The following is a 56,482-nucleotide window of genomic DNA, read 5'->3' on the forward strand; positions in this document are numbered from 1 at the left end:
CGCAGCCGTCAAAGACGTCTTGCCGTGGTCAACGTGACCGATCGTGCCGATGTTGACGTGAGGCTTATTGCGCTCAAACTTGCTCTTTGCCATTGAATGCTTCCTGTGAACATAGAGGTGGACCCGGAACCGGGTTTGGTGCAGCCGTTTAAGGCTTTCCACTAGAATGCGCAAGACATAATTACGGCGCGCCGGAGTACAAGGGCGCGGGCGCAGAATCGCTGCCGAAATGCCGAGAAATCAAAGCAAAATGCCCGATTTACGGATACTCATGCAAAAATGTCTTCAAGCGTGAAATGGAGCGGGTAGCGGGAATCGAACCCGCGTATTCAGCTTGGAAGGCTGCTGCTCTACCATTGAGCTATACCCGCGGTATGTTTGGTTCCGATCCGGTGACAGAATGGTGGAGGGAGTTGGATTTGAACCAACGTAGGCTGAGCCAACGGATTTACAGTCCGTCCCCTTTAACCACTCGGGCATCCCTCCAGTATTCCGTCTGGATCATGAGACCAAGTTCGTCAGACCCGGTAGCGTGTCGCCCCGTCGTCTGTGGCGGCTATATGACCGCCTCGTTTCCGTCTGTCAACACGACCTTATTGAAAAAATGACGAAAAAATTACGTTGTCCACCGAGCCCCCTGTGGAAAGGCTTTGCCGGACAGATGCGCGCCTATATAAAGCAGCATGAGCACAAAAGACCCCAAAGACAAATCCCCCCGCGACACCCATTACGCGACGCTGCGCCGTGCAGTGCGCGACCAGAAGCGCGAGAGCGGCGAAATCCCGACGCCGCAGCAACAGAGACGCCCGAAGTCCAACAAGGACTGGAAACCACCGCAGCTGCAGCAGGATCAGGTTTTCCTTTATGGCTTGCATACGGTGCGGGCAGCGCTCGACAATCCCGAACGCAAGCTGATCAAGCTTACCGTCACCCAGAACGCCTTCGTCCGTCTGGATATCGGTGATTCTACCGCCCAGCCCTTCCCTGTGGAATTCGTATCGCCTCAGGATATCGACAAGGTGCTCGGCCCCGAGGCGATCCATCAGGGCGTGATGCTGGAGACACGGCCGCTGCCGGTTCGCCGGCTCGATGCGCTTAAAGAGAGCCCTCTCCTTCTCGTGCTCGACCAGGTGACCGATCCGCACAATGTCGGCGCGATCATGCGCTCTGCCGTGGCATTCGGTGCCGGCGCAGTCATCACCACCCAGAGACATAGCCCGACGGAATCCGGTGTGCTTGCCAAATCCGCATCAGGCGCGCTCGAACTGATCCCCTACATCCAGATCACCAATCTCGCCGACGCGCTGAACGAGCTGCACAAGCTCGGTTTTTCGACGATCGGCCTTGATTCGGAAGGACCGGCACCGCTGGAAGAAACGCTTTCCGGCGACAAGGTCGCCCTGGTGCTCGGATCCGAAGGCAAGGGCATTCGGCAGAAGACGCGGGAAACGGTTTCTGCACTTGCTCGCCTGGACATGCCCGGCGCGATCAAATCGCTCAATGTCTCCAACGCTGCGGCAATCGCGCTTTATGCAACGCGTCTGCATCTGACGAAGGCATAGCCGCCTGCACTGAAACATTAGGCAGCACTGATAAATCCATCCTCGCGCAAGCCTTCCGTGATCACTTCCTAATATTAAGTTGGGGAGATGCGCATGGAAACAGGAGCATGGAAAAATCCCGTCGTGATCGAGATGTATGGCCGACCGGGAACGGTGATCGTCACCGGCACGCTCGATGCGGCGCTGATGCTGATCGGCGCCTGGCCGACAAAACGGACGGAAACTCACATCGCGGCGGTCTTATGCTGCCGCGATGTGTTGGTGGGCCAGGCTGATGCGGCGCTTGCCCGCGTCAACTTCATCGAAGCAGCGCTCGAAGCCGGTTATCGGATCGAACCGGAGACCTTTCTGGGCGATCGATGGGATTTCACTCCGCCGCCCGAGGCGAATACTCGCCCCGCACTCGGGCTGGCCGAGATGATACGAAAGCGCGCAACGGCCACCGTCGACAGGCATGCCAACGCGGTACCGAACGAAACTCATCAACCGGAACTCGTCGCGGTCGCCACCAGACAACCGTCAATTTCAGCGGAGGAAAGCCAACGTCTCCGTCTCAGGGATCTCGTGGCGCGGCTTCTTCAGCTGCTCGGTCTAATTGGAATCGAAATCGGGCGATCGATCTTCATGCCACTCGGGTTTGGCATGGCACGACGCACGAATCGGCAGCCGCAGTAAACCCACCAGCGACTTCCGGCTGACCAGATGGGATAGTGACGCGGTCAGCAGCCGCAGGCAAATAGCCTGCCTGAAGACTCCCCTCGCACGCAAAATCGTGGCATGGGATGTGATCATGACGATCAGCCAACCAATATCTTCATCGTGGAAGTCGATAGCCGCTGTCTTTGAGAAGGCCGCGCTTGAAGCCGGCCGGCCGATTCTTGCCATCCACCGGGCAGGAGCGCACGCGCGCTACAAGGCCGACGCCTCGCCGGTGACCGAAGCGGACGAGCAGGCTGAGGCCGTCATTCTGTCGGAACTCCATAAAAGCTGCGTCGGCATTCCGATCGTTGCGGAAGAACAGGTTGCAGCGGGCCACATTCCGGATATTGCGAGCAAGGCCTTCATCCTCGTCGATCCGCTCGACGGAACGAAGGAATTCATCAACAGGCATCCCGACTTCACCGTCAACATCGCCCTGATCGAGAATGGCATTCCGGTTATCGGCTTCGTCTATGCGCCGGCGCTCGAGATCGCCTATGTGGGCCACCCAGAAGGCGCCGAAAAGCTTTGGGTCGATGAAGAGTTTCGCATCTCCCGGCGCGAACCAATGCGCGCCCGCACAACGCCCGTTCCGAGCATAGCCGTGGCGAGCCGCTCCCATCGTTGCGCCCAGACCGACGATTTTCTCAATCGCTGTGGCGCGAAGGAGATCAGAACCGTCGGTTCATCGCTGAAATTCTGCCTGATCGCCGAGGGCGTTGCCGATATTTATCCCCGCTTCGGCCGAACCATGGAATGGGACACGGCAGCAGGCGATGCGGTACTGCGAGCCGCCGGCGGCATCACGGTCGATCTTGCGGGACAGCCGCTGGTTTACGGCAAGACGGGGCGCGACGGATACGCGGATTTCGCCAACCCGGATTTCGTGGCGCGATGTGGCGGCGGCACTTAGGCTTCACAGCCAATGTATGGGCTGTGCGATCTACCAGCATTTAAGTAGAAAAGTGGTGCCCCCGACAAGGTTCGAACTCGTGACCCCCTGATTACAAATCAGGTGCTCTACCAACTGAGCTACAAGGGCATCCACTGGGTGCGGGAATTACCATATTTTATTCTGCTGTAAAGCGAAAACGTCGCAGCGGAACAGATTTGTCCAGTATCTTCAACCGTGAAGGACGGTTGGCGGGGGCCAGAGCGCTTGTCGGGCCGCTGTCTTTTCCTGTACCAATGCTGCGCCAGAGGCTGTTGATCCTCGGGTGATCGACAAATTCAGCCAACGCCATTGAGGGCGGCCCCAAGGGGCTTCATTCAGGGCGACGTTTCAAAGGTCCGCCTTTTCATGCCCATTCATTGCGAGACGTTATCCTTTATCGCGTCCCCGGCAGCCGAGGCGCAAGCGGCGCTGGAGGAACTCACCCGGCTTTACGGCAATCGGCCGGTCGGCGAGGCCGATGTCATCGTGGCACTCGGTGGCGACGGCTTCATGCTACAGACACTGCATGAAACGATCACGTCCGGGCCGCGCGTTTATGGTATGAACCGCGGATCGGTCGGCTTTCTGATGAACGATTATCGCGTGGAAAATCTTCCGGAGCGAATCTCAGTTGCAGTCGAGAACGAGTTTCATCCGCTGAAAATGACGACGACGGATACCGACGGCGCGATCTCCACTGCGCTTGCCATCAACGAAGTCTATCTGTTCCGCCAGTCCTATCAGGCAGCCAAGCTCAAGGTCGAGGTCGATAGCCGCGTCAGGCTCGACGAACTGATCTGCGACGGCGTGATGGTTGCCACACCTGCGGGGTCGACGGCCTATAATCTATCTGCCCACGGGCCGATCCTGCCGCTCGAGGCGCCGCTTCTGGCGATGACGCCGGTTTCGCCCTATCGGCCGCGGCGCTGGCGCGGCGCGCTTCTGCCCAATCATGTCTGCGTCGACATCAGCATTCTCGAGCCGGAGAAGCGGCCCGTCAACGCGGTTGCCGACAACGCCGAGGTCAAGTCGGTGCTGCATGTGCGCATCGCCCAGTCCACAGAGCTGACCGCACGCATTCTCTCCGATCCGGACCATTCCTGGTCCGACCGCATTCTGGCGGAGCAGTTCAGCAACTGAAACGGCATGATTCGTCTGGGCGTTCGCCGACGAGGCCACCTCGCCACAAGACAAACAAAAAAGCCGGACTTTCGCCCGGCTTTTTTCGTTTATGTGAAAGCGGATCAATCGACGTCGGCGACATCGACATCCGGCTTGCCGCTGATGCGGTGCGCGAGGGCCGCTTCCATGAATTCGTTCAGGTCGCCATCTAGCACGTCGTCCGGCGCCGTCGAGGAAACGCCGGTGCGCAAATCCTTGACCAACTGGTAGGGCTGCAGAACGTAGGAACGGATCTGGTGACCCCAGCCGATATCGCTCTTGGACGCGGCTTCGGCATTGGCTGCCTCTTCACGCTTCATCAATTCGGCTTCGTACATGCGGGCGCGCAGCATTTCCCAGGCCTTGGCGCGGTTCTTGTGCTGTGAGCGTTCCTGCTGGCAGGCGACCACGATGCCGGTCGGGATATGGGTGATACGCACGGCCGAGTCGGTCGTGTTGACGTGCTGGCCGCCAGCACCCGACGAACGATAGGTATCGATGCGGCAATCGCTTTCGTTGATCTCGATATTGATCGAGTCATCGACGACCGGATATACCCAGATCGACGAGAAGGACGTGTGCCGCCGCGCATTCGAATCGTAAGGAGAAATACGGACAAGGCGATGCACGCCCGATTCTGTCTTCATCCAGCCGAAAGCGTTGTGGCCCTTGACGAGGATCGTCGCGGACTTGATGCCGGCTTCTTCACCGTCATGCACTTCGAGAAGCTCGACCTTATAGCCAGAGCGTTCGGCCCAGCGCGTATACATGCGAAGCAGCATGTTCGCCCAGTCCTGGCTCTCGGTGCCGCCAGCGCCGGAATGCACTTCGACATAGGTGTCGTTGGCATCCGCCTCGCCGGAAAGCATGGCTTCCACCTGACGACGTGCAGCTTCGGTCTTCAACGCCTTCAAGGCAGCTTCGGCATCCTTGACGATGTCGTCGTCGCCTTCCTCTTCACCAAGCTCGATAAGCTCGATGTTGTCGGCAAGCTGCTGCTCCATCGCCCTGACACCACCGATGCTGTCATCGAGCTGTTGACGCTCGCGCATCAGCTTCTGAGCTTCCTGCGCATCGTTCCAGAGGGTCGGATCCTCTGCCTTGTTGTTCAACCAGTCCAGTCTTCTTACAGCCTGGTCCCAGTCAAAGATGCCTCCTCAGCAGGCTTATGGCCTGCTTGATTTCGTCGACAACATTCAGCATTTCCGCGCGCATGGCGTATTCTTCTCTCTCTGTGATCTCTGAGGGATTAAGATGCGGTGGGACATAGTTGCGCCGGGGCCGGATGTAAAGGCCGCCCCGGCCGCCGAGCGCTCAGACCAGGTCAGTAGAGACCCGAGGCACCGGAGGTGATGGCCTGCTGGGCCTGAGGCGACGAGTCCAGAATTTGCTCCTGGGTCATGTATTCGCCTTCGCCGATGACCTGGAAGACATCGGCCGGGCCGGTGCCAGGCTTGAAGGCTTCGACAATCGTATCGGGCTCGCCGTCAAAGGCCATCATGCCGGTCTTGCGGTTGACCGCGATGAACTTCATGCCATCCGGCACCTGGAATTTTTCGGCTGGCATGAGCTTTGCCGCCTGCTCCAAGAACGTTCCGAAGATCGGCGCGGCCAGGCCACCGCCGGTCGCACGGGCTCCAAGCGGAGCCGGCGTGTCGAAACCGAGATAAAGACCTGCAACGATGTTTGGCGTGAAGCCGACGAACCAGGTGTCCTTCGCATCGTTGGTGGTACCCGTCTTGCCGGCAACTGAACGATCCTTGACCGGAATCTTGCCGGCGGCGCTGCCGCGCTGAACGACACCTTCCATCATCGAGGTGATTTGATAGGCGGTCATCGGGTCGAGAACCTGCTCGCGATTGTCTACGAGGACCGGCTCTTCCTGATTTGCCCATCCTTTGGCATTGCAGGCTTCGCAGCCACGCTCCTCGTGGCGGAAAATCGTCTTGCCGTAACGATCCTGAATGCGGTCGATGACGGTCGGCTTGATCTGCTTGCCGCCATTCGCGATGACGGCATAGGCCGAGACCATGCGCATGACCGTCGTTTCACCGGAACCGAGCGCCATCGGCAGATAGGGTTGCATCTTGTCATAGATGCCGAAGCGTTCGGCATATTCGGCCACGAGATCCATGCCCATGTCCTGCGCGAGGCGCACGGTCATCTGGTTACGGGATTTTTCGATACCGGTACGCAGCGTTGCCGGCCCGGTGCCATCCTCTTCGCCGTAGTTGGACGGACGCCAGACCTGGTTGCCGGAAACGATTTCAATCGGCGCATCGAGGACGACGGATGCCGGCGTATAGCCGTTGTCGAGTGCCGCTGCATAGACAAATGGCTTGAAGGAGGAACCGGGCTGACGCATGGCCTGCGTGGCGCGGTTGAATTCCGACTGCGAATAGGAGAAGCCACCGACCATGGCCAGAACGCGGCCGGTATTCGGGTCCATGGCAACAAAACCGCCCTGAACCTTCGGAGGCTGGCGCAGGCGATAGGCGTTGCCGCCGGCTTTCAGCGGCTCGACATAGATCACATCGCCGGCCTTCAGCACGCCATCGGGGCCTTTTGCGGTCTTGCGCTCGTTGGCAGCATCCCGATAGGCCCATTTCATGTCTTCGGCGGCGATCGTACCGGTCTTGCGTTCCGGATCAGTCTTGTTGCCATTCTGGGATTCCAGACCGATTTCCACATCATGCGCGGAGGCACTGAGCACGACGGCGATCGTCCAATCGGGCACGTCGCGCAATTCCGGAACCTTGTTTTCGGAGAGAAGCTTGCCAAGCGACAAGGCCCAGTCCGGAGAGGTTTCAATCGAGGCAAGCGCCCCGTGGAAGCCGCGGCGCTCATCGTAATCGACGAGAGCGTTCTGCATCACGCGGCTGGCGATGACCTGTAGATCGGGATCGAGCGAGGTGCGTACCGAAAGCCCGCCTTCGTAAAGCGCCTTGTCGCCATAGCGCTCGATGAGCTGGCGGCGGACGGCTTCGGAGAAATATTCCGACGCCATAACGCTGCCTGAACCGCGGCGCGGCTTGACGCCGAGCGGCTGGGTCTTAGCTTCATCGGCATCAACCTGGGTGATGTAGCCGTTCTCGGCCATGCGATCGATAACCCAGTTGCGGCGCTCGAGTGCTGCCTGTTCGTGGCGGAACGGATGATAGTTGTTCGGCCCCTTGGGCAGGGCTGCGAGATAGGCGGCTTCCGCCGTCGTCAGCTCGGTCACAGATTTGTCGAAATAAGTGAGCGCTGCGCCGGCGATGCCATAGGCGTTCAGGCCGAAGAAAATTTCGTTGAGATAAAGCTCGAGGATCTTGTCCTTGGAATAGGCCTGTTCAATGCGGAAGGACAGGATCGCTTCCTTGATCTTACGGTCCATCGTCTGGTCGGCGGAAAGCAGGAAGTTCTTTGCCACCTGCTGGGTGATCGTCGAGGCGCCTTCGGGGCGACGGCCCGAGCCGATGTTCTGCAGGTTGTTCAACACCGCACGGGCAAGGCCGAAGGGATCGACGCCCGGATGGTTGTAGAAATTCTTGTCTTCAGCGGAAAGGAACGCCGCCTTGACGCGATCGGGAATGGCCTGGATCGGCAGGAACAGACGGCGTTCGCGCGCATATTCCGACATCAGCGCGCCGTTACCGGCATGAATGCGCGTCGCGACCGGCGGCTCGTAGGAGGCCAGCACTTCGTAGTCGGGCAAATCCTTGGTCATGCCAGTCAAATAGATGGCAGCAGCCGCGGCAACGCCCAAAAAGAGCACGCAGGCCATTCCAAAGAAATATCCAATCAGTCTGATCATATCTGAGCTACCGTTCAGCTTTCTCTCGGCGCGGAAAGCACCATCGCACGCCAACAGGCCTTTTGCACGACGTTTGCGTCAGTGCAAGGGAGACCGGATCAACTCCGCGAAACCGGAGACCGTACGAAATCTATTACCGCGACCTGCTCTTCGAATGTGAGGAAAGTAGGGCTTTTCACAGGTAATTCCGTATCTTCGCGATGCTTCAAGGTAATCGCTGGACCGATGTGGCATCGTAGCCACGTCGATTGCCCTGCCCTCACCCGCCATTGGCTACGGAACGGCGGCGGTAACGATCGACGGCATCGGCAACAAGTCTCGCCACCCTGGCTCTCCAGGCTTCATCGAGCAGAAGCTTCTCGTCCTCAGGGTTTGAGAGGAAACCCATTTCCAGAAGGACCGACGGAATGTCCGGCGCGCGCAGGACCTGGAAATTGGCCTGCCGGTGCGGATTGTTGATCAGACCGACCTGACCTTCGAATGATTTCACAACGTTATCGGCGAGCGCGACTGAGAATGCCTGGGTTTCGCGACGCGTTAGGTCGAGCAGGATATCGGCAACTTCCGGCGGGCCGCTCTCGATACTGAAACCGGCCAACTGGTCGGAAAGGTTTTCCCGGACAGCCAGATTTTCAGCCATACGGTCAGAAGCCTTGTCGGAAAGCGTATAGATGGTCGCGCCGCGAATGTCCTTCTGCGCCAAGGTGTCGGCATGGAGAGATATGAAAAGATCGGCGTGTTTCTGCCGGGCAATCGTGACGCGCTGCGACAGCGACAGGAAGGTGTCGTCCTCGCGGGTCAGGAAAGCCTTGACGCCCTCAACCTTGTTCAGACGCTCGGCAAGCAAACGAGCAAAATCCAGCGTCACCGTCTTTTCCGGCGTCTTCGTCGTCGCACCGCTCGCACCGGCATCGATCCCGCCATGCCCGGCGTCGACTGCAACGGTAAAGACCCCATCCTCGATGACCGGCCCGACATCCTGTGGCGGGACGGCAGCAGAGGTATTCCAGTCCTGCAACTTGAGAATTTCGGCAAACTGTTCCTTGCTGGTCATCTCGGCATCGAGCACCAGCCGAAAGCCCCTCTCCTCATTCTTCTGCACCTCGGCCATGACAAGCTTCACCGGACGATTGACGGTGAACACCATGCGGGCGCTGTCGCTGCCCATCGTGCCGTAACGAATATCCTTGAACAGACCGCGTGGAGCAAGATCTGCGGCGGGAAAGCCGAAGGCGGAAGCGGAGAGATCGACGATTATCCGCTCAGGGCTATCGACATAGTGAATGACGAATTCAGGTTTCTGTTCGAAATCGATGACGACGCGGGTACGGGCATCATCGCCGGCGACTCTTGCTGAAAATGCAAGTATGGGTTGCTGAGATGCATAAGAAGCGGTCGAGACGGGGAACAGAGCCAGAATTGCCAGAAGACCGATTCGGCTGGCGATTCGCAGTTTTTTCGCCGCAACAGGCATCAGGATCGCCTTGCCGATCATCAACACTTCATTCAATTTCAAGCCGTATCCCGCCTCTTTATCCTCCATGCAGCGCCCGTCCGCACATGAAAGGCCTGCATTTCAGGCATTTCTGTTACAAAGCCCCAGAATCGACGTTGCAACACCACTTTCGATAAGGCCGCTAAATCCATCCACAATATGGCGGATACGGCTTTTCCCTTGCTATTGTGACAGATAAACCATACAAAGCCAGTGAGGTTAGAGGGTTGACGGGATAGTCTGCCGATGGGCTTGCCAGCCTTAAAGGACTGGCGCCAAGTACCGGTAAACATCCGCCGTCGCAACTCTTGACCTTGCGTAACCGATCACTCCGGCTACGGCCGGAAAAATGCCGGGTGGCACGCCACCCACCGCTCGCACGGAGCACCCCATCGGACCCGCAAGGGTTCAGTTATCGTCATTCTCGCTTGGTCCTTAATGTTGCGGCAAATTTTTCAAGTCTCGGAAAGAAGGAAGAAGCCCACGGCTTCGCTGCCTCTCCGCTTGCCGTCTCGCCTTGACCCCGCGGGATCACCCTTATCCGGCGTCATGACCGTTGTGCATAACGAGCCTGTCCTCGCGGCAGGCTTTCGTGCATTTGTACGGCGGCGCCGAGGAGCAGAATTTCAATGGCAGACAAAATGCTTATCGACGCGTCTCACGAAGAGGAGACGCGCGTAGTCGTCGTACGCGGCAACCGCATCGAAGAATTCGATTTCGAATCGCAGCACAAGAAGCAGATCCGGGGCAATATTTACCTCGCCAAGGTAACGCGCGTCGAACCCTCGCTTCAGGCGGCCTTCGTCGATTACGGCGGTAACCGTCACGGCTTCCTGGCCTTTGCGGAAATCCACCCTGACTACTACCAGATCCCGCTCGCGGACCGTCAGGCCCTGATGCAGCAGGAAGCGGAAGACCAGCGCAAGATCGCCGAGGCAGACGCCGCCGATCCGGTGGTGGACCTAGCCAACGAGGAACAGCCAGATGTCGGCATTCCGGCGGCTGAAGCCCCTGTGGCTGCTGAAGCCGTAGAGGCCAAGGAAGCTCCGGTCGCCGAGGCTGCCGCTGAAGCCGAACCTGAAAAGAAGGCCAAGCCGAAGCGCACCCGTTCGCGCAAGAAGGCGGTGGAAGCCGCTCCGGAAGAAGCTGCGGCCACCGCAGAAGCTGCTGAAAGCGCACCTTCCGACGAAGCCGACGATTCGACGCCAGAAAGCATGGCGGCGATGATCGATACCGATTCGATTTCCGAAGATGTCGATGCCCGCCGTGGTCGTGACAGCGACGATGATGACGACGATGACGACAACCACGAAAAGGAAGTGATCGAATCCGTCGGCGCCGAAGACGCCATGGAAGAGGTTCCGGATCGCGTCGTGCGCAAGCCGCGCAAGCAGTACCGTATCCAGGAAGTCATCAAGCGCCGCCAGATCCTGCTCGTGCAGGTCGCCAAGGAAGAGCGCGGCAACAAGGGTGCGGCTCTCACCACCTATCTGTCGCTTGCCGGCCGTTATTCGGTTCTGATGCCGAACACTGCGCGTGGTGGCGGTATTTCCCGCAAGATCACCCAGCCGCAGGACCGCAAGCGCCTGAAGGAAATAGCCAAGGAGCTCGACGTGCCGCAGGGCATGGGCGTCATCCTGCGTACTGCCGGCGCCAACCGCACCCGCGTCGAGGTCAAGCGCGACTTCGAATACCTGATGCGCCTGTGGGAAAACGTCCGCACGCTGACGCTGCAGTCGACCGCGCCTTGCCTCGTTTATGAAGAAGGCTCGCTGATCAAGCGCTCTATCCGCGATCTCTACAACAAGGATATCAGCGAAATCGTCGTTTCCGGCGAAGAAGGCTATCGTGAAGCGAAAGACTTCATGAAGATGCTGATGCCGAGCCATGCCAAGGTGGTTCAGCCTTATCGCGACCTGCATCCGATCTTTGCCCGCTCCGGCATCGAGGCGCAGCTTGACCGCATGCTGCAACCTCAGGTGACGCTCAAGTCCGGTGGATACCTGATCATCAACCAGACGGAAGCGCTGGTGGCTGTCGACGTCAATTCCGGCCGCTCGACCCGCGAGCACTCGATCGAAGACACGGCACTGCAGACGAACCTCGAGGCCGCCGAAGAAGTTGCCCGCCAGCTTCGCCTGCGTGACCTTGCCGGCCTGATCGTCATCGACTTCATCGACATGGAAGAAAAGCGCAACAACCGCGCCGTCGAGAAGAAGCTGAAGGATTGCCTGAAGAACGACCGCGCCCGCATCCAGGTCGGCCGAATCTCACATTTCGGTCTTCTGGAAATGTCGCGTCAGCGTATCCGCGCTTCGGTTCTTGAATCGACAACGCAGATCTGCTCGCATTGCGGCGGAACCGGCCATGTCCGTTCGCAGTCTTCCGTTGCCCTGCACGTGCTGCGCGGCATCGAAGAATATCTGCTGAAGAACACCACGCACGACATCACCGTGCGCACCACTCCGGACATCGCGCTCTTCCTGCTGAACCACAAGCGCGGCACCGTGGTGGATTACGAAAACCGCTTCGGGGTCTCGATCTTCATCGAATCCGATGTCAGCATCGGCTCGACCCATTTTGCGATCGATCGCGGCGAAGCCGTCGAGAACCCGATCAAGATTGAAAGCCTGATGCAGTTTGCCGCCATCCCTGTCGAGGAAGACGATGATGTCGTCATCGACATGGAGGAGGACGAGGAAGAAAACGATATCGAGCCAGCCAAGGCTGTCAGCAAGCCGGAACGCGCCGAGGGCGACGACCAGAACGGCCGCAAGCGCAAGCGTCGTCGTCGTCGTCGTAACCGTAACGGCGAACGGAATGGCGATGCCCAGACACAGGGCAGCAATATCGACGAAATCTCCGAGGACGCCGAGGATGGTGACGACGAGAGCGAAGACGATGCCGCCGAAGTCTCCGCAACCTCCGAGGTTTCCGCAGATTCGGAGACGGACGAAAACGGCCGTCGCAAGCGCCGTCGCCGCGGCAAGCGTGGTGGTCGCCGTAACCGCAATGGCGAGGACGGTGTAGAAGCCGGCGCGGAAGATGATTCGGACAACGAAGGTGAAGAAACCCCTGTGGCCGAAGTTGCCGAAGTGGTCGAGGCTACGATTGAAGCCGTAGAACCTGCTCCGGCAGAAGCGATTGCGGAAGCTGCACCGGCTGAAGTTGCAGCAGAGGCAGAAGCTCCGGCAAAGCCGAAGCGTGCACGCCGTAGCAAGAAGGCCATCGAAGCCGAAGCTGCTGCCGCAGTTGCAGCCACAGAGGCGGCAGAGGTTGTTGCCGAAACTGTGGAAGCCGCTCCGACAGCCGAGATCAAGGTCGAAGAGCCTGCAACCGAGACCGCACCGGTCGAAGCAACGCCGGCAGCCGATGAAGACGCCAAGCCTGCCCGCGCGAACCGTGCCTCTAACATCTCGTCCTCTAGCGAGGCTGTGGTGAAAAGCTCTGAAGGCAATTCAACGCCGGAAGGTGACGCTGACCAAGCCAAGCCGAAAAAGGCCGGCTGGTGGCAACGCCGCGGATTCTTCTGATCCGCAACTGACTTGATGTAAAAAAATGGCCGCTTATGCGGCCATTTTTGTTTTTGGCTTTCCGGTCTCAACCGTTGGGGAATCGGTTTAGGAAACAGCCGCAAGCTCCTGTATGTGGTTGCCTATCGGAATCTCCGTGGTCCAGTTGCCTTACGGAGATTTGAAGCCTTGATCGTGCCGCGATGCACATTTCCTATTTCCCGGATGCGCCGGCTGGCTTAGCCTTGCGGCACAATTACGCCGGCGTCACGAGATTCGTGGCGCAAAGCTTCAAGAGGAATTTCATGACGCGCCTGTTCAAAACCTTCGCCGCAGGAGCGGCGATTGCCGCTTCTCTCGCTGCAGTACCGGCCGTTGCGCTCGACGACAGCCAGAAGAAGGAAATGGGTGCGTTCATCCGAGAATATCTGATCCAGAACCCCGAGGTCATGATCGAGGTCCAGAACGCATTGGAAGCGAAGCAGCAGGCGCAGCGGACGGATCAGTCGACTAAGGCGGTTGCCGCCAACAAGGACGAAATCTTCTCGTCTCCCAATGACATCGTGCTTGGAAACCCCAAGGGGGATGTGACGGTGGTCGAGTTCTTCGATTACAATTGCGGCTATTGCAAACGGGCCATGAGCGACATGGACGACATTCTTGCGAAGGACAAGAATATCCGTTTCGTGCTGAAGGAATTTCCGATCCTTGGCCCGGATTCCTTGGCGGCGCACAAGGTGGCCGATGCGGTGCGCATTCTCGCACCTGAAAAGTATCCGGAATTTCACCGCGAACTTCTCGTCGGCCAGGAGCATGCCTCCGAAGCAACGGCGATTTCCGTTGCGACCGAACTCGGCGTCGATGAGGCCAAGATTCGCAAGACGATGACCGACAAGCCAAATGACGACATCGTTCGGCAGGCCTATCAGCTGGCAAACGCGATCGGAATCACCGGCACGCCGAGCTATGTCGTGGGCGATGAAGCGGTGTTCGGCGCCGTCGGCCTGCAGCAGATCGAGGAAAAGGTCGGCAATGTCCGCTCTTGCGGCAAGGCAAGCTGCTGAGACCGGCCTGCTTTCCGACTATCTTTGACGAATTGCGAATCGATTAGTGGACCAGCGGCGTTTCGGCGCGGCAGGGGCTTTCCCTTGCCGGCCTACCGGTCTATAGGTGGCCGCTGAATTCGGATGGAACATAAGATCGGTATGAGCAAGACGATTTTCGTCCTCAACGGCCCAAACCTCAATATGCTTGGCAAAAGAGAGCCGGGCATCTACGGCGGGCAAACGCTGGATGACGTTAAGCAGCAATGCATTGCAGCGGGCAAAGAGCTTGGTTTCGATGTCGATTTTCGGCAGAGCAACCATGAGGGAACGCTGATCGACTGGGTTCACGAAGCCGGCGACAAGGCCGTCGGCGTCGCCATCAATGCCGGTGCCTATACGCACACATCGATCGCGCTTCACGACGCGATCAAGGCGGTGTCGGTACCGGTCATCGAGCTGCACATCTCGAATGTTCATGCACGGGAAGAGTTTCGCCATCACTCGATGATCGCGCCGGCTGCCAAGGGCGTCATCTGCGGCTTCGGCACGGCGAGCTACATTCTGGCGCTCCATGCCTTGAAATACACAATCGCCTGACAAGATAGAACAGAACAATAGGGTTTGCCATGTCTGAGAAGAAGAACGGGATCGACAAGGGACTGATCCGCGACCTCGCTGACATCCTCAACGATACCGATCTCACCGAGATCGAAGTCGAGCAGGACGATCTGCGCATCCGCGTTTCGCGCGCTTCGGCAATGCAGTACGTACAGGCGCCGATCGCGGCAGCCGCCCCGGTTGCAGCCGCAGCACCCGTTGCCGCCGCTCCGGTAGCAGCACCTGTCGCAGCTGCCGACAACAAGAACGCGGTTACCGCACCGATGGTCGGCACGGCTTACCTGTCGCCTGCTCCGGGCGCAAAGGCATTCATCGAAGTCGGCGCGACCGTCAAGGAAGGCCAGACGCTGCTCATCATCGAAGCGATGAAGACCATGAACCAGATCCCCGCGCCGCGCTCAGGCAAGGTCACTGAAATTCTGGTCAACGACGCGCAGCCCGTGGAATACGGTCAGCCGCTCGTCATCGTCGAGTAAGGCGCTTTTTATGATTTCCAAGATCCTCATAGCCAATCGCGGTGAGATCGCGCTGCGTGTCCTGAGAGCCGCCAAGGAACTCGGCATCGCAACCGTCGCCGTGCATTCCACGGCCGATGCGGACGCCATGCATGTCCGCCTCGCCGACGAGAGCGTGTGCATCGGCCCTCCGCCGTCGCGCGAGAGCTATCTCAACATCCACCAGATCGTTGCAGCCTGCGAGATCACCGGCGCTGACGCCGTGCATCCGGGCTACGGCTTCCTGTCGGAGAATGCCAAGTTCGCGGAAATCCTCGAAGCGCATGGCATCACCTTCATCGGCCCGACCGCCGAACATATCCGCCTGATGGGTGACAAGATCACCGCCAAGCAGACGGCCGTAGAACTCGGCATCCCGGTCGTTCCGGGCTCCGAAGGCGAAGTCACGCCTGAAAACGTCATGGACATCGCCAGGGAGATCGGCTTCCCGGTCCTGATCAAGGCGACCGCCGGTGGCGGCGGACGCGGCATGAAGGTCGCCAAGACCGAAGCCGACTTGCAGGAAGCGTTCGACACCGCCCGCACCGAAGCGCTCAATGCTTTCGGCAATGGCGCAGTCTACATGGAAAAGTACCTCGGCAAGCCGCGGCACATCGAAATCCAGGTGGTCGGTGACGGCGAAGGCAATGCGATCCATCTCGGTGAGCGCGACTGCTCGCTGCAGCGTCGTCACCAGAAGGTCTGGGAAGAAGCCAATTCCCCTGCCCTGACGGTCGAGCAGCGGATGAACATCGGCCAGATCTGCGCCGACGCAATGAAGAAGATGAAGTATCGCGGTGCCGGTACGATCGAATTCCTCTACGAAAACGGCGAGTTCTATTTCATTGAAATGAACACCCGCCTGCAGGTGGAACATCCGATAACCGAAGCGATCACCAATATCGATCTCGTTCACGAGCAGATCAGGGTCGCTTCCGGCGAGGGACTTTCCGTTTCCCAGGAAGAAATCCAGTTCCAGGGCCACGCGATTGAATGCCGTATCAATGCCGAGGATGCGCGCACCTTCGTGCCGTCACCCGGCACGATCACGCATTTCCATGTACCTGGCGGTCTCGGTGTTCGCGTCGATTCAGGCGCATATGCCGGCTACAAGATCCCGCCTTACTACGACAGCCTGATCGGCAAGCTGATCGTGCATGGCCGTACCCGTGAGGAATGCATGAGGCGGCTGCGCCGCGTGCTCGACGAGTTTGTCGTCGACGGTATCAAGACGACGCTGCCCCTCTTCCGGGATCTGGTCGACAACCCGGATATCCAGAAGGGTAACTACGACATTCACTGGCTGGAAAACTATCTGGCTGGCGGCGACCAACACTAGGTATATGATGTGCCCGGAGCAGAAAGTTCCGGGCACATTCTTTAGGGAGCGAAATGGCAGGGCGGCGCGGCAGATATTACCCGGCAATTACACCGGACGTTCTGTTGCGAGCGTATTCCATAGGCCTTTTCCCGATGGCGGAGTCCGCCGATGACCCGGAGATCTTCTGGGTCGAGCCCGAAATGCGTGGCATCATCCCGCTCTACGATTTCCACATCTCGAAAAGCCTCGCTAAAACCATCCGCAAGCAGCCATTCGAAATTCGGTTCGACACGGCCTTCGACGAGGTGATCGGCATGTGTGCGGAATCAGCCGCCGACCGCCCGAGCACCTGGATCAATGCGACCATCCGCCAACTCTATGGCGAGCTTCACCGCATGGGCCACGCACACAGCGTCGAAGCCTGGCAGGAGGGCGCTCTGGTCGGCGGGCTCTATGGCGTGTCTCTGGGGGCCGCCTTCTTCGGCGAAAGCATGTTTTCGAGGAAAACGGATGCCTCGAAGATCTGCCTCGTACATCTGGTCGAAAGGTTGAACCGGAACGGTTTCAGATTGCTCGACACGCAGTTTACCACCGACCACCTGAAGACATTCGGCGCGATCGATATCCCCAAGGACGAATATCTGGTTCTGTTGCGCGACGCCGTCGACCGGCCGCACCTGCCCTTCTGAGGGAAAGTTCTAATCGATCAATTGGTGGCTTTTGCCGGCGCAGGAATATCGGACTGCGGCTTGCAGCCAGTCAGCCAGACGTCATAGATCGGGTGCTCGACGGCGTTAAGGCCAGGGCTGTCGGCAAACATCCAGCCGGAGAAGATACGGCGGATCTTGCGGTCGAGGGTGATCTCGTCGACTTCGATAAAGCCGTCGATCTTCTGTGCCTCGGTGTCGTCGCGGGAATAGCAGACCTTTGGTGTCACCTGCAGCGCGCCGTATTGCACCGTCTCGTTGACATAGACGTCGAAGGTGGTGATGCGGCCGGTGATCTTGTCGATGCCGGCAAAGACGGCAACCGGATTGGAAATCCGGGCAGCAACGGCCTGTTCCGTGGCAAGCAGCGGTGCCACCGCGATCAGCGCACCGAGAATGAGTTTGCGTGGAAAAGGCATAGTCCGTGTCATTTTCATCCCGTCTCGCCCGCGTTAACGGTCGATGACTAGATTGCGATTATGGCCAAATGACCGTCAAGGTCTCAGCCGATCTCCAGCAGTCTCAGTTGCCGGGCGTCCAGGCATCGTAGTCGCCGGTGACGCGGGGGCGTTCGCCTGTGGAAGCCAGGGAGCCCTTGGGGTGATAGGCGAGCGGCGTGCCGGTCATGTTCGGCTTGTGCGGCTTCTGCCATTCGCGGGCGGCGTAGGTCTCCAGCGACGGCGGGACATCGGTGCGATAATGCATCCAGCCGTGCCAGCCGGGAGCGATGGCGGAAGCGTCCGCGTAGCCCTTGTAGATGACCCAGCGCTTGGGCTTGCCCCAGGAAGTCATCGGACCTTCGTAATAGACGTTGCCCATTTCGTCTTCGCCGACCTTCTTGCCGTGCCGCCAGGTGAAGAAACGCGTCCCCATCGTCTGACCGTTCCACCAGGTGAATATCTGCAGCAGAAGTTCTTTCATGGGGTATTCCGTCGCTTTGACAATCGTCGAATTGGACTTGTGGACGCCGAAAAATGGCTATCCTGCTTATGACGCCTGCCGCCGGTCCTGTCCAGCGATTCTAGGCTTCAAGACTACTTGAGCTTCATCTTGAAACCGGCATGGCTCCTGGCAAAGCCCTGCCGCTCGTAGAAACGATGGGCATCGGTGCGAACTGCATTGGAGGTCAATTGCGCCAGCTGGCAATCGTGGCGCCTTGCCTCTTGCACAGCATAATCGATCATCCGACCCCCAATACCGCGGCTGCGCATATCCGAGCGCGTCTGCACCGCCTCGATGATCATCGCCAGGGATCCTCGCGAGGTAAGCGTGCGGGTGTAGAGTAACTGAAACGTGCCGACGACCTCGCCATCCAACTCAGCCACGAACAGCTGCTCATTGGCGGAAGCATCGATCATGTGGAAAGCGCGAAGATAATCCTCATACGCTTCGGGATCGGTCGTGTCGCCGTGGCCGCCCTTTTGATCGTCAGCAAACATGGCAACGATCGCGCTCAGATCCTCCTCATGTGCGCGTCGGATGATCAAGTCGGTCATAGCTCTTTCCCCCTCGCCCGCATTCAATGCTGCTGCAGACGTTTTTCCATGATGATGGCGGGCAGGCCCGAATTCGGTGCGCCCCATTCTTCCATCCGGTCGACCTCGGAGAAACCAAGGCGCTCGTAAAAAGACATGGCGCGGACATTCGGAAGGGCAACCTCGACGCGCATGATTTCCGCGTCCGGGAAGCAGGTTTCCATCTCGGCAAACAGATCGCGGCCGATACCCTCGTTCTGGCAGGAAGGGCGAACGTAGAGTTGGTGCAGCATCACGGTCCTGGCCATCTTGGGATAGATGGCCGCATAAGCGATGCCGCCGAGCTTGCGGCCATCATCGGCCACGAGAAACTCGCCGTCACGCTTGCCGATGCGCGAGCGGATCGCGTTCGTCGAATGCCAACCGCTCACCATCTGCGAAACCTGATCCGCTCCATAGAACGGATCATAAGCATCATGAAACGTTTCGCCTAAAAGGACGCGGATCTTCTCCACGTCCTCGTCGCCGGCGGTGCGTACGAAGAACAAGACCTATTCCTCAATGCCGAGCTTGGCCTTGACCAGCGCCTGGACGGCTTGCGGGTTGGCCTTGCCACCGGTCGACTTCATCACCTGGCCGACGAACCAGCCGGCGAGCGTCGGCTTGGCCTTGACCTTCTCGACCTGATCCGGATTTGCGGCGATGATTTCGTCGACGGCTTTTTCGATGGCGCCGGTATCCGTGACCTGCTTCATGCCGCGGGATTCGACAATTTCGGCCGGATCGCCGCCTTCGTTCAAGACGATCTCGAAGAGGTCCTTGGCGATCTTGCCGGAAATGGTTTCGGCCTTGATGAGGTCGATGATGCCGCCGAGCTGGGCAGGCGAAACCGGAGTCTCTTCAATGTCTTTGCCGAGTTTGTTCAAGGCACCCAGCAAGTCGTTGATAACCCAGTTTGCGGCAGTCTTGCCGTCACGACCTTCGGCAACGGCTTCGAAATAATCTGCGATCGCCTTTTCCGAAACAAGAACCGAGGCGTCATAGATCGACAGGCCGAGTTCGGCAACGAAACGAGCCTTCTTATCGTCCGGCAGTTCGATCAGATCAGCGCGCAGGGCATCAATGAAGGCGTCGTCGAATTCGAGCGGCAGCAGGTCCGGATCGGGGAAATAACGGTAGTCATGCGCATCTTCCTTGGAACGCATCGAGCGGGTTTCGCCCTTGCCGGGATCGAAGAGACGGGTTTCCTGGTCGATGGAGCCGCCATCTTCCAGAATGCCGATCTGGCGGCGTGCCTCGTATTCGATCGCCTGGCCGATGAAGCGGATCGAGTTGACGTTCTTGATCTCGCAGCGCGTGCCGAATTCAGCACCCGGGCGGCGGACGGAGACGTTGACGTCGGCGCGCATCGAGCCTTCGTCCATGTTGCCGTCGCAGGTGCCGAGATAGCGCACGATCGAGCGCAGCTTGGTCATATAGGCCTTGGCTTCGTCCGAGGAGCGCATGTCAGGCTTCGAGACGATTTCCATCAGGGCGACGCCCGAACGGTTGAGGTCGACATAGGACATGGTCGGATGCTGGTCATGCATCGACTTGCCGGCATCCTGTTCCAGGTGCAGGCGCTCGATACCGATCTCGATATCCTCGAACTGACCCTGACGGTCTGGGCCGAGCGAGATGACGATCTTGCCTTCGCCGACGATCGGGTCCTTGAACTGCGAAATCTGGTAGCCCTGCGGCAGATCCGGATAGAAATAGTTTTTGCGATCGAAGATCGAGCGCTTGTTGATCTGCGCCTTCAGGCCAAGACCGGTGCGCACTGCCTGCTTGATGCATTCCTCGTTGATGACCGGCAGCATGCCCGGCATGGCGGCATCGACGAGCGACACATTACCATTGGCCGGCTTGCCGAATTCGGTCGAGGCGCCGGAGAAGAGTTTTGAATTGGAGAGGACCTGAGCGTGAACCTCCATGCCGATGATCACTTCCCAGTCGCCGGTGGCGCCGGGGATGAAGCGTTTGGGATCAGGGGTACGGACGTCGACAATGGTCATCTTGGGCTCGTCTCATGCGTGAATTCTTTGAATTCGTGAGGTAGAACAAATGCCGTGGTGGCGCAAGACTTGAGGGCCTTCGCCGCGCCGTTCATCCGCGGCATGCGGGCAGAAGGAAGAATTTCATGGGGATCAACCCGATCCTGCCTCTGGCGGCGCTGGCTGTTGCCTACAACGCGCTCGTATTCGGCGTCTATTGGTGGGACAAGCGCGCGGCGCGTAACGGCAGCTGGCGCGTCAGGGAATCGACGTTGCTGCTGATGGCGTTTACCGCCGGCGGCCCGGGCGCGCTCGCGGCACAGCGACTGCTGCGCCACAAGACCCGCAAGCCGCCTTTCAACTTCGCCTTGCCCTTGTTCTTCGTCCTGCAAATGGCATGGCTTGTCGTGGCGGTAACAGCACCGGAGGCAGCAATCGCGCTACTGGAAAAGCTTGGCCTCGGCTAGAATTCCTGACCGTACATCGCCGTCGGCGGCACTTCGACAAGCATCTTGGACAGCCCGACGGACTGGACGTCGCGATCGATCTTAGGAGAATAGGCAACTGACAGCCAATGGATGGCATAACCGTGCTTTTCGAAAAAGCCGATAGCCTCATTGTTCTGCGCATGTGTCTCGATACGCGCTTTCTTGAACCCCTGGCGGAGGATTTCGGCCTCGACTTCCTCAAGCAGCGCCCTGCCCAGACCTTGTCCCTGATATTGGGGATCGATCCAGAAATCGGAGATCAGTTCGTCCAGATGCTCGCGCGCAGCCCATCCGGCAACAGTTGAGAACTCCTCCACCACCGTGATTGTGAGCCAGGAGGAACGGGTGAAATTGGCGAAGGCTTCGCGTGCGCTCACTCGCATATCAGCCATCTCGCCGATCGCTTCCATCGCCTTCTCCCAAGCGCGAAAACCGATTTCGGCCAGGACATCGACATCCTCTTCCCGTGCGTTGCGTGTCGTGGCCATTCTTTCCCCTGTCACCTGCCTTTTTCCCCGGGCGAGAGAACATGATGCGCGAAATCCGGCCAGCGAGATGGTCCCGCACCGCCGTTTCATCGACAAAACTACTTTCAATTGCAGCACCTTGCTTGGCAATTGACAAAACGCACGACAACACAACTTTAAAAGCATTGTGTCCAAGAATTATGCGGCCTACCTCCTTCATCGTAGGGCCGCGGCCTTACGCCGCACCGATTAAGGGCTCTCGACCCTCTCAAATTCAATTTTTCGACCGCAATTCCTGAACCCAATAAAGGAGCACATCGAAATGATGTCTCGTATCGGAGGGGTTATTACCGCTCTGCTTGGCCTGGCTATTCTCTGGTATGGAGCAAAGCTGGCGCTGGCGGGTGGTTCCCCATTTTATGTTATCATGGCCCTCGGCCTCATCGTCTCGGGCGCATTGCTGATTGCGCGGCGCCAGGCCGGTCTCTGGATCTATGCGCTGACGCTGGCAGTCACCTTCATCTGGACGCTTTACGAAGTCGGCTTCGACAAGTGGCAGTGGATCCCCCGCGGCGCGCTGGTCATTTTCCTCGGCCTGCTGCTGAGCCTCTCCTTCGTCACCAGCAGCCTGAGTGACCGCCCGCAGAAGCCCTGGGTACCGAGCCTCAAGAATGGCGTCTTTGCCCTGCGCGCCGTCGTCGCCGTGATTGCCGTTCTCGGCGTCGTCGCCTGGTTCTACGATCCGCTCTCGATTACCGGGAAGCTTGAAAAGACGGCTTCTGCAGACGCTGCGATCGATCCGAGCGGTATTGCATATCCCGCAGACGACTGGACGGCCTATGGCGGCACCAATCTCGGCCAGCGCTATTCGGCTCTGAAGGACGTCAATATTGACAACGTCAAAGGCCTGAAGGTCGCCTGGGAACATCACACCGGCGACCTGCGCAAGGAAGATCAGGACTCCAAGGAATACACGTTCGAAGCTACGCCGATCAAAGTGAATGGCGCGCTCTATTTCTGCACGCCGCATAACATCATCCAGTCGCTCGAGCCGGAAAGTGGCAAGGTCCTCTGGTCCTTCGACCCGATGATGAAGCGCGATCCGTTCTATCAGCACCAGACATGCCGCGGCGTATCCTGGAATGATTCGACGGCCTATGCCGCTCCCGCCAGCAGCACGCCGGAACAGCAGGCGGCGACCACAGCCGCCGTTGCCGAATGCCCGCGCCGTATTCTTGCCTCGACGGTCGATGCCCGTCTGTTTGCGCTCAACGCCGATAACGGCGAGCTGTGCAAGACCTTCGGCACCGACGGTTATGTCGACCTGATGGAAGGCATGGTAGATACCAATCGTGCCACCTACCAGCAGACATCCGCTCCGCTTGTGACCAAGGATCTGATCATCCTCGGCAGCGCGATCGCCGACAACTACTACGAAAACAATCCGTCGGGCGTTATCCGCGCCTTCGACGTTCGTACCGGCAAGGTCGTCTGGAAATTCGACGCCAGCAAGCCGAACGACACGGCTCCGCTTGCTCCCGGCGAGCATTATGAGCCGAATTCGGTCGTTGCCTGGACGCAGTTTGCCGCGGACGAAACTCTCGGTCTCGCCTATATCCCGTTCGGTAACGCCTCGCCTGACCAGGTCGGCATTTCGCGCACGCCCGAGCAGGAGGCATTCGTCGATGCGCTCGCCGCCCTCGACCTGAAGACCGGCCAGCTGAAGTGGAAATTCCAGACTTCGCATCACGATCTGTGGGACCGCGACAACCCTTCCCAGCCGGTTCTCCTGAACCTGCCGAAGGACGGCGTCGACACGCCGGCGATCATCATCCCGACGAAGATCGGCAACCTGTGGGTTCTGGACCGTACCAACGGCAAGCCGATTCTGCCGATCAGCGACGTTCCGGTAAGCACCAATACCGATATTGCCGGCGAGAAGCTTTCGCCGACGCAACCGATGTCCTCGCTCAACTTCACGCCGGCGCCGCTGCGCGAAGCCGACATGTGGGGGGCAACGCCGTTCGACCAGATGGCATGCCGCACGACCTACAACCAGTATCGTTACGACGGCAATCCATGGACGCCACCGACAACGACTGGCTCGCTCGTATGGCCGGGGAATATCGGTGTGTTCAACTGGGGTTCTGTTGCGATCGATCCGGTCAACAAGTGGCTGATCGGTACACCGCAATATCTCGCCTATCTCTACAAGCTCTATCCGCGTCAGGCAGGCGACCTTAACAAGCGCGTGTTCGGCGGGGACAATTCGGGCGGCGAATCCAAGCCGGGCAACGAAAACCTCGGCGGCCCCTATGCCGTATCGATCCAGCACTTCCGTTCGGCGCTCAACGCTCCATGCAATGCCCCGGCCTGGGGTGTGCGCGTCGGCGTCGACCTGAAGACCGGCAAGACCGCCTGGAAATACCGCAACGGCACGGTGGCCGGACAGCAGTTCGCCGGAGTGAAGTTCCCGATCCCGTTCGAAATGGGCATGCTCGCCCATGGTGGAACGCTGACGACCGCCGGCGGCGTTGCCTTTACGGCCGCAGCCCTCGACGACTCGATCCGTGGTTACGACATGCAGACAGGCGAAGTGCTGTGGAAGATGGCGCTTCCGGCCGGTGGCCAGGCAACGCCGATGACCTATCGCGGCAAAGACGGCAAGCAGTATATCGTGGTTGCAGCGGGTGGCCACGGCTCGCTCGGCACCACGCCCGGCGATTCGGTCATCGCCTACACGCTCGACTGAGCGGATAACGCCCATTCGAAACAGGAAACGCGTCGGGCAACCGGCGCGTTTTTTTTTGCGTCTGACTTCAAGAACCGCGACGGTTGCGAAACTTGACCGCCGCCCGCAAGGCGTTTAACCCGAAAAAGCATTGATGGAGTTTTGATGTTCTCGTCCCAAGAGACCCGTTGAGGGGCCGGTAGCCGTCAGGCGACTGGCCCAGACAAAAACGTAAGCCCCGACACCCAATCCGGGTATCGGAACCGTTTTTGTGCGCTCCAATGCGAGCGCCTCTCCGGACATCGAAACAATGGATATTTCCCGCGCCGAACAGCGCATTCTCCACCTGCTCGCTCAGGGCGGCAGGATCGAAATCACCCGAGACGACGATCGCAAGATCGAAAAACTGCAACTCTTCACCCGTGAAGGCTGGATCTTCTCGGGCCTCGACCTCATCACATTTCGCAAGCTGAAGCAGAAGAAGGCGATCAGATCGCAAGGCGGCAGACCCTACCGGATTACCGAACGGGGATTGGTGCTGGTGAGAGCCGAATTGAATAACCGATAGAGAATGGCAGCCGGTCTTTCGCCGAAAGGCCGGCTTCCTATCAGCCCTGAAAGACGGCTTTCATCGCGGCCCATTCATTGGCGAACGACCCTGTTGCCACAGGCTTTCCTGCCCGCCGGTACCAGTAACCGGCATTCCAGTCGTCGCCTTCGATACGATGGCTAAGCGCGTGTCCCCAGTCGAATGCCTGTTCGCCTTCATGCTGCTGGCAGAGATTGTGCACTTTGTCCCAGTCCGGCCCGATCTTGAAATTGGCGGCGGCAAGACGGTTGAAAGCTGCGATCAGAGACGCCAGTTCAGCGCTCATCCTAATCTCCTCGGCTTTGGTCAGGTCAATGACTGTTGCAGATGAACCTTTTCCAGGTCGATGCCCATGCTCTTGGAATATTCGGTGCCGCGCCAGACGATGACAAAGCCACAACGCTGATAAAGCCTGATCGCACCGGCATTGCGGCCATGGGTATGGATGGTGGCCGTCCTATGCCCTTCCGCCTTGATGCGAGCGATTGCATCCAAAACCAGCGCATTGCCGATGCCCCTGCCCTGATGGTCGGGCAGAATCCAGAGATCGGAGATATAATTCGGCGCGCCATCGCGCGCGCACCAGCCAACGACCTTGCCGTCCAGTTCGGCAATCCAGACGTCGCCCTTGGTTTCCCCGGCAAAAATCTCGTAGGCCCTGCGGGTCCGCTCCAGGACGTCGGCTGAGAGCTCGACATCCTTGAAGGCATCGCTGGATTGCCAGGCCGCAAAACCGACTTCGCCGACCACAATGTGATCGGCGATAGTCATTTCTCGAATTTCAAGCCCGCTTACCACCACTTGGCCGGCGTGAACTTGCCGGCGGCCTGTTCTATGACATAGGCGGTGCGGAATAGCGTTTCTTCCTCGAACGGCTTGCCGATAAGCTGCAGGCCGAGCGGCAGGCCCTTCTTGTCGAGGCCGGCCGGGACGGCGATGCCCGGAAGGCCTGCCATGTTGACCGTCACCGTGAAGATGTCGTTCAGGTACATGGCGACCGGATCGGCTGCGAGGTTTTCGTCGGCGATACCGAAGGCGGACGACGGGGTGGCCGGCGTCAGGATCGCATCTACACCTGCGTGGAAGACGGTCTCGAAGTCCCGCTTGATCAGCGTGCGGACCTTCTGCGCCTGCAGGTAATAGGCATCGTAATAACCGGCCGACAGAACATAGGTGCCGATCATGATACGACGCTTGACCTCGGTGCCGAAGCCGGCCGCGCGGGTCTTTTCGTACATGTCGGCAATGTCCTTGCCGTCGATGCGCAGGCCGTAACGAACACCGTCATAACGGGCAAGGTTGGACGAGGCTTCGGCAGGCGCGACGATGTAATAGGCCGGCAGGGCGTATTTCGTATGCGGCAGGGTGATATCGACGATCTCGGCACCGGCATCCTTGAGGAAGGCGATACCCTGCTGCCAGAGCGCCTCGATCTCTTCCGGCATGTTGTCGACGCGATATTCCTTCGGAATGCCGATCTTCATGCCCTTGACTGACTGGCCGAGCGCTGCTTCGTAATCCGGGATCGGAAGATCGACGGAAGTCGTGTCCTTCTTGTCGACGGAGGCCATCGACTTCAGCATGATCGCGGCATCGCGCACATCGCGTGCAATCGGGCCAGCCTGGTCGAGCGAGGAGGCAAAAGCAACCGTGCCCCAGCGCGAGCAGCGGCCATAGGTCGGCTTGATGCCGACGGTTCCGGTGAAGGCGGCGGGCTGGCGGATCGAGCCGCCTGTGTCGGTTGCGGTGGCGCCGGCGCACAGATGGGCAGCAACGGCTGCAGCCGAACCGCCGGACGAGCCGCCCGGAACGAGCTGCTGGTTGGAGCCTTCCGCCTTCCATGGGTTAATGACCGGTCCGTAGAAGGAGGTCTCGTTCGACGAGCCCATGGCGAATTCGTCCATGTTCAGCTTGCCGAGCATGACGGCGCCATCGTCCCAGAGGTTCTGGGTAACTGTCGATTCGTATTTCGGCTTGAAGCCGTCAAGAATGTGGGAGCAGGCCTGGGTGTGGATGCCTTCGGTGGCGAACAGGTCCTTGATGCCGAGCGGAATGCCTTCCAGCGCGCCAACCTTGCCGCTCGCGCGGCGTTCGTCGGAAGCCTTGGCCATTTCCATCGCCTTTTCCGGCGTGGTGGTGATGTAGGCATTGAAGGTGCTGTTGAATGCGTCGATCGCGTCGACATAGGCCTTGGTCAGTTCGACCGAGGTGATTTCCTTCGAGGCGAGCTTTTCGCGGGCTTCGGCAATTGTGAGGCTGGTGAGTTCGGTCATGGGCTCTTCAAAATGTTCGAATGCGTGGAGAGGGTCGGAAGCGCTTTGAAAAGCGGCTTATTCAACGACCTTCGGCACCAGGAAGAAATTGCGGTCGGTCACGGGCGCATTGGCAACGATGTCGTCAGCCTTGTCGCCATCGGTCACGGCATCAACGCGCTTGCGCATGTCCATCGGGGTGACAGACGTCATCGGCTCGACGCCGGTCACATCGACCTCGCCCAATTGCTCGACGAAATTGATGATGCCATTCAGCTCGCCGACCATGCGATTGGCGTCGTCTTCAGTGACGGCAATGCGGGCAAGGCGCGCAACGCGCTTTACGGTGGCGAGATCGACGGACATGGCTCAACTCCGGGCAATAAAAATCTACTTCGCTATAATGGCCATGTGTTGTGATCGCAACAACAAGCGCAACCGGAATAGCAACAATGCGCAACGATTTTGCCGCAGTCGGCGCGCCGCAGTGGCGACGCGCCAAACTTGCTCAAGGAATTAATAGCTCAGCGCAGTGCCCGGCGCTGGCGTTTCAACGCGGGTGCGGCTGCCTTCCATGCCCTTGACGAACTTTTCCGGCGTCTGGTCGATGATCGGGAAAGTGCCGTAGTGGCAGGGAATGGCGTGCTTGAAATCAAAGAAGCGCTGGCAGGCCAAAGCCGCCACCGCGCCGCCCATGGTGAAACGGTCGCCGATAGGCACGATGCCGAGATCCGGCTGGTGCAGTTCATTGATCAGGCCCATATCAGTGAAGATGTCGGTATCGCCCATGTGGAGAACCGAAAGCTCATCGTCGAAATGCAGCATCAAGCCGTTGGCGGAGCCGAGTGAATGGGCAACGCCCATTTCATCGACCTGGCCGGAGGAATGCAGTGCCTGGGTGAAAGTGGCGGTGAAGCCGTCGAATGCGACCGTGCCGCCGGTATTGCCCATCTCGATCTTTTCGACGCCTTTGGTGCCGAGCCAGGAACCGAGATCGGCGTTGGCTAAAACGACCGCGCCCTTTTCCTTGGCAATCGCAACCGTGTCGCCGACATGGTCCGCGTGGCCGTGCGTCAGCAGGATATGGGTCACACCTTCAGACACATCCTTGATGTCGAGACCGGCATCGGCAAAAGGCTGGTTATAGCTGAGAAATGGGTCGATCAGGATTTTGGCCTTGGCTGTCTCGATACGGAAAGCGGCATGGCCGAGCCAGGTGATCTTCATGGGTAATCGTCCTCCAATACAGGGGAATCAGGGGGAACAAACCAAATCGAAATTTGATAAAAAGGAAAGGTCGGAACGGACGTTCCGGCGCGACGAAAGGAGGTGAGACGATTGAAATCCGGGTTACGGTGATCGTCAGTTTGTTCGGTTGGCGCCTGACAATGACGATAAGCCGTTAACAGCACGGGGGTCGAGCGAAAGCCCGGCTCCCACCGGAATGAAGGTCGTCTCACCTCCTGCCCCAAAGATAGCATGTCACTCGCCGATTTCAAACTTCGCGATGGTTGATTCGAGCGGGAATGGTGATCATGAGCGCCACCGATACCTGATCGTGCTATAGCCATGTCCTGACGACAACGGTTGCCAGCCAGTAGACCGTGGGCTAAGCGACCTCCAGCCGCTCCCAGCTCCTGCGAGCAATACTGGCAGCGGACGACATTTCATCACCAAAGGAAACGACATGGCGGGCAATGACGACGAATACATCTATGACGAAGCAAGCGGCGAATGGCTGCCTGCATCTGAAGCGGCCGCAAAAGCAGCTGCGGCTTCAGCGGTTCATGACAGCGCCGGCAATGTGCTTGCCGATGGCGACGCCGTCACGCTGATCAAGGACCTCAAGGTCAAGGGCGCAGGTCAGACGCTGAAGCAGGGCACGGTGATCCGCTCCATCCGCCTGACGGATAACCCGGAAGAAATCGATTGCCGGCACGATACGATCAAGGGTCTGGTGCTGCGCACAGAGTTCGTGCGTAAAAAAAGCTGAGTGCAGGATTTTTAGACATGGCAACATTGACGATCGAAGAACTGGCCGAAGCGCTTCAGCCGAACCAGGCAATTGCCGGGCTGGACCTCGGCACCAAGACGATCGGGCTTGCCATGTCAGATCTCGGCCGGCGGTTTTCATCCCCACGGCCAGTGATCAAGCGGGTGAAATTCACTCAGGACGCCCAGGTGCTGCTGGCATTTGCTGAAAAGGAGAAGGTCGCTGCCTTCATCATCGGCCTGCCGATGAACATGGATGGCTCGGCTGGCGCTCGCGTTCAGGCGACCCGCGCCTTCGTCCGCTCCATGTCGGACAAGACCGCCCTGCCCTTCGTCTACTGGGACGAACGGCTCTCGACTGTCGCGGCTGAAAGGGCATTGCTGGAAATGGACGTTTCTCGCGCCAAGCGGGCCGAACGGATCGATTCGGCTGCGGCAAGCTTCATTCTTCAGGGGGCGCTCGACAGGCTCTCGTCTCTGCGTACGGCAATGACGTCTTCCTTCGAAGACTGACGCTTGCGCCACCAGGCAGCGATCGCCTTGCGCTTTCTGAAGGCGATGATGGCAAAGACGATCAGGCTATCGAACGCAATCGCCCTTGCAACGAGTGGCGGGATGGTTTCGGGCGGAATGCCGAGAATGTTTCCATAGACCTCGAAAACGAGATCGTGGGTGTGCCGCGTCAGCATGAAAAAGCCGAAGCTCATGTCATAATAGGACAAGCCATACCAGCTCGACAGCAGTGCGACCGGGCCTGCCCAGAGTATCAAGAACCACTTCATGCGGCCTTACCTTCAAGCTCTGCCAGACCCAAATCCGCCGAGACAACCCATCTCGACAGCGCCATAACACTCAGCACCAACGCAGGGACCGCGATGTTAAGCGCCAATGCGGCGAAAGCCCCCGTCAGGACGATCAGCAAAAGGCGCTCTCTGAGGAATGTTACCACAGCTGGCATTTGTCTTACGAAACTCGGTTAACAATACATTAACCAGCCTAAAGACACAGCAATTCGGTGCAACGGAAACCCATGGTTATGGTTAATTTCCGAGGTGTGACTGTGGACAATGATGGTTGGGATCAGCCGTATATGGCGCGAACGAGGCGGCGAACCGCGGCAGCCACCTTTTCCCAGTCCTTTTCCGTCTTCAGCGCAACACCGGCAAACTGGCCGCTGACGGAAGCGGAAATGACCAGATGCTGGATGGACGCAAACAGCAGCGCATTGGTCGTGGCGGTATCGACGCCTTTCGGCGGCTTCAGGCTGCCCTGCATCCGCTCCAGCCATTTGCCGAGCGCCTTCATGCGCGACTCGGAAAGTCGGCGAACCTGCGGCGTATCTTGAGAGACTTCCCAGGCGACGATCCTGCAGACGAGCGGGTCGTCCCTCAGCGCTTCCATGAAATACATCGAAAGCTTTTCCATCAGGTCGCCATAGGTGAGGACGAACATGCCGCCGGTATCCTGCGGGATCTTGTCGCTCACCCAGCTGCCGAGTTCCTCGCCGATTGCATCGAGCAGACCATCGAGACCGCCGTAATAACGGTAGATCAGTTGCTTGTCGCAGCCGGCACGGCGCGCCACCGCATTGATCCCGAAACCCTGGAAACCGTGTTCGGACAGGAGACCACGCGCCGCCAGGAAAATCGCACGCTCGGTATTGGCCCGATTGCGCGGCCGTAATGGCTGGTTCTGTTGCGTGGTCATCTCGGGGATCTGCAGCATCTTCGGCCTATTCTTCAAGAAACTCCAGCATAGGCGATAATCCCCCGGCCGCCGGGCAGCAAGCGTGTTGCGACATGATGCACAGAATTGCGGCCATTGCCTTGCCACCGATTACATGCAGAGTGACGCACGGGAGGAATAACACATAAACTGATAAGCGCGCCCGCGGCTCATGCTGACCATATTCGAAAGCATTTTACCCGTCTTCCTGCTCGTCCTTCTCGGCATCGGCCTCAAGCGGACGACCGTCATCAACGGTAATTTCTGGGAGGGGATGGAGCAGTGCAGCTATTATGTGCTGTTTCCCGCCCTTCTCTTTCAGACCATGGCAAAGGCCGATTTCTCGGATGCAAGCAGCATCCACGTCAGCCTGATCGCTATCCTTGCCTTCACGACGATGTCCATCGTCGTGCTCGCCTCATGGCCGGTTCTCAAACGCGGCCAGATGACACCATCCACCTTCACCTCGCTTTATCAAACATCGACGCGCTGGAACGGCTTCATGGCGCTTGCAATCGCCGCCAAGACCTATGATGCACATGGGCTTGTCGTCGTTGGCATGGTGATGGCGGCGGTGATCGTACCGGTCAACGCCGGAAGCATCGCCGTACTTGCCGTATTCTCCGGGCAGAAACGCGACTATCGCGCCATCGCGATCAAAATCATCAGCAACCCGATGATCATCGCCACCATTCTCGGCATCGGCATCAACCTGATCGGCTTGCCGCTCTATCGGCCGGTGATGGCAACGGTCGAGATGTTGTCTCAGGCCTCGCTCAGCCTTGGCCTGATCACGGTTGGAGCAGGCCTCAAGGTTGCGGATGCGCTGAAGCCGAGCATCGGCGTGCTGTCGGCCGTGGTCATGAAACTGGTCGTATTTCCGGCTCTCGCCATTGCAGTCGGCCTTGCCGTCGGACTTACCGGCACCAATCTGGCGCTGCTGGCGCTGAGCGCCGCAGTCCCGACCGCGATGAATGGCTATGTGCTTGCCAAGCAGATGGGCGGCGACGCAGATTTTTACGCTGCAGCCGCAACCGTGCAGACGGCGCTCGCCTTCTTTTCCATTCCGGTCGCGATGTTCGTCGCGAACTACGCTGCCGGCGGATAAAGAAGGTCGACGATATAGCTTGCGTCGAAACGGGCATCGAGCATGCCGTAGGTCGAGCGCCAGCCACCGGCCAAGCGGGTTTCGAGATAAGCATCGGCAATCTTGCCGGCGCCGAGACGCGCCAATTCGGCGGCACCGGCGGCCAGGGCCAGTTGTTCGACCAGCAGGCGCGCCGCGCCCTCATCCCGTTCGCAAAGCGCCATGGCGGCACGCAGAACCTCGATCGTCTTGCGGCCGGATGCGCCAAGATCCCGCTCGAAACCGGAAAGTACCAGCTCGAACAGGTCGCGACCACGTGAGAGGACACGCAGGACATCAAGCGCCATGACGTTGCCGGAGCCTTCCCAGATCGCGTTGACCGGCGCTTCCCGGTAGTGACGCGCGATCGGGCGTTCCTCCACGTAACCGTTGCCACCAAGGCATTCCATTGCCTCGTAGATCAGCGACGGGGCAATCTTGCAGTTGAAATATTTGACGACCGGGGTCATGACGCGGGCAAAGGCCGCGTCCGCCGGATTGCCGGCGGCGCGATCGAAGGCTTCGGCAAGGCGGAAACCGAGCGCGGTTGCGGCTGCCACATCCAGCGCCATATCGGCAAGCACGCGCGTCATCAAAGGCTGATCGACGAGCTTGCGGCCGAATACATTACGGCCGCGCGTAAAATGAACGGCCTCGGCGAGTGATGCGCGCATGATGCCAGCAGAAGCGACCGCGCAATCAAGCCGCGTCAGCGTGACCATATCGAGGATGGTGCGAATACCCGCACCCGGTTCACCGAGCAGATAACCGAATGCATCGGAGAACTCGACTTCGGCCGACGCGTTGGAGCGATTACCGATCTTGTCCTTCAGTCGCTGGAACTGCAGACCGTTGGCCGAACCGTCTTCCAAAAGACGCGGGACGAGGAAGCAGCTGACATCATCCTTGGTTTTTGCCAGCATGACGAAACCGTCACTCATCGGTGCCGACATGAACCATTTGTGGCCATTCAGGCGATAGATGCCCTCACCTACCCGCTCGGCAGTGGAGCGGTTGGCGCGCACGTCGGTGCCGCCCTGCTTTTCCGTCATGCCCATGCCGAGCGTGATCGCGCTTTTCTGCATGGCCGGACGATTGGTTGAATCATACTTGCGCGACAGGATTTTGGGAGCCCATTCCTTTTGCACCCGTGGCGACGCCATCAGGGCTGCAACGGAAGCGCTGGTCATGGTCAACGGGCAGAGATGGCCGCTTTCAAGCTGCGCCGTCAGATAGAAGCGCGTGGCGCGCGCCTTGTGCTCGCTGCCCTTCGCTTCCGGGATATTCTCCCATATGGAAGAATGAAGGCCAGTCTGCATCGAACGGCGCATCAGCGCATGCCATGCGGGATGGAATTCGGTTACATCGAGACGCTCGCCGCGCGGACCGTGGGTCTTCAGCTTCGGCGGATTTTCATTCGCCATACGCGCCAGCTCCTGCGCTTCGGGCGACGTCACGTAGCGGCCAAGCTGATCGTATTCCTCGCGGATGACGCGATTGAGCCCACCCGTCAGATCGACCAGAAGCGGATCGGAGCGATAGGCATTGATGCCGGACCAGGGCGCAGGCTGGTTCAATTCGGCGAATTTTTCTTCGGCGCGGGTTAACTCGTTCATGCTCCGCTTCTAGCGGAAGTTAACGGGAGTGGGAACGGGCGCACGACCCTAAATTGGGCTTCTCAACAAATGGCCGTTTCCGCCTGCCAAAACACAAGCAGAATGAAGAAAGTGGGATGGTATATTGCACCATGCCGCTTGCAGCTTGCCCCCCCAAACCTTATAGACCGCCGAACGCAAGCGGAGACACGCCCAATGGTCTTCTTCCCTCATCGCCACCTCCTCGGCATCAAGGGTCTCAAAGAACAGGACATCACCTATCTTCTCGACAAGGCCGACGAGGCCGTGAAGATTTCCCGGCAGCGGGAGAAAAAGACGTCCACCTTACGCGGCCTTACCCAGATCAACCTTTTCTTCGAAGCCTCGACGCGCACGCAGTCGTCCTTCGAACTTGCCGGAAAACGGCTTGGCGCCGACGTGATGAACATGTCGGTCGGCAACTCGTCGGTCAAAAAGGGCGAAACGCTGATTGATACGGCGATGACGCTGAACGCCATGCGCCCCGACGTGCTGGTGCTTCGCCATTCTTCCGCCGGTGCGGCAGCGCTTCTTGCCCAGAAGGTCGCCTGCTCGGTGGTCAATGCCGGCGATGGCCAGCATGAACATCCGACACAGGCGCTGCTCGACGCACTGACGATCCGCCGCGCCAAGGGTACGCTGACCGGTATCACGGTGGCGATCTGCGGCGACGTCCTGCACTCGCGGGTCGCCCGCTCGAACATCATCCTTCTCAACGCCATGGGTGCCCGCGTCCGTGTCGTTGCTCCTTCCACGCTTCTTCCTTCGGGCATTCGTGACATGAGCGTGGAAGTCTTCCACTCCATGGCAGAAGGCCTGAAGAACGCCGATGTGGTGATGATGCTGCGCCTGCAGCGCGAGCGCATGGCTGGTTCCTTCGTGCCGTCGGTTCGCGAATATTTCCATTTCTACGGGCTTGATGCGGAAAAACTGAAGGCGGCCAAGGAAGACGCGCTCGTCATGCATCCCGGCCCGATGAACCGCGGCGTTGAAATCGCCTCGGAAGTGGCGGACGGCCCGCAGAGCGTGATCGAGCAGCAGGTTGAAATGGGGGTCGCCGTGCGCATGGCCGTGATGGAAACGCTCCTCACCTCCAACCAGGGAGAACGCGCATGAAATCAACCGTTCTCAAAAATGTCCGCATCCTCGATCCGTCGCGCAATCTTGACGAAACCGGCACGATCATCATCGGCGAAGACGGACATATCCTTGCTTGCGGCAAAGACGCCCTGAACCAGGGTGTACCGCACGGTTCCAGCGTCCGTGAATGCCAGGGTCTCGTTGCCACTCCCGGCCTTGTCGACGCCCGCGTCTATGTAGGCGAACCCGGTGCAGAGCATACTGAAACGATCGAATCGGCCAGTCGCGCGGCAGCGGCCGGTGGCGTCACCTCCTTCATCATGATGCCCGAGACCGATCCGGTGATCGACGACATCGCGCTCGTCGAATTCGTCCACAAGACGGCCCGCGACAAGGCGCTCGTCAACGTTCATGCCGCAGCCGCCCTGACCCGTGGCCTCGAAGGCAAGGAAATGACGGAATTCGGTCTGCTGCAGGAAGCCGGCGCCATCGCCTTCACCAATGGCCGGCATGCGCTTTCCGACTCGCTGCTGCTTCGCCGCGCAATGACCTACGCACGGGAGTTCGATGCGGTCATCTCGCTTGAACTGCGCGACAAATATCTCGGCAACGGGGTGATGAACGAAGGACTGTTCGCCAGCTGGCTCGGCCTGTCCGGTGTTCCCAAAGAAGCGGAAATCATTCCGTTGGAACGTGATCTGAGGATTGCGTCTCTCACCAAAGCCAAATACCACGCAGCCAAGATTTCGGTGCCTGAATCGGTAGAGGCGATGAAGGTTGCTCGCGGCCGCGGTGCAAACGTGACATGCGGTATCTCGATCAACCATCTGTCACTCAACGAAAATGACATCGGCGAATACCGCACATTCTTCAAGCTGTCGCCGCCCCTCAGAACCGAGGACGATCGCGTTTCCATGGCCGATGCCCTGGCTGCAGGCGATATCGACATCATCGTCTCGTCGCACGATCCGCAGGACGTCGATACCAAGCGCTTGCCGTTTGCCGACGCCGCCGATGGCGCGATCGGGCTTGAGACGATGCTGTCCGCAGCGCTCCGCCTGCATCATGATGGGCGGGTGCCACTGATGAGGCTGATCGACGCCATGTCGACCCGCCCTGCACAGATCTTCGGCCTCGACGCCGGCACGCTGAAAGTGGGCGCCAAGGCCGACATCACGCTGATCGATCTCGATGATCCCTGGATCGTCTCCAAGGATGCAATCCTCTCGCGCTCGAAGAACACTCCGTTCGACGAAGCGCGCTTCTCCGGCCGCGCGGTCGCCACCTATGTGGCCGGCAAATGCGTCCATGCAATCGATGGGGGCCGAGCGTGAGCGAACTCTTCAACTGGCAGATCACACTGCCGATCGCAGCCGGCGCCCTGATCCTGGGCTATCTGCTCGGCTCGATCCCGTTCGGCCTTCTGCTCACCCGTGCTGCAGGGCTCGGCGACATCCGCTCGATTGGGTCGGGGAACATCGGCGCGACCAATGTGCTCCGAACCGGCAACAAAAAACTCGCCGCAGCGACGCTCCTGCTCGATGCGCTGAAAGCGACTGTCGCAGCCATCATCGGCTGGCATTTCTTCGGCTCCGAAGCCGGGCTGCTTGCAGGCTTCGCTGCCTTCATCGGACACCTTTACCCGGTTTGGCTCGGTTTCAAGGGCGGCAAGGGTGTAGCGACCTATATCGGCACCCTGCTCGGCGTCGCACCATGGATGGTGCTCGTCTTTGCCGCCGTGTGGCTGACGATCGCCAAGCTCAGCAAATATTCGTCGCTTTCCGCTCTGGTCGCGACGCTTATTGTTCCTGTTGTGCTGTGGTTCATACAGGAGCCCAAGATTGCAGCCGTGATGGCGGTCATGACAGTAATCTCGTGGGTCAAGCACAAGACCAATATCGAGCGACTGATCGCCGGCACCGAAAGCAAGATCGGCTCGAAGGGATAGCCCTTTCAACCTGACCTCCGTTCATCCGCGGACAATAGAGATTATGACAAACGGGACTGAGCAACATTGTTCAGCCCCGTTTTTTTTCGGCTCAATGTACTAGCCGATATCCACGGCATAGGTGTGCACATCGCCATGCATGTTGGAGCGAAATACCAACTGTTTCCCGTCGGGCGTGAAGGAGAGATTTGGCTCCAGCCGGTAGTTATGGTTTTGCATATCGACGAGACGCACCGCACGCAGCACTCCGGGATCGATGAGTTCTCCGGCATTGGCCGCGGATATACCCGCCACGTCCGGAACCGACTCAGGGACGAACAGCGAAATCCATTTGCCGTCTTTGGCGTGAGCGACCATTTCTTCATCCCCCCCGTCGCCGGCGAAACAAGTGCCATCGGGTGACACGTTGAAATGAACCGACCAGAAGTCCCGCTCCAGGGTGTACCAACGCAGCCTTCCGCTCTCAAGCTCGTAGCCCGCCAGCCAAAAGACTTCGCCGCGCGGCGTCTGGAGATCGTACCAGATGGTTTGACCGTCATGGCCAAAGAATTCGTGCCCGGCGATCTCCATGTTCATGCTACGTGTATGCACACGAAGCGGAGCGCAGGGATCATTGCCCAGGCGCATTGTCCAGATGCGGTCCACCTTGTGCCATGGTCCCTCGTGGCAGAACATGATCTGCTGCGGGTCGGTGGGGGAAAACTGCAGGTGGTTCAACCAGTCGGTGGCATGATAGACATCGCGACGCAGACCGGTCTTTAGATCGACGACGAAGATGGTCATCGGAAGACGTCTCTCCAGTCTCCTATTGATATGCACCTCCTTCTGTTCCGCGAATGTCAGCCGCCGGCCCGTGACGGGGTGGTACATGTCGCTATCGACCATCCACTCTCCTTGCGGATTGGCGTTGCCTCCGGCCGCATCAGACGAACCGGAGGTAAACTCGTCGTTGAACGCCTTGCCCTCATGGGTCTCGCTTCCAAGCAGCAGGGTTTCATCGGCATTGACCGCGAAGATCGCCTCGGATGGCGACAGCCGATAGTGGCCTTGCCGTTGTTGGCCCTCAAGATCGACAGTGCGCACTTCACGGTCAGGACCACTGCCATCAATGTACCAAAGCCGCGAAGTTCGCCTGCCGACCATCAGAACTTCGGCGCCTGGGTCGGCCAGGATGAGGCTGTTGCGCCGACTACCCAGTTCGATCACGCCAATTCCGTCAGGTCGGCTGACGACCATGCGTTGCCCATCATGGCTATAGGCATGCTGATGGAAATAGAGGGAGGACGTGCCCGCTTGCGCAGACAGCCGGATAATCTTCTTTCCCGTCACCTCGTCACGCCATGCGACAGGAATGCCGTCCTTCGCTGTCGGAAAGTCGTCTGGTTCAACCATCATCATTTGTCCATTCCTTTCAGTGCGGGGATCAGCGTGCTGCGGCAGCCGCCACATGGTGTTCCGTCGCCGCAGCCGGTTCCTGCCAGCATTGCTCATAGGGAAGACCAGTCAGCAATTCGACGGTCGCGCGGGTCTGCGGATCAACCGCACTGCGGTCACCTCCATTTTTGAGGCGTGCGATTTCCTGCAACACGATCAGGTGGTTCTCGCGGTTGAGCTTGAAGCGCTTGGAAACGATGATACCCCATAGCCCGAAGCAGAATGGCACGCAGGTATAGATGGCAATGATGCTGGTAACGGTGGATTCCGGCTGGACGTCCACGCCCTGCTGAAAGCCGGTGGCCGACAAAACCAGACCGAGGGTGAACATGATCGATGCCTGAATGACAGTATCGACAAAGTTGAACACGCCGGAGAACAGAGCTTCACGCCGTTCGCGGGTGACCATTTCGTCGACATCGGGAATGAATGACATCAGGTAGAAAGACGCGTTGGCAATGCCGGTCTTGCCGAAATTCAGGACGATCGTCAGACCGATCAGCCAGATCTCCGCGTGGGGTGGGCGTACCAGTGCCAGCCAGGCGAAAGCGGCAAAGACAAGCAGCGTTACCCATGCGCCGAGGCGGAACGAGGTCGCACCGTCAGTCTTGATCGTGTACCAGAGGAAAAAGGACAGAAACAGCAGGCCTAAAAGGTAAGCGACGCTGTTGGCACCGGCAACGACGGTCGGGCTCATCAACATGACGAAAATGATGAAATAGGTGTTGACGTATCCGGAGATGGTACGCTCCGAGATCTGCGCAACGAACATGGCCAGCAACTGACGAAATGCACGGACCCGTAGCGTGGAACCCAGATCGCGGAACATCAACTTCATGTCCTGCCAGGCGCTTCGGCCCGGGGTGAAATGCAGTTCCTCCGCCGGCCGTTCGAAGCTCCACTTGTATTGCAGGAACAATGCCACGCAGGCCAGAACGTCACAAATAATCATGGTCCAGGTAAAGGCAGCCAGATCCTTGCCGAAATAGAGGAACATGATGCCGGGCAGCGCCGAAAGCGCCGTGGTGGCGATCGCACCAACGGCCTGCTTCATACCCTCGATCTTGGCGCGCACGGTCGAATCCGTGGTCATCTCGGTTGTCAAAGTGGGGATGATGATCTGCGGAACACGCAGCACGCAATTATAGAGAATGTAGATGAAATAGTAGTAAGCCACCCCCATGCCGGGGAGCCACACCAACGGAAAGAGGATGGTGTGGACCGGAATGATGGCGAGAAGCCAGAAGCGGCGACGACCGAATTTCTTGCCAAGGCGGGTCTGGCCGAATTTGTCCGACAGTTCACCGAAAAACAGAGAGAAAAAGGCCCCGGCCAGTTTGCTGATCGCAAACAGGGTCCCCACCGCCATTATCGACAAGCCGGCATATGTTGTATAGTAATACATCAACCACGCAGATAAAACATTCTGCGTGGTGGCAATAAAAATATTAACGGAAGACACACCAAAGTAATTCTTCCAGGTTATTTTCCTTGCTGCATTCATTTTCGTGGGTCTTTTCTGTTTTCAGAGAAAAAAGGAAGCCCATCGCATTGTGTCTCTCACCACAATACGGTCGGGAATTCGTTATTCGATGAAGGCAATGGCGCAGCAGATCACGCCGCCGCCATTCGGCAGCGGAGAGCGAAAGCTGGTCGTCTGGATCAGAACAAACCGTATGCGCGAGCAGCCGGTTTTGTCCGGGCGTGAAGACGGAATGGCGCGCTACCGTCAAAAATGACGGGCAGCCGATAGCGCTTTCATCGTCCGAATTGCCGCGCGTAGTCTTGCGCGAAATCGCTTGCGACAGCGGCACGAAATACGGCGCGTCTCAAACGCCTTTCGCGGCCTGCCGTAACTGTGATGTAAAGACTGTCCTCCCTATCCTCCTGATAGTTTCCGCTCCCTGTCGTTCTGTTTTAATTTTTGGACCCGGCCAGTACCTTAAATTTTCCGCCATCAAATCTGGCTGCTTGGCTTTCCTGTAAAGAAAACGACAAAAGCGGATCAAAGCCGACCGTCCGACGACATGAAAGCCGATTGCGCCTGCGGAAAAGCCCGCGTCACTTCAGGCGGCGCTCGCCGCTACTGCGTCACTCGCCGCCACCGGGCCCGGCACGTGCTCACAGCGCATGGTACCGTTTTCCGCCCTTGCCTTTCCGGTTGCGTCGTGGTTCATACGTGTCGTCAAGATTGCAGCCATTCGACAATCATGACCGTAATTTTCTGGGTGAAGCACAACACCAATATCGAGCGGTTGATCGCCGGCACCGAAAGCAAGATCGGCTCAAACGGGCAATCTGCCCGAAGAGGCGATTCATGCCTGATGGCAGCGCACGGAGATCGGGAATTGCGCTGACCGAGAAGCAGAGGATCGCCTGGCTGAGGCTGATCCGCTCAGACAATGTCGGCCCGGCCACTTTCCGGCAATTGATCAACCATTGCGGCTCTGCAGAAAATGCACTCGCCATGCTGCCGGAACTTTCTCGGCGAGGCGGCGCCACGCGCTCGTTACGTATTTCCAGCATCGAGGATGCCGAGCGGGAGCTTGAAGTCGCCAGCAGACATGGGGCTTGCTTTGTCGGCATCGGAGAGCCGGATTATCCGCCCGCGCTCAGGCATATAGATGGCGCTCCACCGCTCGTCGCCATCAAGGGCGACCTGACAAGCGCCACACGTCCGTCTGTCGGCATCGTCGGCTCGCGCAACGCTTCGGTCGTCGGCGCCAAGTTTGCGGCGATGATCGCCAGGCGCTGCGGCCAGAACGGTTATGTTATCACTTCGGGGCTGGCGCGCGGGATCGATACCGCCGCACACCGGGCCAGCGTCGAGACCGGCACGATCGCAGTGCTTGCGGGCGGGCTTGACCGCCCCTATCCGCCCGAAAATCTCGGGCTTCTCGATGAGATCACCAAAGGTGGAGGTCTCGCGATCAGCGAAATGCCGTTCGGCTGGGAGCCGAGAGCACGGGATTTTCCTCGCCGTAACCGGCTGATCGCCGGCATTTCGCTTGGCGTCGTCGTGGTCGAGGCGGCGGAAAAATCCGGCTCGCTGATTACCGCCCGGATGGCCGGTGATTTCGGCCGGATCGTATTTGCCGTGCCAGGCTCCCCGCTCGATCCGCGCTGCCACGGAACCAACGCCCTGCTGAAGCAGGGTGCGGTTGTGACCACCGGACCGGAAGATGTGCTGGAAGCTCTCGCCCCGTTATCGCAACTCGATCTTTTCGAGCCGCCTATGATCGAGGAGCCGGATGCGCAGACAGGCGCCATCGTGCCGCCGGATGACGATGACCGGTATGCGATCATCTCAGCTCTCGGCCCCACACCTGCTGAAATAGATGACATCATCCGCCACACGGGTCTTCCCGCGTCGTCCGTCTATCTCGTACTGCTAGAACTCGATCTGGCCGGACGTCTATACCGCCATCCCGGAGGATCCGTTTCCATCGCGCTTCCCGGCTGAGCGCGGCCGGCGGCCGGACTTGATATCACCGGCTTCGACATAGGCCATCTCGATGAGATAGCAGAGCATGTCTGCCCCTTCGGAGAAAGCGACCTGCCGCAGCTCGCCAAGCATCTGGCATATATATGCAACGTTATCGACAGAATGCCCCTCGCGGAGCCCACCCATGTGAATCGACATGCCCCACCCCACCAGAAGTTTCAGTGAATTTTTATTCACTATAAGAAACTTTATGGACTTTATTTGAAATATTCATGATTGCAAGTCCGATTAAAGCATCCACCGATTGCATCCTTCGAAATGTGCTAATTTCACTTAAGCCCTTGACCGCGGGACAAACGCCCTCCATGTCGGGAAGCAAATCTCCGCCTGGACCGAATGCGGTGCCGGGCCCTGCTCTATTACAGAGAACCGAAAATGAATGTTGTCGTTGTAGAATCTCCCGCCAAAGCCAAGACGATCAATAAGTATCTGGGCTCGGGTTATAAGGTTCTCGCATCCTTTGGCCACGTCCGCGATCTTCCCGCGAAAGACGGCTCCGTGCTTCCCGATCAGGATTTCGAAATGTCCTGGGAGGTCGACAGCGCGTCGCAGAAACGCATGAAGGACATCGCCGATGCCGTAAAAGGCTCCGACGGCCTGTTTCTTGCGACCGACCCGGATCGCGAAGGTGAAGCCATTTCCTGGCACGTTCTCGATCTCCTGAAGAAGAAGAAGGTGCTCGGCGACAAGCCGGTAAAGCGTGTCGTCTTCAACGCCATCACCAAAAAGGCCGTGCTCGACGCGATGGCCGCTCCGCGCGATATCGACGTGCCGCTGGTCGACGCCTATCTGGCCCGCCGTGCACTCGACTATCTCGTCGGCTTCAACCTGTCGCCGGTCCTGTGGCGCAAGCTGCCGGGCGCACGGTCCGCCGGCCGTGTGCAATCCGTGGCGCTGCGCCTTGTCTGCGATCGCGAAAACGAGATCGAGCGTTTCGTTTCGGAAGAATACTGGAACCTCTCGGCTCTCCTGAAGACACCGCGCGGCGATGAGTTCGAGGCCAAGCTTGTGTCTGCCGATGGCAAGCGCCTGGCACCACGCGCAGTCAAGACGGGCGATGATGCCAACCGGCTGAAGACCCTGCTCGAAGGCGCAAGCTTTGTGGTCGACAGTGTCGAGGCGAAGCCCGTAAAGCGCAATCCCGGCCCGCCTTTCACCACTTCGAGCCTGCAGCAGGCAGCTTCGTCGAATATCGGCTTCAACGCATCGCGTACCATGCAGGTGGCGCAGAAGCTTTATGAAGGCATCGATATCGGCGGCGAGACGGTCGGTCTCATTACCTATATGCGTACCGACGGCGTGCAGATGGCGCCCGAAGCGATCGATGCAGCCCGCGCGGCCATCGTCGATCAGTTCGGCAACCGCTACCTGCCGGAAAAGCCGCGTTTCTACTCCACCAAGGCAAAGAACGCCCAGGAAGCGCACGAAGCCATCCGTCCGACCGATTTCAATCGCACGCCGGATCAGGTGAGGAAATTCCTCGATGCCGATCAGGCACGCCTTTACGAACTGATCTGGAAGCGCGGTATCGCCAGCCAGATGGCCTCCGCTGAAATGGAACGCACGACTGTCGAAATCATTGCCTCGAATGGCGCGGACAAGGCAGGCCTTCGTGCTGTCGGCACCGTCGTTCGCTTCGATGGTTTCTTGAGCGCCTACATGGATCGTCGCGACGAAGACGAAAAGTCGGAGGATGACGACGAGGATGGTCGCCTGCCGGAGATCAATGCACGCGAAAATCTCGCCAAGCAGAAGATCAATTCCAGCCAGCACTTCACCGAGCCGCCGCCGCGTTATTCGGAAGCTTCGCTGATCAAGAAGATGGAAGAGCTCGGCATCGGCCGCCCGTCCACCTATGCCGCGACGCTTAAGACGCTGTCCGACCGCGAATATGTGGTGACCGAAAAGCGCAAGCTGATCCCGCATTCCAAGGGTCGTCTCGTCACAGCCTTCCTCGAGAACTTCTTCACCAAGTATGTGGAATACGATTTCACTGCCGATCTGGAAGAGAAGCTCGACAGGATCTCCGCCGGCGAGCTCGACTGGAAACAGGTCCTGCGCGATTTCTGGCAGGATTTCTTCGCCCAGATCGAAGACACCAAGGAGCTGCGCGTCACCAACGTGCTCGACGCGCTGAACGAAGCACTTGCGCCGCTGGTCTTCCCGAAGCGCGAGGACGGCTCCGACCCGCGTATCTGCCAAGTCTGCGGCACCGGCAACCTGTCGCTCAAGCTCGGAAAATACGGCGCTTTCGTCGGCTGCTCAAACTATCCCGAATGCAATTTCACTCGTCAGCTTTCGTCTGACGGCAATGAAGCTGAAGCATCCGGCCTCAACGAACCCAAGGCGCTCGGGGCAGATCCGCATACCGGCGAAGAACTGACACTGCGCTCGGGCCGTTTCGGGCCTTACATCCAGCGCGGCGAAGGCAAAGAAGCCAAGCGCTCCTCGCTGCCGAAGGGCTGGAGGCCGGAAGACATCGACCATGAAAAGGCGCTGGCGCTGATCAACCTGCCGCGCGACGTGGGTCAGAACCCGGAAACCGGAAAGATGATCTCGGCGGGCCTCGGCCGCTACGGGCCGTTCCTGCTGCATGATGGCACCTATGCCAACCTGGAAAGCATCGAGGACGTATTTTCGATCGGCCTGAACCGCGCTGTCACCGTGCTGGCCGAAAAGGCAGCCAAGGGTCCGGGCGGGCGCGGCCGCGGCACGCCGGCAGCGCTCAAGGAACTCGGAGACCATCCGGATGGCGGCGCAGTCACTGTTCGTGACGGGAAATACGGCCCTTACGTCAACTGGGGCAAGGTCAACGCGACACTGCCCAAGGGCATGGACCCGCAGTCGGTGACGATGGAACAGGCCATGGCGCTGATCATCGAAAAGGGTGGCAAGGCCTCTTCCGGAAAGGCCAAGGCAAAGCCGAAGAAGGCTGCTGCCAAGGCTGACGGCGAGACCAAGAAGGCGGCACCGAAGAAGGCGGCGGCCAAGAAGGCGCCGGCGAAGAAGACTGCTGCGAAAACAAAGAAGACGGATACGTGAGCGAAGAGCAGGACGACGACATCAGATCGCACCGGCAGCGGAAGCGGGCGGAGAGAGCCGAACGCGGCATGACCTCTGGTTCGGGGGCGACCGGTTCCAAGGGAAAACCTGCGATCATTCAGGGCGCCATCCCGCCGCGCGAAGTCCTGCTCGAATTCATCTCCGACAATCCGGACAAGGCCTCCAAGCGCGAGATTGCCAAGGCTTTCGGGCTGAAGGGAGAAACGCGCGTCGAGTTGAAGGACCTGCTTCGCCAGCTGGAAGACGAGGGTCTGGTCAACAAGAGCCGCAAATCCCTGTCGCGTCCCGGCGCCCTGCCCCCGGTCACGGTTCTCGACATCACCACCCGCGACAAGGATGGAGAATTGATCGGCCGTCCGGCGGAATGGCCGGAAGACCAGGGTGCGGCACCGGCCGTGCTGATCCGTCAGTCGTCGGAACAACGCGGCAAGGGTAAGGCCCCTGCCGCCGGCCTCAACGACCGAATTCTCGCAAAGATCTTCCCGAACAAGGATCGCACCGGTCCCGCCTATACGGCACGCGTCATCAAGGTGATCGACAAACGTCGCGGCGCCACCCTCGGCGTCGTGCACAAACTTGCCGATGGCGAGATCCGCCTCCTGCCGACAGACCGGCGCGGCGAGGAAATGGTGATCGAGCCCGATGGTCTGGGCGATGCCAAGCATGGCGATCTGGTCGAGAGCGAAACCGTACGTTCCGGTCGTTTCGGCCTGCCGCGCGCCCGTGTGCTCTCGGTCGTCGGATCCGTCGCGTCGGAAAAGGCGATCTCGATGATCGCCATCTATTCGCATGGTATCCCCCACATATTCCCGAAGCAGGTCATGGATGAGGCGGAAGAGGCCAAACCGGCCTCGATGTCGAAGCGTGAAGACTGGCGCGATGTGCCGCTCGTCACGATCGATCCGGCCGATGCCAAGGACCATGACGACGCCGTCTATGCCGAGCCGGACACATCTGACGACAATCCGGGTGGCGTGATCGTCACCGTCGCGATCGCCGATGTCTCCTGGTATGTGCGCACTGGCTCGCCGCTCGACCGCGAAGCACTGAAGCGCGGCAACTCAGTCTACTTCCCCGATCGCGTCGTGCCGATGCTACCGGAGCGGATTTCCAACGATCTCTGCTCGCTGCGTGAGGGCGAGGACCGGCCAGCCATGGCCGTTCGCATGGTGTTCTCCAAAGAAGGCCGCAAGGCGGGTCACACCTTCCACCGCATAATGATGAAGAGTGCTGCAAAACTCTCCTACCAGCAGGCACAGGCGGCCATCGACGGCAAGCCGGACGACAAGACCGGGCCGCTGCTCGAGCCAATCCTGAAGCCGCTCTGGGCCGCCTACAAGATCATGAAGATCGGTCGCGACCGCCGCCAGCCGCTCGAACTCGACATGCCGGAGCGTAAGATCCTGCTGAAGTCCGACGGTACAGTCGACCGGGTTTTCGTGCCTGATCGCCTGGATGCGCACAAGCTCATCGAAGAGATGATGATCCAGGCGAATGTCTGTGCCGCCGAAACGCTGGAAAAGAAGCGCCAGGCGCTGATCTACCGCGCCCATGACGGCCCGTCGCTCGCCAAGCAGGAGACGCTGCGCGAGTTTCTGAATACGCTTGGCATCTCCATGGCCAAGGGCGGCAACATGCGCTCCAACTCGTTCAATGGCATCCTTTCGCAAGCGCAAGGCACGCCGCATCAGGTCATGGTCAACGAGATGGTGCTGCGCTCCCAGAGCCAAGCCGTCTACAGCCCGGACAATATCGGGCATTTCGGCCTCAACCTGATGAAATACGCGCATTTCACTTCACCGATCCGCCGTTACGCGGACCTTATCGTGCACCGCGCACTTGTCGGTTCGCTGGGGCTTGGCGAAGGCGGGATTACGCCAGCGGAAGAAGCGCAGCTCGACGATATCGCCGCCGAAATCTCGACATTCGAGCGCCGGGCGATGGCCGCCGAGCGCGACACGATCAACCGGTTGATCGCACATCACCTTGCCACCCGTATAGGCGAGGAATTCGAAGGCCGCATTTCCGGCGTCACCAAGGCGGGCCTGTTCGTCTCGCTGCCCACCTATGGCGCAGACGGTTTCGTGCCTGTCTCGACAATCGGCAACGACTATTACATCTATGACGAGGCGCATCAGGCGCTAACGGGCGAGCGCTCGGGGCTCGGCTACCAGCTGGGCGATACGGTGGACGTGCGTCTGAAGGATGCCATTCCGCTTGCCGGCGCGCTGCAGTTCGAGATGCTGAGCGAAGGCAAGAAGCTTCCGACGGCAATGAGATCCTTCCACAAGGCGGGTCGACGCAACAGGCCGGGCGGCGGACCCAAAAAACCGGGCACACGCCCTCCCCGCGGACGCAGGAGATAACAATGGACGAGCGCGCCGGATCGACCATCCAATATGGCGGCAAAGGCGCGCCCGAACGTCCGCTAGGCCGCTCGATCAAACGCGGCCTTCTCTGCCGCTGCCCGAATTGCGGCGACGGCCGACTGTTCCGCGCCTTCCTCAAGCCGGTCGATCACTGCGCCGTCTGCGGTGAGGATTATACGCCTCAACGCGCCGACGACTTGCCGGCCTATCTCGTCATCGTCGTTGTCGGCCATGTGCTAATGACGGGCTACCTGCTGACCGACATGATCTGGCGCGTCTCCCCCTTCGTTCACATGGCGATCTGGATACCGCTTGCCGTGCTGACCGCAATCGCGACGGTTCAGCCTATCAAGGGCGGGGTCATTGGCCTGCAATGGGCCTACCGGATGCATGGGTTCAGCAAGGAGCCGGAGCACGGCGATCCTTCCGCATGAAGCCGACAGGCGCAGATGTCGCGGAGCCGGATGATCGTTTCGAGGGACCTAATCGCGTCCGCACGCAGGATGCGGCGTGCCTGATCCTTGTTGATCGCTCCGGCGCTCAACCAAAGATCCTGATGGGCCGTCGGGCGTCCAAGCACGTGTTCATGCCGGACGTCTATGTGTTTCCCGGCGGGCGGCGCGACCGCGGCGACCATGCGCTGCCCTTCAACAATGATCTCCACCCGCTGGTGATGGAGAGGCTGCTGGCCCACACATCCAGCCGCATGGGACCGGCACGCGCCAGGGCGCTCGCGCTTGCAGCGCTTCGCGAGTTGCAGGAGGAAACCGGCATACGGCCGGTCAATGCCGATGGCCCCGATCTCGACATGTTACGTTATGTCGCGCGGGCGATAACCCCGCCGGGAGCTGTTCGCCGCTATGACACCCGCTTCTTTCTTGGGTTTTGCGAAGAGACTGTCTTCGACATGTCGCATTTCGGCGATACGGACGAACTTGAAGACTTGCAATGGCTTGACATTGCAGCGGTTTCCAGTCTGAAACTCGCGCGGATCACTCAGACGGTACTGGAGGACGTCAAGGACCTGTTGAAACTCGATCCTTCCGTCCCTTTTGGAAATCCCGTCCCCTTCTATTCGATGCGTCGCGGGCGCTTCGTCCAGACACGACTGTAAGGAAGAATGAATGCCGCAGCCTGCGACCGACGAAAACGGGCATGTCGAGAAAATCCACTGGCCGTCCCTCGTTGCCGCCATTGCGGCCATCAGCGCGGTCGGCATTGCGATCGGGCTCGGACTCCCACTTCTTTCGATAATTCTTGAAAAACGCGGCATCCCCTCGACGCTGATCGGCCTCAACGCGGCCATGGCCGGCGTCGCCTCGATGCTTGCGGCTCCAGTCACGACAAAGCTAGCGCATGACTATGGTGTGGCGCGTACGATGATGTTTGCCGTTGTCGTCGCTTCGATAAGCGGGCTCGGCTTCTATTACGCACAATCCTTCTGGATGTGGTTCCCGCTGCGTTTCGCCTTCCACGGCGCGACGACCACGCTATTCATCCTGTCGGAATTCTGGATCAACGAGGCGGCCCCGCCGCGTCGCCGCGGTCTTGTGCTCGGCATCTATGCCACCGTGCTCGCCGTCGGCTTTGCAGTCGGCCCCCTGCTCTTCTCCGCGCTTGGTAGCGACGGCATCCTTCCCTTCCTGGTGGGCGCCATCATCATCCTACTGGCGCTGATCCCGATCTTTATTGCACGGCACGAGAGCCCGGTCCTCGACACCAAGCCGGATCGCCATTTCTTCCACTACATCTTCCTCGTGCCGACGGCGACCGCCGCCGTGTTCGCCTTCGGCGCGGTTTCGGCCGGCGGGCTTTCGCTGTTCCCTATCTATGCACTACGCGAACAATTGCAGGAATCTCAGGCAGCCGTGCTTCTGACCGTGATGGGCATCGGAAACATGGCATTCCAGATCCCGCTCGGTCTCTATTCCGACAAACTGAAAGACCGCCGCCCGCTGCTCGCCGCAATGGCTGTCCTCGGTGTATTGGGCTCGCTCGCCCTGCCCATGCTCATCCACAACTGGCTACTCATGGCTGTCGTGCTGTTTTTCTGGGGCGGTTGCGTCTCCGGTCTCTATACGGTGGGCTTAGCGCATCTGGGTGCGCGACTCAGCGGAGCGGATCTTGCAGCGGCCAATGCAGCCTTCATTTTCTGTTATGCGGTCGGCACCGTGGTCGGTCCGCAGGGCATCGGGGCCGCCATGGATGTCGTCGGAAACGACGGTTATGCCTGGGCACTGGCCGCATTCTTCGGCTTTTACGTGCTGATTGCCCTGTGTCGTACGCTTTTCCATTCAAAACAGAGTTGACTTTTGGCGCGCGATTTGTAATTTCGCGCCAGATTTAGCCGGGGCGCACGCTGCGCTCGCGACTTCCTATTTTCTAGAGGCAGAACAACCATGGCGAAAGCTACGACCATCAAGATCAAGCTGCTGTCGACGGCTGACACCGGTTTCTTCTACGTCACGACGAAGAACAGCCGTACGTTCACGGACAAGATGACCAAGACCAAGTACGACCCGGTTGCCAAGAAGCACGTTGAATTCAAGGAAACCAAGATCAAGTAAGACTTGATCTTTAGGGTTTGAACAAGGCGCCGACCGCAAGGTCAGGCGCCTTTTCTTTTACCTGCTGATCTGCCGAATAGCGCGACTTAAGCCGAAACGAAAAAACGCCGCATCCCATCAGGAAGCGGCGTTTTGAATTTGGGGGTCGACCAGCCTGCAATAACGGCACGAGGAACCGCATTGGCATGCCTGCCGGTCGACCGACCCCACGACCCAGGAGATGCGGCGGACCTGAGCATCATGGGGTATGGCAGTGCCGCATATGGCACATATTTGTCGTTAGGTTCAAAATTGCGCAAAGGAAAAAGAAAATCAATAGATTCTTAACTGGGAGGAAAAAATGGATTCGCTGTTGGTTAAAATTTGCGCCTCACGGCGTCCAACCACTTAACGCTCGTCAATAGCAGTGAAGTAAAACCAACCTGAAGGCGGGTTGTTTTCTTGGAGGCTACAACCGCCACGGAATTAATTCCGAAGGAAAATGACATTCTGGCCCAACCGCCTACCGAATTACAAACAACTAAACTCGGATATGCTTTTCACCAAATTTCATCCGGGGATTTCAACCCATTGGAAACAGTGAAACTGCGTGCGGCATTTTGCACCGGCTCACTAGGCTCAAGAATTTCCAGATCGCCACAAAACTGTGATTTATTCCGTCTGTAAATCGCCACCACGGCACGGAACCATTGAACGAGATCAACCGCTTACGAAACGACTGTCATTTCTGTCGCCGATTCGTGATCAAGCTGCATTTGCAACGACGCGGTTTCGTCCGTCAGCTTTGGCCTTATAAAGCGCCTGATCGGCCTGCTTCAGCAATTGCTCCGGCGTGTCGGCATCTCCGGTGCTGCAGGAGAGGCCGAAAGATGCCGTCAGCTCGATTGCGGTTCCGGCATTTTTGAGTACGAACGGCGTCTTCTCGATGATGGCGCGCAGACGCTCTGCGACAGCAGCCGATGCTGTTGCATCCGTGTCCGGCATGACAACAACAAATTCTTCACCCCCGTACCGGCAGGCAAGATCTGCTCCTCGAACTGTCGAGCGAATCCGGGAGGCGAACTCGTGCAGCACGTCGTCGCCAGCGTCGTGGCCGTATGTATCGTTCACTGATTTGAACCGATCGATATCCATGAGGCAGATCGACAGAGGGCGCGAACGAGCCGCGGCTCGGTTGAAGAGTATCTTCAGATGATTGTCGAGATATCGACGATTATTCAAACCCGTCAGGGCATCCGTGACGGCGAGCTCGATCGTGTGCTTCACGCTCATCCGCAGGCGATCGTTGTAACGCTTCCGCTTGATTTGGGTGAGCGTACGCGCCAGCAATTCATTCGGGTCGATCGGACGAACGATGTAGTCGTTGACGCCGAGATCGAGCGCGCGAACGATCATGTCCTCGGCACCGGCTTCGGCCGCCAGCAGAATCGGCAGGAAGCGCGTCCGTTCCAGTGAACGTAGCTGAGAGCATAGGCGCAGGGGATCGTAGTCGTCGAAATTGGCATTGACGATGACAAGATCGAAACTGTTTTCCGCGGCTTCGAAGATAGCGGCCTGTGGATCAGACATCGCGACGACGTTGCAAACCGGCTTCAGCGCCTTGGTAATGCGCTCCTGCGAGCTTGCGCGACCGTCGACAAGCAAAATCTGGCCGATATCGTCGCGGCCGTCTGCGCCCCTGAGTATATCCTCGATAACGAGGCTATGGGCCGTGTCGGCCCGAATTCGTAACTCGTCGCTCAGAGCCTTCAGGCGCACGAGGCTGCGAACGCGGGAGATCAGCTGGACGTCATTGACGGGCTTGGTGAGGAAATCGTCGGCACCGGCTTTCAGCCCGCGTACACGGTCGGAGGGCTGGTCGAGGGCAGTCACCATGACGACGGGAATATGAGCCGTCTTGGGATTGGCCTTCAGACGCTCGCATACTTCGAAACCATCGATGCCGGGCATCATGATGTCGAGCAGTATCAAATCCAGTGGGGTGCTTTCGCAGATCGCCAGTGCCTTGTAGCCGTCATCGGCCGTCAGCACGTCGAAATATTCAGCCAGCAGACGCGCTTCGAGAAGCTTCACATTGGCCGAAATGTCATCGACCACCAGTATCCGCGCTGTCATGCCCGTGCTCCCCGCATCATGCGTCGCCGAGGTAAGTCTTGATTGTTTCTATGAATTTCGGCACCGAGATCGGCTTGGAAACATAGGCTTCGCATCCACCCTGGCGAATGCGTTCCTCGTCCCCCTTCATGGCGAAGGCAGTTACGGCGATGACCGGGATGACATGAAGTTCGTCGTCTTCCTTTAGCCACTTAGTGACTTCCAGACCGGAAACTTCGGGGAGCTGGATATCCATCAGGATAAGATCGGGACGATGCTTGCGGGCGAGATCGAGCGCTTCCATGCCGTTTCGGGTCTGGATTGTTTCATAGCCCGACGCCTCAATCAGATCGCGGAAGAGCTTCATGTTCAGCTCGTTGTCTTCAACAATCATGACCCGTTTGGGCATTGCGATCCATTCCTCAAATCGCGCCTTCAAAAGCGTATGTTCGGTATATAAGCTCCAAAATGGTTGATTCCACTGAGCTCAGTTTCGCCAAGACTAGGGCCATTTGGTTGAGAAGAGGTAACTCCCGAACAATGCCGCCGAAAACGACCGAACAGGACGCCAGACGCGTCAACGCTGAAGAGACGGCTGCCGCGGTGCTTGGCTGGATGGCCGGCGAACCGGACATGATGCAGCGTTTTCTTGCGCTGTCCGGCGTGTCACCTGATCAGATACGGTCAGCCATATCAGATCCCGGCTTCCTAGCCGGCATGATCGACTTCGTGATGGGCCATGAACCGACATTGTTGGCATTCTGCGAAGCCACAGGGACCAAGCCAGAGACTGTCATTGCCGCGCATCATCATTATTCCGGTCCCTATATTGGTCCCGGAGACTTCTGAGATGAGCGAAATCCTCGACCTGTCCCATATCAGCCTGAAAGACAGGCCGCTGATCGTCTGCGACGTGGATGACGTGGTGCTGCAATTCTTTGCCCCGTTTGAACACTACCTGAAAAAGGATGGGCTGGAACTGCTGCCGCGTTCATTCAGGCTCACCGGCAATATCGTTACTGTCGGCACGGATGTCGCGGTCGAGGACATGGCGGTCAAACAGTTGATCGGTTCGTTCTTCGAGCAACAGGAAGAGTGGCAGACACCTTTCGATCTCGCGCTCGATACGCTGAATGCGCTTGGCGCCGATGCCGACGTGATGTTCCTTACCGCGATGCCGCCCCGCTACAGCGAGCCACGACGACGCCTGCTCGACCGGCTCGGCTTCGACTTTCCGCTTGTCGCAACGGAAGAACCGAAGGGACCGGTAATGCGACGCATCCATGGCGAACGCGCCCTGCCCTCAGTCTTCATCGACGACATGGCGCACAATCTTCATTCGGTGCGCGACCATGTCGACAACTGCCTTGTCCTGCACATGATGCCGGATTCCCCGCTGCATCTTCTGGCACCGAAGCCGGATGACGGCATTACAAGGGCGCTTGATTGGGCGCAGGCCGGAGATCTCATTCGCGCGCATATAGGCCGTTAATTCGTAACCGAGCAAAGCGGGCGTCCACCGGCAACAAACCATTGCAGACTTGCCTCATCCTCTTGAGTGCCAATCGATTGCGGCTTATCGTGCCGATGTTCAATCTTTGTTCCTGACATGACCTCTTCGGCCGACATAATTTTGGGTTTCTGTCGCGACTGCCTTGCCGAGCAGAAGGCGGAGACGCGCCGTTGCCGCAAATGCGGATCGCCCCGGCTTGTCTATCATCGTGAGCTTTACGATCTGACGCTGGCGCATATCGACTGCGACGCTTTTTATGCGACGATCGAAAAACGCGACAATCCGGAGCTTGCCGACAAGCCGGTGATTATCGGCGGCGGCAAGCGCGGTGTCGTATCCACCGCCTGCTACATTGCCCGCATCAGCGGCGTCAGATCGGCAATGCCGATGTTCAAGGCGCTGGAACTCTGCCCCAACGCTGTCGTCATACGCCCCGATATGGAAAAATATGTAGGCGTTGGCCGTCAGGTGCGGCAGCTGATGATGGAGCTTACGCCCCTCGTTCAACCGCTTTCGATCGATGAGGCGTTTCTCGAACTTGCGGGAACCGAACGGCTGCATCGCGATCCGCCGGCACGCATCCTTGCCAAATTCGCAAAGCGCATTGAGAGCGAACTCGGAATTTCGATTTCAATCGGGCTTTCCTATTGCAAGTTCCTCGCCAAGGTCGCTTCCGACCTGCAGAAACCGCGTGGTTTTTCCGTCATCGGCGAGGCAGAAGCGAAGGATTTCCTAGCTCCTCGTCCTGTCACCACCATCTGGGGGGTCGGCAAGGCGTTCAGCGCCACGCTGGAGGCCGATGGCATCCGCACGATCAGCCAGCTGCAGCAGATGGAGGAAGGCGACCTGATGCGCCGCTACGGCTCGATGGGCCAGCGTCTCTACAGGCTTTCCCGCGGGATGGACGAGCGCGAAGTGCATTTGAATGATGCGGCAAAGAGCGTTTCGGCCGAAACGACATTCTTCGAAGACATTTCCCGGCATGATGACCTCGTGCCTGTCCTGCGACGCCTTTCGGAAAAAGTGTCCGCACGCTTGAAGAAGCACGAGATCGCCGGTCATACGGTTGTGCTCAAGATGAAAACGGCCGACTTCAAGAGCCGGACACGCAACAGGCGGCTGGAAGACCCGACACAGCTTGCCGACCGCATCTTCCGCACCGGCCTTTCGCTGATGGAGAAGGAAACGGACGGCACGAAATTCCGCCTGCTCGGGATCGGGGTAACCGATCTTTGCGGTCCGGCACTGGCGGACCCGCCAGATCTCGTCGATCAACAGGCAGGGCGGCGGGCGGCGGCTGAAGCGGCAATGGACAAGCTGCGTGACAAGTTCGGCAAGGCGGCTGTCGAGACTGGTTACACGTTTGGCGACAAGCGTCGTTGAGCCATAAGAAGCGTGTCGGGAATTCATTTCGAAATCGCAGGAACGTGATGAATTGACACGATCCTGCCACTTTTCAGAAAATTTTGATTAAGTTTAACACGCTAAATTGCCGACCATTGTAATGCGTAAGAGGTCTTCATGTTGCGTGGCGTTTTGTTCAGCCTCGGACTCCTGTCCGGGACCATCCTTTCTCAGTCTGCTTTTGCCGACACCGCAACGCTCCAGATCATCGTATCGAAAGACCAGCAGTCGATGACGGTCTATGACGGCGAAAAGGTCGTAACGACCACGAAGGTCTCTACCGGAAAAGCCGGACACACGACGCCGAGCGGAATCTTCTCGATTCTGGAGAAGCGCAAATACCATGAATCGAATATCTATTCGAACGCTCCCATGCCCTTCATGCAGCGCCTCACTTGGTCCGGTATCGCACTTCACGAAGGCAATGTGCCGAACTATCCGGCATCGCATGGCTGCGTTCGCATTCCGACCGGGACCGCCAAGGCGATCTACGACATGACGGAACGCGGCGTGCATGTGGTGATCGCCGATGCACCGGTGAAGCCGGTGAAAATCGAAAACGCCAACCTCTTCATGCCGTTGAAGCGTCTGCCATCGGAACCGCTGTTTCCGAATGCCGATCTGCGACCGACCGCGATGAAAAAGGCCGCCGACGGATCCTACGATGTGGCAATGGCCGACACCGATCCTATGTCGACCGGTTCCTTGCAGGCCGTTGTTCCGGAAGATCCAGCGCCGCTGCGCATACTCATTCATCGTCGTGGCGCACGCGAAACCATGCTCGATATACAAACCCATCTGACGGATCTCGGCTTCGACGCTGGTGTTGCCGACGGGATTGCAGGGCCGATGACCCGTGATGCGATCGCCGCCTATAAGCGGTGGAAGGGTCTTCCGGCCAGCGGCACGATGATCAGCAAGGATTTTCTTGCTGCGCTCTATCATTCGGCCGGAGAAAAAGAGCCGCCGGCAGGTCAGATCCTCGTGCGCCGCAATTTCGAACCGCTGTTCGAGGCGCCTGTTGGCATCAAGCACCCGGAACAGGCTCTCGGCACGTATTTCTTCACAGCCGATCATCTTGAGCGGAATGCAGAGACCGCCGAGTGGCATGCGATCACGTTGAAGAACGAGATGACCGCTGACGAAATGAAAGAGTTCGGCATCGACAAGCCGGCAGATTCAAGCATTCCCAACGCTGCGGCGATGGCACTCGACCGGGTAGACATTCCCAAGGACGTGCGCGAGCGTATCGGCGAACTGATGGCAAACGGCACATCGCTGACCATTACGGACCAGGGTCTTGGTCCGGAAACCGGCAAAGGCACCGACTTCGTAACACTTACGCGCTCCCAGGCCAATATCGCTCAGGCAGGTCTCAACCAGAGCGAACCGAAACCCGCGCGCCGTTCGAAAAAAGAATCATATATCGGCGGTATCGGGCTGTATTGATTGCCAAAATCCGGACCAGCTTGTTTGCCTCGGTCTGAAACATGGTATCGCTTTGAAGCATGGAAGGCGACACCAAAGCTTTCAGCCGAGGCAGGCTAGACGAAAGTCGCAAGTCAAACCGTGCACTACGCCACATTGCGACCACGTTCACTTTCTACCTGAGCGGCATGGAAGTACCCCCGAAACCCGTGTCCCCCAT

53 protein-coding genes and 3 tRNA genes are annotated in these 56,482 nt (G+C 58.8%); 31 read left to right on the plus strand and 25 right to left on the minus strand.

What is annotated here, in order from left to right; translation table 11 throughout:
* The 3 genes from GGE33_RS27395 to GGE33_RS19345 form a co-directional block, all read right to left on the minus strand.
* Positions 1-93 (minus strand): GTP-binding protein (locus GGE33_RS27395; RefSeq protein ID WP_018010120.1); only part of this gene is annotated, 93 nt, incomplete at its 3' end.
* Positions 94-297: 204 nt separating this feature from the next.
* Positions 298-371, minus strand: a tRNA-Gly gene (locus GGE33_RS19340).
* A gap of 30 nt (positions 372-401) precedes the next feature.
* A tRNA-Tyr gene (locus tag GGE33_RS19345) sits at positions 402-486 on the minus strand.
* Positions 487-683: 197 nt separating this feature from the next.
* Here GGE33_RS19345 and rlmB point away from each other — a divergent pair.
* From rlmB to cysQ, 3 genes are all read left to right on the plus strand, one after another.
* The gene (gene rlmB, locus GGE33_RS19350; RefSeq protein WP_183826818.1) at positions 684-1,562 is read left to right on the plus strand and encodes a 23S rRNA (guanosine(2251)-2'-O)-methyltransferase RlmB; all 879 of its coding nucleotides are present in this window, start codon (positions 684-686) and stop codon (positions 1,560-1,562) included.
* A gap of 93 nt (positions 1,563-1,655) precedes the next feature.
* Positions 1,656-2,237, plus strand: coding sequence for a DUF982 domain-containing protein (locus GGE33_RS19355; protein ID WP_183826821.1), 582 nt, complete (start codon positions 1,656-1,658; stop codon positions 2,235-2,237).
* Positions 2,238-2,352: 115 nt separating this feature from the next.
* Positions 2,353-3,174 carry a 3'(2'),5'-bisphosphate nucleotidase CysQ gene (gene cysQ, locus GGE33_RS19360; protein ID WP_183826824.1) on the plus strand — a complete coding sequence of 274 codons (822 nt, stop codon included), beginning with the start codon at positions 2,353-2,355 and terminating at the stop codon, positions 3,172-3,174.
* Positions 3,175-3,227: 53 nt separating this feature from the next.
* Here the strand turns inward: cysQ and GGE33_RS19365 are convergent.
* Positions 3,228-3,303, minus strand: a tRNA-Thr gene (locus GGE33_RS19365).
* A 258-nt stretch (positions 3,304-3,561) separates the two neighbouring features.
* On the opposite strand from GGE33_RS19365, the gene GGE33_RS19370 reads away from it, so the two are divergent.
* On the plus strand, positions 3,562-4,335 hold the full coding sequence (locus tag GGE33_RS19370; RefSeq protein WP_183826827.1) for an NAD kinase: 774 nt from the start codon (positions 3,562-3,564) through the stop codon (positions 4,333-4,335).
* Between the two features lie 104 nt (positions 4,336-4,439).
* On the opposite strand, the gene prfB is transcribed toward GGE33_RS19370, so the two are convergent.
* The 3 genes from prfB to GGE33_RS19385 form a co-directional block, all read right to left on the minus strand.
* Positions 4,440-5,571 (minus strand): peptide chain release factor 2 gene (gene prfB / locus GGE33_RS19375; RefSeq protein ID WP_183826830.1). Its coding sequence is split into 2 segments (ribosomal slippage): positions 4,440-5,501 and positions 5,503-5,571, totalling 1,131 coding nucleotides; the frame shifts between segments, so codons are not numbered across the junction.
* Positions 5,572-5,680: 109 nt separating this feature from the next.
* Positions 5,681-8,152 (minus strand): penicillin-binding protein 1A, encoded by a 2,472-nt coding sequence (locus GGE33_RS19380; protein ID WP_183826833.1) that lies wholly within the window; start codon positions 8,150-8,152, stop codon positions 5,681-5,683.
* Positions 8,153-8,411: 259 nt separating this feature from the next.
* The gene (locus tag GGE33_RS19385; RefSeq protein ID WP_183827478.1) at positions 8,412-9,647 is read right to left on the minus strand and encodes an N-acetylmuramoyl-L-alanine amidase; all 1,236 of its coding nucleotides are present in this window, start codon (positions 9,645-9,647) and stop codon (positions 8,412-8,414) included.
* A 629-nt stretch (positions 9,648-10,276) separates the two neighbouring features.
* Between GGE33_RS19385 and GGE33_RS19390 the strand changes: the two genes are divergently transcribed.
* From GGE33_RS19390 to aat, 6 genes are all read left to right on the plus strand, one after another.
* Positions 10,277-13,180: an Rne/Rng family ribonuclease gene (locus GGE33_RS19390; RefSeq protein WP_183826836.1), complete on the plus strand. Its 2,904-nt coding sequence runs from the start codon at positions 10,277-10,279 to the stop codon at positions 13,178-13,180.
* Between the two features lie 284 nt (positions 13,181-13,464).
* On the plus strand, positions 13,465-14,223 hold the full coding sequence (locus tag GGE33_RS19395; protein ID WP_183826839.1) for a DsbA family protein: 759 nt from the start codon (positions 13,465-13,467) through the stop codon (positions 14,221-14,223).
* A 141-nt stretch (positions 14,224-14,364) separates the two neighbouring features.
* Complete coding sequence (gene aroQ / locus GGE33_RS19400; RefSeq protein WP_183826842.1) at positions 14,365-14,802, plus strand: type II 3-dehydroquinate dehydratase; 438 nt, start codon at positions 14,365-14,367, stop codon at positions 14,800-14,802.
* Between the two features lie 29 nt (positions 14,803-14,831).
* Positions 14,832-15,299, plus strand: a complete 468-nt coding sequence (gene accB / locus GGE33_RS19405) for an acetyl-CoA carboxylase biotin carboxyl carrier protein (protein ID WP_183826845.1) — start codon at positions 14,832-14,834, stop codon at positions 15,297-15,299.
* A gap of 10 nt (positions 15,300-15,309) precedes the next feature.
* Entirely contained in the window at positions 15,310-16,656 is a 1,347-nt protein-coding gene (gene accC, locus GGE33_RS19410; protein ID WP_148148019.1) for an acetyl-CoA carboxylase biotin carboxylase subunit, read from the plus strand.
* A 53-nt stretch (positions 16,657-16,709) separates the two neighbouring features.
* Positions 16,710-17,327, plus strand: a complete 618-nt coding sequence (gene aat / locus GGE33_RS19415; RefSeq protein WP_148148018.1) for a leucyl/phenylalanyl-tRNA--protein transferase — start codon at positions 16,710-16,712, stop codon at positions 17,325-17,327.
* Positions 17,328-17,344: 17 nt separating this feature from the next.
* On the opposite strand, the gene GGE33_RS19420 is transcribed toward aat, so the two are convergent.
* The 5 genes from GGE33_RS19420 to gatB form a co-directional block, all read right to left on the minus strand.
* The gene (locus GGE33_RS19420) at positions 17,345-17,764 is read right to left on the minus strand and encodes a DUF2155 domain-containing protein (protein ID WP_394353679.1); all 420 of its coding nucleotides are present in this window, start codon (positions 17,762-17,764) and stop codon (positions 17,345-17,347) included.
* A 103-nt stretch (positions 17,765-17,867) separates the two neighbouring features.
* Positions 17,868-18,266, minus strand: a complete 399-nt coding sequence (locus tag GGE33_RS19425; protein ID WP_148148016.1) for an NADH:ubiquinone oxidoreductase subunit NDUFA12 — start codon at positions 18,264-18,266, stop codon at positions 17,868-17,870.
* Positions 18,267-18,379: 113 nt separating this feature from the next.
* Entirely contained in the window at positions 18,380-18,841 is a 462-nt protein-coding gene (locus GGE33_RS19430) for a GNAT family N-acetyltransferase (protein ID WP_148148015.1), read from the minus strand.
* Positions 18,842-18,864: 23 nt separating this feature from the next.
* A complete protein-coding gene (locus tag GGE33_RS19435; protein ID WP_148148014.1) occupies positions 18,865-19,368 on the minus strand; it encodes a GNAT family N-acetyltransferase in 504 nt (167 codons plus the stop codon).
* A gap of 3 nt (positions 19,369-19,371) precedes the next feature.
* Positions 19,372-20,874, minus strand: a complete 1,503-nt coding sequence (gatB, locus tag GGE33_RS19440) for an Asp-tRNA(Asn)/Glu-tRNA(Gln) amidotransferase subunit GatB (protein ID WP_183826848.1) — start codon at positions 20,872-20,874, stop codon at positions 19,372-19,374.
* Positions 20,875-20,999: 125 nt separating this feature from the next.
* Here gatB and GGE33_RS19445 point away from each other — a divergent pair, with 125 nt between their 5' ends.
* Positions 21,000-21,320, plus strand: coding sequence for a DUF1294 domain-containing protein (locus tag GGE33_RS19445; RefSeq protein ID WP_183826851.1), 321 nt, complete (start codon positions 21,000-21,002; stop codon positions 21,318-21,320).
* On the opposite strand, the gene GGE33_RS19450 is transcribed toward GGE33_RS19445, so the two are convergent.
* Positions 21,317-21,829 carry a GNAT family N-acetyltransferase gene (locus tag GGE33_RS19450; RefSeq protein ID WP_183826855.1) on the minus strand — a complete coding sequence of 171 codons (513 nt, stop codon included), beginning with the start codon at positions 21,827-21,829 and terminating at the stop codon, positions 21,317-21,319. The genes GGE33_RS19445 and GGE33_RS19450 overlap by 4 nt on opposite strands.
* 301 nt (positions 21,830-22,130) lie before the next feature.
* On the opposite strand from GGE33_RS19450, the gene GGE33_RS19455 reads away from it, so the two are divergent.
* Together GGE33_RS19455 and GGE33_RS19460 are read left to right on the plus strand one after the other, a co-directional pair.
* Positions 22,131-24,560, plus strand: coding sequence for a membrane-bound PQQ-dependent dehydrogenase, glucose/quinate/shikimate family (locus GGE33_RS19455; protein WP_183826858.1), 2,430 nt, complete (start codon positions 22,131-22,133; stop codon positions 24,558-24,560).
* 289 nt (positions 24,561-24,849) lie between these two features.
* Positions 24,850-25,107: a YjhX family toxin gene (locus GGE33_RS19460; RefSeq protein WP_183826861.1), complete on the plus strand. Its 258-nt coding sequence runs from the start codon at positions 24,850-24,852 to the stop codon at positions 25,105-25,107.
* Positions 25,108-25,147: 40 nt separating this feature from the next.
* On the opposite strand, the gene GGE33_RS19465 is transcribed toward GGE33_RS19460, so the two are convergent.
* The 5 genes from GGE33_RS19465 to GGE33_RS19485 form a co-directional block, all read right to left on the minus strand.
* Entirely contained in the window at positions 25,148-25,414 is a 267-nt protein-coding gene (locus GGE33_RS19465) for a hypothetical protein (RefSeq protein WP_183826864.1), read from the minus strand.
* Between the two features lie 20 nt (positions 25,415-25,434).
* Positions 25,435-25,899, minus strand: a complete 465-nt coding sequence (locus GGE33_RS19470) for a GNAT family N-acetyltransferase (protein WP_183826867.1) — start codon at positions 25,897-25,899, stop codon at positions 25,435-25,437.
* Positions 25,900-25,919: 20 nt separating this feature from the next.
* The gene (gene gatA / locus GGE33_RS19475) at positions 25,920-27,401 is read right to left on the minus strand and encodes an Asp-tRNA(Asn)/Glu-tRNA(Gln) amidotransferase subunit GatA (RefSeq protein ID WP_183826870.1); all 1,482 of its coding nucleotides are present in this window, start codon (positions 27,399-27,401) and stop codon (positions 25,920-25,922) included.
* 57 nt (positions 27,402-27,458) lie between these two features.
* Positions 27,459-27,746 (minus strand): Asp-tRNA(Asn)/Glu-tRNA(Gln) amidotransferase subunit GatC, encoded by a 288-nt coding sequence (gene gatC, locus GGE33_RS19480; RefSeq protein WP_148148007.1) that lies wholly within the window; start codon positions 27,744-27,746, stop codon positions 27,459-27,461.
* A 150-nt stretch (positions 27,747-27,896) separates the two neighbouring features.
* Positions 27,897-28,607 carry a metal-dependent hydrolase gene (locus GGE33_RS19485; RefSeq protein WP_183826873.1) on the minus strand — a complete coding sequence of 237 codons (711 nt, stop codon included), beginning with the start codon at positions 28,605-28,607 and terminating at the stop codon, positions 27,897-27,899.
* Positions 28,608-29,067: 460 nt separating this feature from the next.
* Between GGE33_RS19485 and GGE33_RS19490 the strand changes: the two genes are divergently transcribed.
* The gene (locus GGE33_RS19490) at positions 29,068-29,373 is read left to right on the plus strand and encodes an alkylphosphonate utilization protein (RefSeq protein WP_148148005.1); all 306 of its coding nucleotides are present in this window, start codon (positions 29,068-29,070) and stop codon (positions 29,371-29,373) included.
* Between the two features lie 17 nt (positions 29,374-29,390).
* Positions 29,391-29,885, plus strand: a complete 495-nt coding sequence (ruvX, locus tag GGE33_RS19495; protein ID WP_183826876.1) for a Holliday junction resolvase RuvX — start codon at positions 29,391-29,393, stop codon at positions 29,883-29,885.
* Here ruvX and GGE33_RS19500 read toward each other — a convergent pair.
* Positions 29,822-30,154: a DUF6105 family protein gene (locus GGE33_RS19500; RefSeq protein WP_148148003.1), complete on the minus strand. Its 333-nt coding sequence runs from the start codon at positions 30,152-30,154 to the stop codon at positions 29,822-29,824. The two genes, ruvX and GGE33_RS19500, sit on opposite strands and share 64 nt — an antisense overlap.
* 298 nt (positions 30,155-30,452) lie before the next feature.
* Positions 30,453-31,097, minus strand: coding sequence for a TetR/AcrR family transcriptional regulator (locus GGE33_RS19505; protein ID WP_148148001.1), 645 nt, complete (start codon positions 31,095-31,097; stop codon positions 30,453-30,455).
* A 172-nt stretch (positions 31,098-31,269) separates the two neighbouring features.
* Here GGE33_RS19505 and GGE33_RS19510 point away from each other — a divergent pair, with 172 nt between their 5' ends.
* Positions 31,270-32,205, plus strand: a complete 936-nt coding sequence (locus GGE33_RS19510; RefSeq protein ID WP_148148000.1) for an AEC family transporter — start codon at positions 31,270-31,272, stop codon at positions 32,203-32,205.
* Here the strand turns inward: GGE33_RS19510 and GGE33_RS19515 are convergent.
* Positions 32,187-33,839: an acyl-CoA dehydrogenase family protein gene (locus GGE33_RS19515; protein ID WP_183826879.1), complete on the minus strand. Its 1,653-nt coding sequence runs from the start codon at positions 33,837-33,839 to the stop codon at positions 32,187-32,189. The genes GGE33_RS19510 and GGE33_RS19515 overlap by 19 nt on opposite strands.
* Before the next feature lie 195 nt (positions 33,840-34,034).
* On the opposite strand from GGE33_RS19515, the gene GGE33_RS19520 reads away from it, so the two are divergent.
* The 3 genes from GGE33_RS19520 to plsY are packed head-to-tail and all read left to right on the plus strand — an operon-like array spanning position 34,035 to position 36,885.
* Positions 34,035-34,973 (plus strand): aspartate carbamoyltransferase catalytic subunit, encoded by a 939-nt coding sequence (locus tag GGE33_RS19520; protein ID WP_183826883.1) that lies wholly within the window; start codon positions 34,035-34,037, stop codon positions 34,971-34,973.
* Complete coding sequence (locus GGE33_RS19525) at positions 34,970-36,271, plus strand: dihydroorotase (RefSeq protein WP_183826886.1); 1,302 nt, start codon at positions 34,970-34,972, stop codon at positions 36,269-36,271. The genes GGE33_RS19520 and GGE33_RS19525 overlap by 4 nt, the downstream gene beginning before the upstream one ends.
* Positions 36,238-36,885 (plus strand): glycerol-3-phosphate 1-O-acyltransferase PlsY, encoded by a 648-nt coding sequence (gene plsY / locus GGE33_RS19530; protein ID WP_148147996.1) that lies wholly within the window; start codon positions 36,238-36,240, stop codon positions 36,883-36,885. Before GGE33_RS19525 ends, plsY begins: the two co-directional genes overlap by 34 nt.
* Positions 36,886-36,984: 99 nt before the next feature.
* Here plsY and GGE33_RS19535 read toward each other — a convergent pair whose 3' ends face one another.
* Together GGE33_RS19535 and GGE33_RS19540 are read right to left on the minus strand one after the other, a co-directional pair.
* Entirely contained in the window at positions 36,985-38,283 is a 1,299-nt protein-coding gene (locus tag GGE33_RS19535) for an oligogalacturonate lyase family protein (protein WP_183685043.1), read from the minus strand.
* Positions 38,284-38,308: 25 nt separating this feature from the next.
* Positions 38,309-39,823, minus strand: coding sequence for an MFS transporter (locus tag GGE33_RS19540; RefSeq protein WP_148147994.1), 1,515 nt, complete (start codon positions 39,821-39,823; stop codon positions 38,309-38,311).
* Between the two features lie 49 nt (positions 39,824-39,872).
* On the opposite strand from GGE33_RS19540, the gene GGE33_RS19545 reads away from it, so the two are divergent.
* The 8 genes from GGE33_RS19545 (at position 39,873) to rpmG (ending at position 49,823) form a co-directional block, all read left to right on the plus strand.
* A complete protein-coding gene (locus tag GGE33_RS19545; RefSeq protein ID WP_183826889.1) occupies positions 39,873-40,058 on the plus strand; it encodes a hypothetical protein in 186 nt (61 codons plus the stop codon).
* 578 nt (positions 40,059-40,636) lie between these two features.
* Positions 40,637-41,782 (plus strand): DNA-processing protein DprA, encoded by a 1,146-nt coding sequence (gene dprA, locus GGE33_RS19550; RefSeq protein WP_183826892.1) that lies wholly within the window; start codon positions 40,637-40,639, stop codon positions 41,780-41,782.
* Between the two features lie 417 nt (positions 41,783-42,199).
* Positions 42,200-44,866, plus strand: a complete 2,667-nt coding sequence (gene topA / locus GGE33_RS19555; protein WP_183826895.1) for a type I DNA topoisomerase — start codon at positions 42,200-42,202, stop codon at positions 44,864-44,866.
* A gap of 68 nt (positions 44,867-44,934) precedes the next feature.
* Positions 44,935-47,253: a ribonuclease R gene (rnr, locus tag GGE33_RS19560; RefSeq protein ID WP_183827481.1), complete on the plus strand. Its 2,319-nt coding sequence runs from the start codon at positions 44,935-44,937 to the stop codon at positions 47,251-47,253.
* 2 nt (positions 47,254-47,255) lie between these two features.
* Entirely contained in the window at positions 47,256-47,690 is a 435-nt protein-coding gene (locus tag GGE33_RS19565; protein WP_183826898.1) for a DUF983 domain-containing protein, read from the plus strand.
* Complete coding sequence (locus GGE33_RS19570) at positions 47,687-48,370, plus strand: NUDIX hydrolase (protein WP_148147989.1); 684 nt, start codon at positions 47,687-47,689, stop codon at positions 48,368-48,370. The genes GGE33_RS19565 and GGE33_RS19570 overlap by 4 nt, the downstream gene beginning before the upstream one ends.
* A 10-nt stretch (positions 48,371-48,380) precedes the next feature.
* Complete coding sequence (locus tag GGE33_RS19575) at positions 48,381-49,565, plus strand: MFS transporter (protein WP_148147988.1); 1,185 nt, start codon at positions 48,381-48,383, stop codon at positions 49,563-49,565.
* Between the two features lie 90 nt (positions 49,566-49,655).
* Positions 49,656-49,823: a 50S ribosomal protein L33 gene (gene rpmG, locus GGE33_RS19580; protein WP_112457312.1), complete on the plus strand. Its 168-nt coding sequence runs from the start codon at positions 49,656-49,658 to the stop codon at positions 49,821-49,823.
* Positions 49,824-50,567: 744 nt separating this feature from the next.
* On the opposite strand, the gene GGE33_RS19585 is transcribed toward rpmG, so the two are convergent.
* Together GGE33_RS19585 and GGE33_RS19590 are read right to left on the minus strand one after the other, a co-directional pair.
* A complete protein-coding gene (locus GGE33_RS19585) occupies positions 50,568-51,938 on the minus strand; it encodes a PleD family two-component system response regulator (RefSeq protein WP_183826901.1) in 1,371 nt (456 codons plus the stop codon).
* A 16-nt stretch (positions 51,939-51,954) separates the two neighbouring features.
* Positions 51,955-52,326 (minus strand): response regulator, encoded by a 372-nt coding sequence (locus GGE33_RS19590; RefSeq protein WP_093003064.1) that lies wholly within the window; start codon positions 52,324-52,326, stop codon positions 51,955-51,957.
* Positions 52,327-52,457: 131 nt separating this feature from the next.
* On the opposite strand from GGE33_RS19590, the gene GGE33_RS19595 reads away from it, so the two are divergent.
* The 4 genes from GGE33_RS19595 to GGE33_RS19610 all read left to right on the plus strand — a co-directional run bounded on the left by GGE33_RS19595 (position 52,458) and on the right by GGE33_RS19610 (position 56,283).
* Positions 52,458-52,766 carry a DUF3572 domain-containing protein gene (locus GGE33_RS19595; protein WP_148147986.1) on the plus strand — a complete coding sequence of 103 codons (309 nt, stop codon included), beginning with the start codon at positions 52,458-52,460 and terminating at the stop codon, positions 52,764-52,766.
* A gap of 1 nt (position 52,767) precedes the next feature.
* Positions 52,768-53,409: a hypothetical protein gene (locus GGE33_RS19600; RefSeq protein WP_148147985.1), complete on the plus strand. Its 642-nt coding sequence runs from the start codon at positions 52,768-52,770 to the stop codon at positions 53,407-53,409.
* A 117-nt stretch (positions 53,410-53,526) separates the two neighbouring features.
* Positions 53,527-54,813 carry a DNA polymerase IV gene (locus GGE33_RS19605; RefSeq protein WP_183826904.1) on the plus strand — a complete coding sequence of 429 codons (1,287 nt, stop codon included), beginning with the start codon at positions 53,527-53,529 and terminating at the stop codon, positions 54,811-54,813.
* Positions 54,814-54,951: 138 nt separating this feature from the next.
* Positions 54,952-56,283 carry a L,D-transpeptidase family protein gene (locus GGE33_RS19610; protein WP_183826908.1) on the plus strand — a complete coding sequence of 444 codons (1,332 nt, stop codon included), beginning with the start codon at positions 54,952-54,954 and terminating at the stop codon, positions 56,281-56,283.
* The last annotated feature ends 199 nt before the right edge of the window (positions 56,284-56,482 follow it).

Origin of the sequence: Aliirhizobium cellulosilyticum (assembly GCF_014198105.1) — a bacterium.
In the GTDB taxonomy this organism is placed as follows: Bacteria; Pseudomonadota; Alphaproteobacteria; order Rhizobiales; family Rhizobiaceae; genus Neorhizobium; species Neorhizobium cellulosilyticum.

What these genes read in the sequence shown, in the direction of transcription:
- rlmB (WP_183826818.1), top strand. Translation starts at nt 684, where the DNA reads ATGAGCACAAAAGACCCCAAAGACAAATCCCCCCGCGACACCCATTAC.
- GGE33_RS19355 (WP_183826821.1), top strand. Translation starts at nt 1,656, where the DNA reads ATGGAAACAGGAGCATGGAAAAATCCCGTCGTGATCGAGATGTATGGC.
- cysQ (WP_183826824.1), top strand. Translation starts at nt 2,353, where the DNA reads ATGACGATCAGCCAACCAATATCTTCATCGTGGAAGTCGATAGCCGCT.
- GGE33_RS19370 (WP_183826827.1), top strand. Translation starts at nt 3,562, where the DNA reads ATGCCCATTCATTGCGAGACGTTATCCTTTATCGCGTCCCCGGCAGCC.
- GGE33_RS19380 (WP_183826833.1), bottom strand. Translation starts at nt 8,152, where the DNA reads ATGATCAGACTGATTGGATATTTCTTTGGAATGGCCTGCGTGCTCTTT.
- GGE33_RS19385 (WP_183827478.1), bottom strand. Translation starts at nt 9,647, where the DNA reads ATGATCGGCAAGGCGATCCTGATGCCTGTTGCGGCGAAAAAACTGCGA.
- GGE33_RS19390 (WP_183826836.1), top strand. Translation starts at nt 10,277, where the DNA reads ATGGCAGACAAAATGCTTATCGACGCGTCTCACGAAGAGGAGACGCGC.
- GGE33_RS19395 (WP_183826839.1), top strand. Translation starts at nt 13,465, where the DNA reads ATGACGCGCCTGTTCAAAACCTTCGCCGCAGGAGCGGCGATTGCCGCT.
- aroQ (WP_183826842.1), top strand. Translation starts at nt 14,365, where the DNA reads ATGAGCAAGACGATTTTCGTCCTCAACGGCCCAAACCTCAATATGCTT.
- accB (WP_183826845.1), top strand. Translation starts at nt 14,832, where the DNA reads ATGTCTGAGAAGAAGAACGGGATCGACAAGGGACTGATCCGCGACCTC.
- accC (WP_148148019.1), top strand. Translation starts at nt 15,310, where the DNA reads ATGATTTCCAAGATCCTCATAGCCAATCGCGGTGAGATCGCGCTGCGT.
- aat (WP_148148018.1), top strand. Translation starts at nt 16,710, where the DNA reads ATGGCAGGGCGGCGCGGCAGATATTACCCGGCAATTACACCGGACGTT.
- GGE33_RS19420 (WP_394353679.1), bottom strand. Translation starts at nt 17,764, where the DNA reads ATGCCTTTTCCACGCAAACTCATTCTCGGTGCGCTGATCGCGGTGGCA.
- GGE33_RS19425 (WP_148148016.1), bottom strand. Translation starts at nt 18,266, where the DNA reads ATGAAAGAACTTCTGCTGCAGATATTCACCTGGTGGAACGGTCAGACG.
- GGE33_RS19430 (WP_148148015.1), bottom strand. Translation starts at nt 18,841, where the DNA reads ATGACCGACTTGATCATCCGACGCGCACATGAGGAGGATCTGAGCGCG.
- gatB (WP_183826848.1), bottom strand. Translation starts at nt 20,874, where the DNA reads ATGACCATTGTCGACGTCCGTACCCCTGATCCCAAACGCTTCATCCCC.
- GGE33_RS19445 (WP_183826851.1), top strand. Translation starts at nt 21,000, where the DNA reads ATGGGGATCAACCCGATCCTGCCTCTGGCGGCGCTGGCTGTTGCCTAC.
- GGE33_RS19450 (WP_183826855.1), bottom strand. Translation starts at nt 21,829, where the DNA reads ATGGCCACGACACGCAACGCACGGGAAGAGGATGTCGATGTCCTGGCC.
- GGE33_RS19455 (WP_183826858.1), top strand. Translation starts at nt 22,131, where the DNA reads ATGATGTCTCGTATCGGAGGGGTTATTACCGCTCTGCTTGGCCTGGCT.
- GGE33_RS19460 (WP_183826861.1), top strand. Translation starts at nt 24,850, where the DNA reads ATGGATATTTCCCGCGCCGAACAGCGCATTCTCCACCTGCTCGCTCAG.
- GGE33_RS19465 (WP_183826864.1), bottom strand. Translation starts at nt 25,414, where the DNA reads ATGAGCGCTGAACTGGCGTCTCTGATCGCAGCTTTCAACCGTCTTGCC.
- GGE33_RS19470 (WP_183826867.1), bottom strand. Translation starts at nt 25,899, where the DNA reads ATGACTATCGCCGATCACATTGTGGTCGGCGAAGTCGGTTTTGCGGCC.
- gatA (WP_183826870.1), bottom strand. Translation starts at nt 27,401, where the DNA reads ATGACCGAACTCACCAGCCTCACAATTGCCGAAGCCCGCGAAAAGCTC.
- gatC (WP_148148007.1), bottom strand. Translation starts at nt 27,746, where the DNA reads ATGTCCGTCGATCTCGCCACCGTAAAGCGCGTTGCGCGCCTTGCCCGC.
- GGE33_RS19485 (WP_183826873.1), bottom strand. Translation starts at nt 28,607, where the DNA reads ATGAAGATCACCTGGCTCGGCCATGCCGCTTTCCGTATCGAGACAGCC.
- GGE33_RS19490 (WP_148148005.1), top strand. Translation starts at nt 29,068, where the DNA reads ATGGCGGGCAATGACGACGAATACATCTATGACGAAGCAAGCGGCGAA.
- ruvX (WP_183826876.1), top strand. Translation starts at nt 29,391, where the DNA reads ATGGCAACATTGACGATCGAAGAACTGGCCGAAGCGCTTCAGCCGAAC.
- GGE33_RS19500 (WP_148148003.1), bottom strand. Translation starts at nt 30,154, where the DNA reads ATGAAGTGGTTCTTGATACTCTGGGCAGGCCCGGTCGCACTGCTGTCG.
- GGE33_RS19505 (WP_148148001.1), bottom strand. Translation starts at nt 31,097, where the DNA reads ATGCTGCAGATCCCCGAGATGACCACGCAACAGAACCAGCCATTACGG.
- GGE33_RS19510 (WP_148148000.1), top strand. Translation starts at nt 31,270, where the DNA reads ATGCTGACCATATTCGAAAGCATTTTACCCGTCTTCCTGCTCGTCCTT.
- GGE33_RS19515 (WP_183826879.1), bottom strand. Translation starts at nt 33,839, where the DNA reads ATGAACGAGTTAACCCGCGCCGAAGAAAAATTCGCCGAATTGAACCAG.
- GGE33_RS19520 (WP_183826883.1), top strand. Translation starts at nt 34,035, where the DNA reads ATGGTCTTCTTCCCTCATCGCCACCTCCTCGGCATCAAGGGTCTCAAA.
- GGE33_RS19525 (WP_183826886.1), top strand. Translation starts at nt 34,970, where the DNA reads ATGAAATCAACCGTTCTCAAAAATGTCCGCATCCTCGATCCGTCGCGC.
- plsY (WP_148147996.1), top strand. Translation starts at nt 36,238, where the DNA reads ATGCGTCCATGCAATCGATGGGGGCCGAGCGTGAGCGAACTCTTCAAC.
- GGE33_RS19535 (WP_183685043.1), bottom strand. Translation starts at nt 38,283, where the DNA reads ATGATGATGGTTGAACCAGACGACTTTCCGACAGCGAAGGACGGCATT.
- GGE33_RS19540 (WP_148147994.1), bottom strand. Translation starts at nt 39,823, where the DNA reads ATGAATGCAGCAAGGAAAATAACCTGGAAGAATTACTTTGGTGTGTCT.
- dprA (WP_183826892.1), top strand. Translation starts at nt 40,637, where the DNA reads ATGCCTGATGGCAGCGCACGGAGATCGGGAATTGCGCTGACCGAGAAG.
- topA (WP_183826895.1), top strand. Translation starts at nt 42,200, where the DNA reads ATGAATGTTGTCGTTGTAGAATCTCCCGCCAAAGCCAAGACGATCAAT.
- rnr (WP_183827481.1), top strand. Translation starts at nt 44,935, where the DNA reads ATGACCTCTGGTTCGGGGGCGACCGGTTCCAAGGGAAAACCTGCGATC.
- GGE33_RS19565 (WP_183826898.1), top strand. Translation starts at nt 47,256, where the DNA reads ATGGACGAGCGCGCCGGATCGACCATCCAATATGGCGGCAAAGGCGCG.
- GGE33_RS19570 (WP_148147989.1), top strand. Translation starts at nt 47,687, where the DNA reads ATGAAGCCGACAGGCGCAGATGTCGCGGAGCCGGATGATCGTTTCGAG.
- GGE33_RS19575 (WP_148147988.1), top strand. Translation starts at nt 48,381, where the DNA reads ATGCCGCAGCCTGCGACCGACGAAAACGGGCATGTCGAGAAAATCCAC.
- rpmG (WP_112457312.1), top strand. Translation starts at nt 49,656, where the DNA reads ATGGCGAAAGCTACGACCATCAAGATCAAGCTGCTGTCGACGGCTGAC.
- GGE33_RS19585 (WP_183826901.1), bottom strand. Translation starts at nt 51,938, where the DNA reads ATGACAGCGCGGATACTGGTGGTCGATGACATTTCGGCCAATGTGAAG.
- GGE33_RS19590 (WP_093003064.1), bottom strand. Translation starts at nt 52,326, where the DNA reads ATGCCCAAACGGGTCATGATTGTTGAAGACAACGAGCTGAACATGAAG.
- GGE33_RS19595 (WP_148147986.1), top strand. Translation starts at nt 52,458, where the DNA reads ATGCCGCCGAAAACGACCGAACAGGACGCCAGACGCGTCAACGCTGAA.
- GGE33_RS19600 (WP_148147985.1), top strand. Translation starts at nt 52,768, where the DNA reads ATGAGCGAAATCCTCGACCTGTCCCATATCAGCCTGAAAGACAGGCCG.
- GGE33_RS19605 (WP_183826904.1), top strand. Translation starts at nt 53,527, where the DNA reads ATGACCTCTTCGGCCGACATAATTTTGGGTTTCTGTCGCGACTGCCTT.
- GGE33_RS19610 (WP_183826908.1), top strand. Translation starts at nt 54,952, where the DNA reads ATGTTGCGTGGCGTTTTGTTCAGCCTCGGACTCCTGTCCGGGACCATC.